47 protein-coding genes, 2 tRNA genes and 1 pseudogene are annotated in these 51,487 nt (G+C 58.8%); 42 read left to right on the plus strand and 8 right to left on the minus strand.

The window, feature by feature from the left end; genetic code table 11:
• Positions 1-141: 141 nt before the first annotated feature.
• The 9 genes from EQV96_RS22760 (at position 142) to EQV96_RS22800 (ending at position 10,459) form a co-directional block, all read left to right on the plus strand.
• Positions 142-217: transfer RNA gene (locus EQV96_RS22760), tRNA-Glu, on the plus strand.
• A 5-nt stretch (positions 218-222) separates the two neighbouring features.
• Positions 223-298, plus strand: a tRNA-Gly gene (locus tag EQV96_RS22765).
• Positions 299-483: 185 nt separating this feature from the next.
• Positions 484-1,425, plus strand: a complete 942-nt coding sequence (locus EQV96_RS22770) for a fatty acid desaturase (protein WP_095027219.1) — start codon at positions 484-486, stop codon at positions 1,423-1,425.
• Between the two features lie 18 nt (positions 1,426-1,443).
• Positions 1,444-2,235 carry a PhnD/SsuA/transferrin family substrate-binding protein gene (locus EQV96_RS22775; protein WP_095003132.1) on the plus strand — a complete coding sequence of 264 codons (792 nt, stop codon included), beginning with the start codon at positions 1,444-1,446 and terminating at the stop codon, positions 2,233-2,235.
• A 130-nt stretch (positions 2,236-2,365) separates the two neighbouring features.
• A complete protein-coding gene (locus tag EQV96_RS22780) occupies positions 2,366-2,914 on the plus strand; it encodes a sigma-70 family RNA polymerase sigma factor (protein ID WP_240882442.1) in 549 nt (182 codons plus the stop codon).
• Entirely contained in the window at positions 2,911-3,930 is a 1,020-nt protein-coding gene (locus EQV96_RS22785) for an ABC transporter substrate-binding protein (RefSeq protein WP_095019630.1), read from the plus strand. The genes EQV96_RS22780 and EQV96_RS22785 overlap by 4 nt, the downstream gene beginning before the upstream one ends.
• 21 nt (positions 3,931-3,951) lie before the next feature.
• On the plus strand, positions 3,952-4,803 hold the full coding sequence (locus EQV96_RS22790) for a proline/glycine betaine ABC transporter permease (RefSeq protein WP_095003135.1): 852 nt from the start codon (positions 3,952-3,954) through the stop codon (positions 4,801-4,803).
• Entirely contained in the window at positions 4,800-5,621 is an 822-nt protein-coding gene (locus EQV96_RS22795) for a glycine betaine/L-proline ABC transporter ATP-binding protein (protein ID WP_095003136.1), read from the plus strand. The genes EQV96_RS22790 and EQV96_RS22795 overlap by 4 nt, the downstream gene beginning before the upstream one ends.
• A gap of 113 nt (positions 5,622-5,734) precedes the next feature.
• Complete coding sequence (locus EQV96_RS22800) at positions 5,735-10,459, plus strand: DUF6543 domain-containing protein (protein ID WP_240882443.1); 4,725 nt, start codon at positions 5,735-5,737, stop codon at positions 10,457-10,459.
• Between the two features lie 5 nt (positions 10,460-10,464).
• Here EQV96_RS22800 and EQV96_RS22805 read toward each other — a convergent pair whose 3' ends face one another.
• A complete protein-coding gene (locus EQV96_RS22805) occupies positions 10,465-11,091 on the minus strand; it encodes a hypothetical protein (protein ID WP_095021013.1) in 627 nt (208 codons plus the stop codon).
• An 88-nt stretch (positions 11,092-11,179) separates the two neighbouring features.
• On the opposite strand from EQV96_RS22805, the gene EQV96_RS22810 reads away from it, so the two are divergent.
• Complete coding sequence (locus tag EQV96_RS22810; RefSeq protein WP_095003170.1) at positions 11,180-12,121, plus strand: LysR family transcriptional regulator; 942 nt, start codon at positions 11,180-11,182, stop codon at positions 12,119-12,121.
• 211 nt (positions 12,122-12,332) lie between these two features.
• Here EQV96_RS22810 and EQV96_RS22815 read toward each other — a convergent pair whose 3' ends face one another.
• Positions 12,333-12,749: a PA2817 family protein gene (locus EQV96_RS22815; protein ID WP_083369822.1), complete on the minus strand. Its 417-nt coding sequence runs from the start codon at positions 12,747-12,749 to the stop codon at positions 12,333-12,335.
• A gap of 63 nt (positions 12,750-12,812) precedes the next feature.
• Positions 12,813-15,260, minus strand: a complete 2,448-nt coding sequence (locus EQV96_RS22820) for an acyl-CoA dehydrogenase (protein ID WP_095019634.1) — start codon at positions 15,258-15,260, stop codon at positions 12,813-12,815.
• A 151-nt stretch (positions 15,261-15,411) separates the two neighbouring features.
• Here EQV96_RS22820 and EQV96_RS22825 point away from each other — a divergent pair, with 151 nt between their 5' ends.
• From EQV96_RS22825 to EQV96_RS22835, 3 genes are all read left to right on the plus strand, one after another.
• Entirely contained in the window at positions 15,412-16,038 is a 627-nt protein-coding gene (locus EQV96_RS22825) for a glutathione S-transferase (protein WP_095021015.1), read from the plus strand.
• A gap of 133 nt (positions 16,039-16,171) precedes the next feature.
• Positions 16,172-17,104, plus strand: coding sequence for an ABC transporter ATP-binding protein (locus tag EQV96_RS22830; RefSeq protein ID WP_095003141.1), 933 nt, complete (start codon positions 16,172-16,174; stop codon positions 17,102-17,104).
• Entirely contained in the window at positions 17,101-17,880 is a 780-nt protein-coding gene (locus tag EQV96_RS22835) for an ABC transporter permease (protein ID WP_095003142.1), read from the plus strand. The genes EQV96_RS22830 and EQV96_RS22835 overlap by 4 nt, the downstream gene beginning before the upstream one ends.
• 45 nt (positions 17,881-17,925) lie before the next feature.
• On the opposite strand, the gene EQV96_RS22840 is transcribed toward EQV96_RS22835, so the two are convergent.
• Positions 17,926-18,441: a DUF2062 domain-containing protein gene (locus EQV96_RS22840; RefSeq protein WP_095003143.1), complete on the minus strand. Its 516-nt coding sequence runs from the start codon at positions 18,439-18,441 to the stop codon at positions 17,926-17,928.
• A 145-nt stretch (positions 18,442-18,586) separates the two neighbouring features.
• On the opposite strand from EQV96_RS22840, the gene EQV96_RS22845 reads away from it, so the two are divergent.
• The 8 genes from EQV96_RS22845 to EQV96_RS22880 are packed head-to-tail and all read left to right on the plus strand — an operon-like array spanning position 18,587 to position 25,521.
• Entirely contained in the window at positions 18,587-20,791 is a 2,205-nt protein-coding gene (locus tag EQV96_RS22845; RefSeq protein ID WP_240882451.1) for a DNA internalization-related competence protein ComEC/Rec2, read from the plus strand.
• Between the two features lie 48 nt (positions 20,792-20,839).
• Entirely contained in the window at positions 20,840-21,475 is a 636-nt protein-coding gene (locus EQV96_RS22850; RefSeq protein WP_095003171.1) for a MotA/TolQ/ExbB proton channel family protein, read from the plus strand.
• Positions 21,472-21,900 (plus strand): biopolymer transporter ExbD, encoded by a 429-nt coding sequence (locus EQV96_RS22855; protein WP_095003145.1) that lies wholly within the window; start codon positions 21,472-21,474, stop codon positions 21,898-21,900. The genes EQV96_RS22850 and EQV96_RS22855 overlap by 4 nt, the downstream gene beginning before the upstream one ends.
• On the plus strand, positions 21,900-22,910 hold the full coding sequence (gene lpxK, locus EQV96_RS22860) for a tetraacyldisaccharide 4'-kinase (protein WP_095019637.1): 1,011 nt from the start codon (positions 21,900-21,902) through the stop codon (positions 22,908-22,910). Before EQV96_RS22855 ends, lpxK begins: the two co-directional genes overlap by 1 nt.
• 21 nt (positions 22,911-22,931) lie before the next feature.
• Complete coding sequence (locus EQV96_RS22865; protein ID WP_086796064.1) at positions 22,932-23,117, plus strand: Trm112 family protein; 186 nt, start codon at positions 22,932-22,934, stop codon at positions 23,115-23,117.
• Entirely contained in the window at positions 23,114-23,878 is a 765-nt protein-coding gene (kdsB, locus tag EQV96_RS22870; RefSeq protein ID WP_095019638.1) for a 3-deoxy-manno-octulosonate cytidylyltransferase, read from the plus strand. The genes EQV96_RS22865 and kdsB overlap by 4 nt, the downstream gene beginning before the upstream one ends.
• Positions 23,875-24,894: a UDP-N-acetylmuramate dehydrogenase gene (murB, locus tag EQV96_RS22875; RefSeq protein ID WP_095003148.1), complete on the plus strand. Its 1,020-nt coding sequence runs from the start codon at positions 23,875-23,877 to the stop codon at positions 24,892-24,894. Before kdsB ends, murB begins: the two co-directional genes overlap by 4 nt.
• Positions 24,895-24,909: 15 nt before the next feature.
• A complete protein-coding gene (locus tag EQV96_RS22880) occupies positions 24,910-25,521 on the plus strand; it encodes a hypothetical protein (protein WP_240882444.1) in 612 nt (203 codons plus the stop codon).
• A 69-nt stretch (positions 25,522-25,590) separates the two neighbouring features.
• Here the strand turns inward: EQV96_RS22880 and rne are convergent, their stop codons facing one another.
• Complete coding sequence (rne, locus tag EQV96_RS22885) at positions 25,591-28,854, minus strand: ribonuclease E (RefSeq protein WP_240882445.1); 3,264 nt, start codon at positions 28,852-28,854, stop codon at positions 25,591-25,593.
• 720 nt (positions 28,855-29,574) lie between these two features.
• Between rne and rluC the strand changes: the two genes are divergently transcribed.
• From rluC to EQV96_RS22900, 3 genes are read left to right on the plus strand one after another with little or no spacing between them, the layout of a single operon-like run.
• Entirely contained in the window at positions 29,575-30,537 is a 963-nt protein-coding gene (gene rluC / locus EQV96_RS22890; RefSeq protein ID WP_095003150.1) for a 23S rRNA pseudouridine(955/2504/2580) synthase RluC, read from the plus strand.
• Positions 30,524-31,189: an HAD-IA family hydrolase gene (locus EQV96_RS22895; protein WP_095003151.1), complete on the plus strand. Its 666-nt coding sequence runs from the start codon at positions 30,524-30,526 to the stop codon at positions 31,187-31,189. Before rluC ends, EQV96_RS22895 begins: the two co-directional genes overlap by 14 nt.
• 20 nt (positions 31,190-31,209) lie before the next feature.
• Positions 31,210-32,199, plus strand: coding sequence for a S49 family peptidase (locus tag EQV96_RS22900; RefSeq protein WP_095003152.1), 990 nt, complete (start codon positions 31,210-31,212; stop codon positions 32,197-32,199).
• Positions 32,200-32,535: 336 nt separating this feature from the next.
• On the opposite strand, the gene EQV96_RS22905 is transcribed toward EQV96_RS22900, so the two are convergent.
• Entirely contained in the window at positions 32,536-33,114 is a 579-nt protein-coding gene (locus tag EQV96_RS22905) for a nucleoside triphosphate pyrophosphatase (RefSeq protein WP_095003153.1), read from the minus strand.
• A gap of 105 nt (positions 33,115-33,219) precedes the next feature.
• On the opposite strand from EQV96_RS22905, the gene EQV96_RS22910 reads away from it, so the two are divergent.
• The 16 genes from EQV96_RS22910 to EQV96_RS22985 all read left to right on the plus strand — a co-directional run bounded on the left by EQV96_RS22910 (position 33,220) and on the right by EQV96_RS22985 (position 46,463).
• Positions 33,220-33,747 (plus strand): YceD family protein, encoded by a 528-nt coding sequence (locus tag EQV96_RS22910; protein WP_016779948.1) that lies wholly within the window; start codon positions 33,220-33,222, stop codon positions 33,745-33,747.
• Between the two features lie 13 nt (positions 33,748-33,760).
• On the plus strand, positions 33,761-33,943 hold the full coding sequence (rpmF, locus tag EQV96_RS22915; RefSeq protein ID WP_003442519.1) for a 50S ribosomal protein L32: 183 nt from the start codon (positions 33,761-33,763) through the stop codon (positions 33,941-33,943).
• Between the two features lie 4 nt (positions 33,944-33,947).
• Positions 33,948-34,958, plus strand: coding sequence for a phosphate acyltransferase PlsX (gene plsX / locus EQV96_RS22920; RefSeq protein ID WP_095003155.1), 1,011 nt, complete (start codon positions 33,948-33,950; stop codon positions 34,956-34,958).
• A gap of 126 nt (positions 34,959-35,084) precedes the next feature.
• On the plus strand, positions 35,085-36,023 hold the full coding sequence (gene fabD, locus EQV96_RS22925) for an ACP S-malonyltransferase (protein WP_095003156.1): 939 nt from the start codon (positions 35,085-35,087) through the stop codon (positions 36,021-36,023).
• A gap of 16 nt (positions 36,024-36,039) precedes the next feature.
• A complete protein-coding gene (fabG, locus tag EQV96_RS22930; RefSeq protein ID WP_016779951.1) occupies positions 36,040-36,783 on the plus strand; it encodes a 3-oxoacyl-ACP reductase FabG in 744 nt (247 codons plus the stop codon).
• 191 nt (positions 36,784-36,974) lie between these two features.
• Entirely contained in the window at positions 36,975-37,211 is a 237-nt protein-coding gene (gene acpP / locus EQV96_RS22935) for an acyl carrier protein (protein ID WP_016779952.1), read from the plus strand.
• Positions 37,212-37,322: 111 nt separating this feature from the next.
• Positions 37,323-38,567, plus strand: a complete 1,245-nt coding sequence (gene fabF, locus EQV96_RS22940) for a beta-ketoacyl-ACP synthase II (RefSeq protein ID WP_029611296.1) — start codon at positions 37,323-37,325, stop codon at positions 38,565-38,567.
• A complete protein-coding gene (gene pabC / locus EQV96_RS22945) occupies positions 38,567-39,385 on the plus strand; it encodes an aminodeoxychorismate lyase (RefSeq protein ID WP_240882446.1) in 819 nt (272 codons plus the stop codon). Before fabF ends, pabC begins: the two co-directional genes overlap by 1 nt.
• Positions 39,386-39,388: 3 nt before the next feature.
• A complete protein-coding gene (gene mltG, locus EQV96_RS22950; protein ID WP_095019643.1) occupies positions 39,389-40,483 on the plus strand; it encodes an endolytic transglycosylase MltG in 1,095 nt (364 codons plus the stop codon).
• 12 nt (positions 40,484-40,495) lie between these two features.
• A complete protein-coding gene (gene tmk / locus EQV96_RS22955; protein WP_095003159.1) occupies positions 40,496-41,128 on the plus strand; it encodes a dTMP kinase in 633 nt (210 codons plus the stop codon).
• Positions 41,121-42,107 carry a DNA polymerase III subunit delta' gene (locus EQV96_RS22960; RefSeq protein ID WP_095025751.1) on the plus strand — a complete coding sequence of 329 codons (987 nt, stop codon included), beginning with the start codon at positions 41,121-41,123 and terminating at the stop codon, positions 42,105-42,107. The genes tmk and EQV96_RS22960 overlap by 8 nt, the downstream gene beginning before the upstream one ends.
• Before the next feature lie 33 nt (positions 42,108-42,140).
• Entirely contained in the window at positions 42,141-42,923 is a 783-nt protein-coding gene (locus tag EQV96_RS22965; protein WP_240882447.1) for a TatD family hydrolase, read from the plus strand.
• Positions 42,924-43,369: 446 nt separating this feature from the next.
• Positions 43,370-44,011 (plus strand): TetR/AcrR family transcriptional regulator, encoded by a 642-nt coding sequence (locus EQV96_RS22970; RefSeq protein ID WP_019827947.1) that lies wholly within the window; start codon positions 43,370-43,372, stop codon positions 44,009-44,011.
• A gap of 125 nt (positions 44,012-44,136) precedes the next feature.
• The gene (locus EQV96_RS22975) at positions 44,137-45,105 is read left to right on the plus strand and encodes a radical SAM protein (RefSeq protein WP_169917134.1); all 969 of its coding nucleotides are present in this window, start codon (positions 44,137-44,139) and stop codon (positions 45,103-45,105) included.
• Between the two features lie 173 nt (positions 45,106-45,278).
• Positions 45,279-45,884 carry a DUF4823 domain-containing protein gene (locus EQV96_RS22980; protein ID WP_095019647.1) on the plus strand — a complete coding sequence of 202 codons (606 nt, stop codon included), beginning with the start codon at positions 45,279-45,281 and terminating at the stop codon, positions 45,882-45,884.
• 15 nt (positions 45,885-45,899) lie between these two features.
• The gene (locus EQV96_RS22985) at positions 45,900-46,463 is read left to right on the plus strand and encodes a DUF1285 domain-containing protein (protein WP_095003164.1); all 564 of its coding nucleotides are present in this window, start codon (positions 45,900-45,902) and stop codon (positions 46,461-46,463) included.
• Between the two features lie 46 nt (positions 46,464-46,509).
• Here the strand turns inward: EQV96_RS22985 and EQV96_RS22990 are convergent, their stop codons facing one another.
• A complete protein-coding gene (locus tag EQV96_RS22990; RefSeq protein WP_240882448.1) occupies positions 46,510-47,574 on the minus strand; it encodes an NAD(P)-dependent alcohol dehydrogenase in 1,065 nt (354 codons plus the stop codon).
• A gap of 179 nt (positions 47,575-47,753) precedes the next feature.
• Between EQV96_RS22990 and EQV96_RS22995 the strand changes: the two genes are divergently transcribed.
• The gene (locus tag EQV96_RS22995; RefSeq protein WP_240882449.1) at positions 47,754-48,647 is read left to right on the plus strand and encodes an AraC family transcriptional regulator; all 894 of its coding nucleotides are present in this window, start codon (positions 47,754-47,756) and stop codon (positions 48,645-48,647) included.
• A gap of 154 nt (positions 48,648-48,801) precedes the next feature.
• Here the strand turns inward: EQV96_RS22995 and EQV96_RS23000 are convergent, their stop codons facing one another.
• Entirely contained in the window at positions 48,802-50,466 is a 1,665-nt protein-coding gene (locus EQV96_RS23000) for an electron transfer flavoprotein-ubiquinone oxidoreductase (protein WP_095019830.1), read from the minus strand.
• Positions 50,467-51,012: 546 nt separating this feature from the next.
• Between EQV96_RS23000 and EQV96_RS23005 the strand changes: the two are divergent.
• Positions 51,013-51,487: pseudogene (locus EQV96_RS23005) on the plus strand (electron transfer flavoprotein subunit beta/FixA family protein); the annotation flags it as partial.

Consider the following 51,487-nt stretch of genomic DNA (forward strand, 5'->3'; position numbering starts at 1 on the left):
AAGGTCGGGGTCGCGAGTTCGAGTCTCGTTTCCCGCTCCATTTTTAAGCAGCTTTGCTTTCGGGCGAAGTTGAGTGAAAGCCAAGAGACTAACGTTTGTTAGTGATCTGGCACTGAAATGTACGTGTACATTTCGGGCAACGTCCCCTTCGTCTAGTGGCCTAGGACACCGCCCTTTCACGGCGGTAACAGGGGTTCGAGTCCCCTAGGGGACGCCATTATTGCGGGAATAGCTCAGTTGGTAGAGCACGACCTTGCCAAGGTCGGGGTCGCGAGTTCGAGTCTCGTTTCCCGCTCCAAATTTTGTTTTTTGGAGCAACGCAGTTTCAAAAAACACACAGAAAGCAGCCTTCGGGCTGCTTTTTGCGTTTCCGGGGTTTGCTTTTCGACCCGTACGCAAACACCTCTAAGCTCATAACCAATCGATCTGCAAGAAAACTGCGACTGGCGCAACAAGGATTCAAACCTGTTTTGAGTTCATCAGATGTCGCATTATTTCGATAGCGCCCAACAACGGGACATCCAGGCCTTGTCCCGTACCTTCACCGGTCGAACCCAGTGGCCTACCTGGTTATTGCTGCTTGCCGTTCCCACCGCCTGGTTTGCGTTGCTGCTGGGCAGCCCGGTGCTTGGCGCTGGCTGGACGATTGTGCTGCTGATCCCGGTGGTGGTGCTGTGGATGTCGGTGCAGCACGAACTGCTGCACGGCCACCCCACAGGTTCCAGCAACCTTAACAAGGTGCTGGGCTACGCACCTTTTGCGCTGTGGTACCCCTATACCCTCTATCGCGACAGCCATTTGCAGCATCACCGCGATCATGACCTGACCTTGCCCGGCATTGACCCCGAAAGCCGCTATTTAAGCCAGGCTCACTGGCAGGGCAGTTCCAGTCTGCTGCGTGGTTTGCTCTGGCTGAACAAAACGGTGCCCGGACGCCTGCTGCTGGGCCCGCCCCTGGCATTGTTTGGCATGGCCAGGGAGGAGTTGCATCGCCTGCGCAGCGGCGAGCGGAAAGCCTGGTGCATGTGGCTGACCCACGGTTTTTTCACGATGCTGATGTTTGCCTTCATCGCGTACTGCAGCGAACTGGCTGTTTGGCAGTATGTATTTCTGGTTACCGTGCCGGTTTTGTCAGTGGGCATGGTTCGTTCCTTTTATGAGCACCGTCCCGCATCCCGGCCGGAACAGCGAACGGTACTCAATGAAGCCGGTTGGCCCTGGACCTGGCTGTTCCTGAACCTCAACTTGCATCTGGTGCACCATGATTTACCGGGTTTGCCGTGGTTTTACATGCCCAGGGTCTACCGTGCGCGACGAGAGCAGTGGCAGCAGCGCAGCGGCGGTTTTCTGGTGCAAGGCTACGGTGAACTGATTCGCCGTCACGCGGTGCAGGCGATTGATAGCCCGCAGCATCCGTTCAGTTAATTTCACAAGGTGCCTTCCATGTCTGGCCGTTATGCCGAATTGGCAATGTATGTAGCCCCCCAGCAGGTCAGCGAAGCCAATGAACGCTGGTTGACCCGTGTTCTCGAGCTTTTGCAGCATACCCGTGGCGATGCCCGGGGCCTTGGCCTGCTGGAGTTGTTCAGGGCCCCCGAGTTGTTGCTGAGCCAGACCTGCGGTTATCCGCTGTTGACCCAGTTGCGCGGTCAGGTGCAATTGGTCGGTCGCCCGCATTACGAATGGCCCGACAGCCATGGGGGGGAGCATTGCAGTGTGATTGTCAGCCGTGATGCAGATCCGCGCCGCGATCTGGGCGCTTTCGCGGGCAGCCGCGGGGTGATCAATGATCAGCACTCCAACAGCGGCATGAATCTATTGCGCCATCGCCTTGCGCCCCTGCAGCGCGGTGGGCGCTTTTTTGCCTCCGTGGCCGTCAGCGGCGCGCACCGGCAAAGCCTGCGCTGGGTGCGCGAAGGTTGGGCCGACCTTGCCGCCATCGACAGCGTGACCTATGCCTACCTGGCCCGCTATGCGCCGGCAGAAGTTGCCGGGCTGCGGATTGTGGCGCGTACGGCCTCCAGCCCGACCTTGCCTTACATCACTGCGCTCAGTGCCGGACGTGACGGCGCAGGGCAGATTCGCCAGGCAATGAATACGGCCTTGGAGCAATTACCCGAAGTAGCTCTAACCTTGGGGCTGCGGGAAGTTTTACCAGCCAGTGAAGCGGATTATCAGATGGTTCTCGATTATCGGCAGGAAGCGGCTGAGTTCGGGTATGACGTGTTGCAGTAGTGGAGCCATACTTAATAGCTGAAACGAATAAACAAATGTTTTTTTAGTATTTAAATTGCATAAAACCATTTGCTAGGATCGCCGCACCGGATCACCGGACATACCGTTCTGTTTAATTCCTGGAGCCCCTATGTCCGGCGCCGACATCGCTCACCGCGACCATGTGAGCCAGCTTTATCGCACCCACTATTTGTGGCTGCATGCACGTTTGTGCCGTTACCTCGATTCCAGCAGCTACGCTGAAGACATCGCGGCCGACACGTTTGCCCAGCTTTTAAGCGCACCTCAGGGGCAGGTCATCCGCGAGCCGCGTGCGTTGTTGACGACTATCGCCCGGCGTCTGATCTTTCAACTGTGGCGTCGCCGGGATGTGGAACGGGCCTATCTGATGAGCGTGCAACAGCAAGAACCCCTTCATTTCCCCTCGCCAGAGACCCTGGCCCAGGCAATTCAAGCCTTGCAGATGATTGATGCCCGGCTCGATGGTTTGCCCGACAAGGTAAGGGAAACCTTCGTTCTATCACGGATCAATGGCCTGACGTATCCCGAAATCGCACAACAGCTGGGCATATCCCGGCGCAGCGTGAGTGACTACATGGTTCGCGCCCTCAAGCGTTGCGCCATGCACGCCACCGCGCAACCCACCTACCGCCCCTCCATAACAAGAGAATCCGCATGAATAACTTGAAAAAATGGCTCGGTGGTCCGCTGCTGGCCTGTGCATTGATCACCCAACCGGTGCTGGCCGAGCAGAAGGCACCGGTTCACTTTGGTGATATCACCTGGGAAAGCGGCAGCCTGATTACCGAAGTGCTGCGCCTGATTACAGAGAAAGGCTACGACGTGGCGACGGACACATTGCCCGGCAGCACAGTCAGTCTGGAAGCAGCACTGGCCAAAAACGATATTCAAGTGATTGGTGAAGAGTGGGCAGGGCGCAGCCCGGTGTGGATCAAGGCCGAAGCCGAGGGCAAGGTGCTGGGGCTGGGCGATATCGTCAAGAACGCCAGCGAGGGCTGGTGGGTGCCGGAGTATGTGATCAAGGGCGACCCTGAAAAAGGCATCAAGGCACTGGCCCCGGACTTGAAGTCGGTCAACGATCTGGCACGCTACAAAGATGTTTTCCGCGATCAGGAAGACCCTTCTCGCGGTCGCTTTCTAAATAGCCCTACCGGCTGGACCTCTGAAATCGTCAACAGCCAAAAGCTCAAGGCCTACGGGCTGGACAAGGACTTCGTGAACTTTCGTACAGGCTCCGGCGCGGCGCTGGATGCCGAGGTCAGCTCATCGATCAAGCGTGGCAAACCGGTGTTGTTTTACTACTGGTCTCCAACCCCGCTGATTGGCCGCTACAAACTGATAAAACTCGAAGAGCCTGCCTTCGATGCCGAAGCCTGGAAAACCCTGGCCGACGCCAACAATCCCAACCCCAAGGGCACCCGCTCCTTGCCGGCGAAACTGGCGATCGGCGTGTCGACCCCGTTCAGCAAGCAATACCCGCAACTGGTCGAGTTCTACCAGAAGGTCGATTTCCCGATCGATCTGCTGAACACAACCCTGGCGCAAATGAGCGAAAAACGCACCGAACCGAGTAAGGCGGCGCAGGCCTTTTTGCGCGAGCAACCGCAGATCTGGCATGCCTGGGTTACTCCTGAAGCGGCGGCCAAGGTCGATGCGGCGCTTAAAGCGAATTAATTCCTTGAACAAGAGCACCGCATGTTTCCTGAAAATCTGACGTTTTCCATCGCAGGATGGGTCAATGATGGCGTTGATGCGCTGGTGAGCAACTACGGCGATGTGTTTCGGCACATCTCCGACACGCTGCTGTGGGCCATCATCCACCTCGAAAACCTGCTGCGCCTGACCCCGTGGTGGCTGATGCTGATCATCGTCGGCGCCATTGCCTGGCATGCCACGCGCAAAATTTTCAGCACCTTGCTGATTGTCGGCCTGTTGTTCCTGGTAGGTGCTGTTGGCCTGTGGGACAAGCTGATGCAGACCCTGGCGCTGATGCTGGTGGCCACGGTGATTGCTGTGCTGCTGGGCATCCCGCTGGGGATTCTGGCCGCCCGCAGCAACCGTCTGCGTTCGGTGCTGATGCCGCTGCTGGATATCATGCAAACCATGCCCAGCTTCGTGTACCTGATCCCGGTGCTGATGCTGTTTGGCCTGGGCAAGGTGCCAGCGATTTTTGCCACTGTGATTTATGCCGTACCACCGCTGATCCGTCTGACCGATCTGGGCCTGCGCCAGGTCGACCGCGAGGTGATGGAGGCGATCAATGCCTTTGGTGCCACGCCGATGCAACAGTTGTTCGGTGTGCAATTGCCGCTGGCCATGCCCAGCATCATGGCCGGTATCAACCAGACCACCATGATGGCCCTGTCGATGGTGGTGATTGCCTCGATGATCGGTGCACGCGGTCTTGGCGAAGACGTGCTGGTAGGCATTCAGACCCTCAACGTCGGTAAAGGGCTGGAAGCCGGGCTGGCTATCGTGATTCTGGCGGTGGTCATCGACCGCATTACCCAGGCTTATGGCCGACCTCGGCATGGGGATCAGAAATGACCGTCAACAAAATTGAAGTACGCAACGTTTACAAGGTGTTCGGCAATCGCGAAAAGGCCGTGCTGGCGATGATCCGCGCGGGCAAGAGTAAAGACCAAGTGCTGGCCGAAACAGGCTGCGTGGTGGGCATCAATGACATTTCGCTATCGATCAGGGCGGGAGAGGTTTTTGTCATCATGGGCTTGTCCGGGTCAGGCAAGTCCACGCTGGTGCGTCATCTCAATCGGCTGATCGACCCCAGCAGTGGTCAGATCCTGGTCGACGGAGAAGACATCCTGGATTACGACATGCCTGCCTTGCGCCATTTTCGGCGACACAAGATCAGCATGGTGTTTCAGAATTTTGGCCTGCTGCCTCACCGCAACGTACTGGATAACGTCGCCTATGGCCTGAAAGTCCGGGGCGAGAGCGTCGCGCAATGCCAGCAGCGGGCCCTCCACTGGATTTCCGTGGTCGGCCTGCAAGGTTACGAGCAGGTGTTCATTCATCAGCTGTCGGGCGGCATGCGTCAGCGCGTCGGCCTGGCACGGGCATTGGCCACCGACACCGACATCATCCTGATGGACGAAGCTTTCAGTGCCCTGGATCCTTTGATCCGTGCAGAGATGCAAGATCAGTTGCTGGAATTGCAGCGCACTTTGCAAAAAACCATCGTGTTTATCACCCATGACCTGGACGAAGCGTTGCGCATTGGCAATCGTATTGCCGTACTCAAGGACGGGCAGTTGATCCAGGTCGGCAGCCCGCAAGAGATTCTGCAGGCTCCGGCAGATGACTACGTCGGTCGTTTCGTCCAGCGCCGGCGCACCAGTGCCTGATCCTGTACATATCCAGATACCGCCTGTAATGCGGATTCATTGCGTTTAATCAGCCGATCCGGTTCTGCCTCTCGCGGGCGTAACCCTCGTCTAATTCAACGCGATGAACTGTCATGAAAACACTTTCGACCACCCCTGATGCCATGATCCGCTACTCGGCCCTGAGTAGCTTTGCGGGTCACAGTTTTGCCCTGCGCCCGACGTTTCAAGGTGTCGTTGCCAGCTGGTTCAAGCAAGCGCTACAGGATAAATACCCGGCCCTGAACGTGGATTTTACGCAGCTCGCTATCGCTGAGCCATTGAGCCATGAGAACTCACCGGGCATGCCCAGGCGCTATCGTTTCATGGCCGTTGCGGATGTGATGATTCAGTGCTTTATCGACTCAACGCCGGTGGTGCTTATCCAGGGGTTTCACCGCCTGAGCGTCGATAAAAACGAACTGTCTGCGCATCCATTGGCGGTGAACATGGCGGAGCTGCAAAGCATCATCAACGACCATTCGGGGTTATTGATTGCGGCCTATCAACAGGCGTTGGCCGAATTCTGGAGTGACAGGCAAAACGGCTCATTGGCCCCGCTTCAATGGTTGAGCGAAGTGTTACGGATGGCCCTGGGGGGTGCCGCCCTGATGCAAAACCGCGTGCCTGCCTTACCTGCCGATCAGGCAGTCGTGCTGGCGGTGGTTGCATCCTTCCCTGACAGGGACAATCGGGCCAGAGGAACCCTCGAAACCCCGGTGCACGCCTATCTGGTCAATATCGACGGTACAGAGAACAACGTTCGGCGGCGCTTTCAACTGCCGGGTGTGGTGCTGATCACCCGGCAAATGCCCGATCACCTGATTGTGCTCGGTTATTCACTGGAGCACGGGGTTGAGTCCTTCAGCTCGGTACAGGCGTTCGCTACCTGCATGCTGACTCGTGTGTTGCAGGTTGCCCCCGTTCGGTTGTTGAGCTGGAGTCTGCATGAGCCCGAGGGGGACTTTATCACCGGCCTGGCCCGCACCTTGCTCGACCAGCAGTTGCGCAACATGGTGCGTGTGGGGCAAGCCGCTCAGGCTGGCAAGTGGAGCGTCGGGCGACTGGAGCAGGTGCTGGACGAAGCGGCTGCGATGTTCCCGTTTTTCAGCGAGCAGGAACGCCCGCACCTGGAGAATGTGATCTCCGTATTGCCCGAGTGGCTCAAGCAGGCCAGCTCCGTGGATCAATTGGACTACAGCAGGTTGATGAGCGCAGAAGTGATCTGGCAGCGCCAGACCCGGGGCCGCACCTTTCTGGACGGTATTGATGCATTGCCGGTGTACGCCGAGAAAATGATCAGGCAACGCATCGAGCGCGATCATCCGCGGTCAGGCCTCGATATCTCGCACATTGAGATACATGACGTGGGGGTCGAAAACTTGCAGCTGCCTGTTTTCAGCGACGATGTGCTGTCTTTTGTCGAGTTTGTCCTTGGCTACAGAGGCGGCTGGCCAGTCGGCCTGATCGCGGTCAAGGATCGCACAGGCGCCCCAGTACCTGACTGGTTGACCAGTGGCTACGTGAAAAGCCTTGTGGATGAGCTGGATGTGGGAGTGGGCTATATCGCGCTACTCAAGGGTTACCTGGTGGACGACGACAAGCAAGTCATGCAGCGCGAGGCGTTATATGCGGCCCAACTGAGAATTCAATTGCCGCTGTTGGCCCTGGAGAAAAAAATCAGGGGGCAAGCCGGTTTTACCCCGCAGGGCTTGCATGTGGTCACCCAGGTCATGCGCCACGACGCGCAACGGTCGGTCAGCCATGACTATGTGTGCGTGCGGCCCCTGGGCTTTTACGCCTATGAAGGGGCCAGAGTTGATACGGCGGCGAACATGTTTGTCTTCGGCTCGCTGAATATCCAGACAGGGCCCTTTATCCTGTACCGGCCTTTTGCCCCTGAACCCTTGTTGGAGTATGCCAGCTGGCCCGCATTGTTTGACGCCATCAAGCATCCGGGTGAGCTGCAAGAAAGCATATTGACCTGGCTGGACGATGACGCCCGTGGTTATTACGCCGACGGCGGTTTTGCGCGACCGCATCTGGAGAATGTACTGCTGGAGGGTTTTTTGGCCCTGTTGCCACGTCGCCCGGCGACCTTGAGTACGCGTAGCTTGGTGGGCAACTACTACGGGGCGATGTTTGACGCCAACGTCAGTGCGTTGATGAGCATGGCGGACAACCAGACGGTGTCGACCTCTGAGCGTCGCTGGATGCTGCTCAAGCACTATGGCTGGAGCCTGTTTAACGGGTTGACGTTTTTCCTCAGTGGGCCCTTGCAGAAAGCCGCCTGGCTTTTTCAGACCCTGTTGAGCCTTGATAGCGGTTTGCAGGCGCGAATTGATGGCGATAAAGAGGCGGGGCAACAAACGGTTATCGATCTTTTATTCAATATCAGCCTGGCACTTCTGCACGAAGGTCTGAGATTCAAGGCAAAAGCCAATGCCCGGTTACGCTTGAGTGCCCCTGTCGATGAACCGTTGTTTACGATCTATAAACCTGAGGCCCTCCCGGCGGTTGAGCCAGTGTCCGCTAGCGTTATCGCGCAAAAGAAACAGCCCGATATTGAACCCCGTGCTGCCAGCCAGTATTCGTCCCTGGACTTCTCATGGTTCAGTGCTCAGCCCCGTTTGACAGAGCTGCAGCAGGCAAGCCTGGACACTTTTGTGCTGGATCTGGACTTGAGCCAGGGCACGCGCATCGAAGTAGGCCCCTTAAAAGGTGTTATCAACCATGAGGGCAAGTCATATGTGCAGATCGGTGCCAAAACCTATCGCGTTGGCCGTGACGCGGATGGGCTGGTGATCCAGGACGACAGGCAGCCTGAAAGATTTGGCCCGCGCCTGAGAAGGGATGAGGCCGGGCAGTGGCAACTCGATCTGCGTTTGGGATTGCGCGGCGGCGGTCCCAAAAAAACCATTCAGGCATTGCGCGAGAAAAAGACCCAGAAAGTGGCCGCGTTGCAGCAAGAGGCCGAACGCCTGGACGAAGAGCTTCTGAGGCGCGACCGAGTGCTGAAACTGACTGAAGAGTTGCTGACTAAATTTCCCGATCGGCGAGCGACGTTTGTTGATCGCTACGAAGCTGAGCTGGAAGCGTGGCGCGCGGGTGTGCTGGACATGATCAACGTCAAAACCAGGTCGAACCAAATTATCCCCCTGGAGGGCTTTGAGGCCAGAACACAGGAGACTTGGGTACAGCTGACCTTGAGGCTGTTCAAATTACAGAACTACCTGGAAGAAGCGCTCCGTGAACTGCCGGTATCCAACTCCAGGGTCTCTTATACCGCTTCGCTGCTGGAGGTTCTGGCAGAGATAAACAATGGCTCGAGTGCTCCCTATGAGCGCTGGATTACCAACTTGAAACAGGCCGAACGGCTAGAGGCGCGGTTATATAAAAACTCGCTGCGCGAGTGCGACGCCCTTGATGAGGTCAGAACCAGGCCGTTGCCCAGATACAGCGCACTGGAAGAGATAATCAATCAACCCAATCGGGATTATTTCGACCGCCACTGGTCCGCCGCCTACCTGGAAACCCTGTGCGAACTGGTGATCCGCCGTGATGCGGTCAACCTCATACCTGAAGAGCAATATGCATTTGATCTGTTCGGGCAAGGAACATTGATTGATACCGCCTGGTCGCAATTAAGCTTGCGCCGTGAAGAGACGAAGTATCCCGGAGAGCATCTCGATTTCTTCGATAAGACCATCGAAAAATACGACGCAGCGGAAGGCGTTTGCCAGAACCTTGTCAGTCTTGGCTCCGAGCATTTCCGTAATGAATATCTGCCCGACATTATTGAGGTTCTAAGCAGCCTGAGAACGTTTGCAGAAGCCCAGATGCAGAATGTTATCCGTGAGTCCGAAAGCTCCTCTTCTGAAGCAGAAGAGCCCCGGCCAGGCCCCAGTCGCCTGATCAATGAGCCAGGAGCCGGGGCAGGATCGTCCCGCGGGACTCAGCAAGTAATCAAGACCACAAAAAACCTGACGCTGGTAGGGCAGCGTCGTCCTCCGTCCTCGGAGTCTGAAGATGAAATCGTCGATGTGACTGAGGGCATCGATCAAATGAATATCCGCTCCTATCGCAAAACAGAGGCGGGAGAATGGGAAGAAATCGGTAGCAGCAGACCACCCACTCTTCAGGCTTCACAAGCCAAGTCGTTATCCCGACTCCAGGCTGACGCCCGCACGTTGCTGGAGCGGATTTCGGGAGTCATTGCACAGAACAGGGCAAGCGCTGCAACATCCAGAATACCGATCGAAATAGAAGAAATTCTGAGCTTCAAAGCCAGCTCACTCGACGAGGTGGCGCAGAAGATGGAGCGGATTGTGCTCACATCCAGCCCTGAGGTTGAGCCCCTGACTCAAGAGCGCAGAGCTGGCGCTTTGGCATTAATTACCGACCTGAAGGCGGCGGCCGGCAGGTTGCGCGCCGAGGGCCGAAGCCTGCGCATCAGCATTATCAAGCGGCTGCCGCCAACGGGTGCCAACGTCGAGTATTTAAAGGCCCAGGGCGAGGTAAACATTACCCGCGTGGGGAGGCGGCGGTTTTTGTCCAAAGGCCAGCGCAAGGATTATCTTGAGGAATACGCCATTAGCACTTTGGATGGTAATGAGTTGTGGTTTGCACATTTTCATTACAAGGCAATGGACACACTCGCCGCCGACTTTGACGTGGCCCACTTGAAAACGGCCCAACAGCGCACCCTGAGTGAACAGGCGTTGTACGCCCGGGCACAGAGTTCCCATGACTATATCGCGGTGTATCGCGCCAAACTGGATCGGGCCATGGCGCAGCGGCTTTTTTTATCCCTTCCTTGATTGCGTCAGGCCAGAGCGTAGCGTACTGAGAGCACGCCCTTTTTCTGACTTACGGACAACACGTTGACGGTGCCCAGTTCAGCCAGGGATTGCACATGGGTGCCGCCACATGGATAGCCCGGCAGCTCGCCAAAACGGATGGCGCGCTGCTCCGAGTCCAGGCAGGTATGCCTTTGCAGGTCGGCAGCGATCCATTGTGCCAGGGTGTGCTGTACGGCCTCGGCCTCAAGGGGTTGCGGATTGTCGCCGGCTACAAAGCTTACCCGGCATTCGCCTGGCCAGTGATGGGCTTTGGTGGGTACCCAGCCCAGTTGCTCGCCGCATACACCAATCAAATGCCCGGCCGAATGCAGGCGGGCATGCAACCGACGGCGGGTTTCGTCGACCTGAGCCTGTGCCCGGCCTGTCGGTACGGGCACGCTGACGTGGTGCACGATAGCATCCTGTCCCTGTACAACCTTGATGACCTGGCTGTCGCCGATCCAGCCCGTGTCGCTGGGTTGCCCGCCGCCCTGGGGATGAAAGGGGGTGGCGCAGAGGATGACGGCAAACCCGTCTTCTTGGGGCGCGCAGTGGATGACTTCGACCTCGCAGCTCACGGCGTCGTCATTGAAAAACAGGCGTTGGGTCATGGAGGTGTTCCTGAGCGGGTTTCGTTTTTAGTATAGGGGGGAGCCAGGAGTGTGATAATCCATCAAATTTTCAATGGACCTGTGCGCTGTGAGCATAAATCTCCCGTTGTCATTACTGGCTGAAATGGTCGTGTTTGTGAAAGTGGTCGAGGCAGGCAGCTTCTCTGAAGCCGCTCGTCAGCTTGGCACATCGCCTTCGGCGGTCAGTCGCAGTGTTGCCCGACTGGAAAAAGCCCTGGCCATTCGCTTACTGCAACGCACAACCCGCAAGCTCGGCCTGACCGATGCAGGTGAAGAGGTTTTCAAACGTTGCGATGAAATGGCCTGTTCGGCTCAGGCGGTGATGGACCTGAGCGGGCGTTTTACCCGGGAGGCCGAGGGGCTCATTCGCCTGAGCGTGCCCAAGGCCGTGGGGCGGTATGTGATACATCCCCATATGCCCGAGTTTCTGCGCCGTTACCCCAAGGTTGATGTGCAATTGATCCTCGAGGATCGTTATGTCGATTTGATCGATGACAACATTGACTTGAGCATTCGCATTACCGACCAGCCGCCACCGGGGCTGGTGGGGCGCCAACTGTTCCCGATCGAGCATTTACTCTGCGCCACACCGCAGTATCTGGCCGGGCACGGGGTACCGCAGCAGCCTGAGGACTTGCGTGACCATAGTTGCATTTACCTGGGGGAAACCCCGGCTGATGCGCGCTGGAAATTCAGGCAGGGTGGCAGGTCGGTAACGGTGGGGGTGCGCGGACGTTATGCGGCCAATCATACGGGCGTGCGCCTGGATGCGGTGTTGCAGCATATCGGGATCGGCAGCTTGCCGTACTTTACGGCACGCCAGGCGCTGGAGGAGGGGGTGGTGGTGCAGGTGCTGCCCGAGTGGAATTTTATTGCTTCCTACCACGGCGGCGTGTGGTTGCTACAAACGCCCACCCGGTATTTGCCGCCCAAGCTGCGAGTGTTTATCGACTTTCTGGTGGAGCGGATGGCGCAGGAACCGACGCTGGAGATGTGGCGTAATCTGTAGATACTCTGTTGCAGGTCAAGCCCTATTGTGGGAGCGAGCCTGCTCGCGAACGACCTTCGCGAGCAGGCTCGCTCCCACAGTTGCAGTGTTCCTGTAGCAGTTGCCGAGGGCTGCGCCGCCGAACGCAGCCGTTGGAACGGCTACAGAGCTTTTGCTTCTTTAAAAAAAGCCCGCCAGGCAAAACCGGGCGGGCTTTTGGGTCGGACTGCGATCAGTGCTGCGGGCTGTCTTGTGTCGTGGGCAGCGCCATCAGTTGTTTTTCCTGATTCCAGTCAAACGGCTCATCGTTCAGTTCGGCTTCGTGGCGGCGCTCTTCCAGGGCCTGATACATGTCCAGCTCTTCATCCGACAGGAAGTTGAAGCAGGCGCCGCCGAAGTACCACAGCAGGTCGCGCGGGACCAGGTGGGCGATCTGCGGATAGCGCTCGATTACCTGGCACATGATGTCCTGGCCCAGGTACTGGCTGTTGATCGGGTCAACCGGCAACGAGCTGCGCATGTCGTCAAAACGCTCCAGGAACAGCGCGTGGCTTTCCTCGGGGATCTGCTCAGCGTCACCGACAGCAACCAGGATGCTGCGCAGAATGTCGAGCAGGACAAGGTTGTGGTTCAGATCGTTGGTGGCCATTGCGGGTGTCCTCTAGGGTAAAACGGGCGCGAGAGTATAAAGCTCATCGCGCTCGCTGTCCTGTTATCGAATCTTTCCTTCTGTGTGGCTGAGTTCTTCCTTGCTGAAGTCATCCACGTCGATGACCTTGCGTCGTGCGGTTTCGGCGGTGCGCAAGGTTTCAGCTTCGGCCGGTTGCAGTACCCCGGCTTGCAGCGCGGCATCGATGGACGGTTCTCCTGCAGCGGGTTTTACCTGGCCACTTTTCAGCGCTTCGTGGAGTTTTTTGTGCAGGGGGCGCGCTTCGCTCAGCAGGTTGCTGGCATGTTGCAGGGCGCCCACAGCGTCATCCGGCGATTGCGGGCGGTAGCAGCCAGCGAGCACTGCTTCAAGTGCCGGATCCCCTTTGGCGCGGCCCAATACTGCAGCGACCTCGGCATCCAGTGCGTCCGACGGACCGGTATGCCGGCGCCCAAACGGAAATACCACGCCGCGCAACAGAAAGCCCAGCGTTCGGCTCGGGAAGTTTTTCAACAGTTCATCCAGTGCGCGCTCAGCGTGGCCCAGGCTTTCTTCCATAGCCCATTTGAACAGCGGATCAAGGTATTGCGGCGAGTCGAGGTCGTGATAACGCTTGAGGGCGGCCGACGCCAGATACAAATGGCTCAGCACATCGCCCAGGCGCGCAGACAAGCGTTCGCGGCGTTTGAGCTCACCGCCCAGCAGCATCATGCTCAGGTCCGCGAGCAGGGCGAACGCCGCCGCCTGACGGTTGAGCGCGCGGAAGTAACCCTGGCTCAACGGGTTGCCGGGCGCAGCTTCGAAACGGCCAATGCCCAGGTTCAACACCAGCGTGCTGGAAGCGTTGCTGATGGCAAAACCAATGTGTTTGAGCAGCAGGGCGTCAAACTCCAGCATGGCTTGATCTTTATCTTCCCGCCCGGCCAAGGCCATTTCCTTCAGCACAAAGGGATGGCAACGGATGGCGCCCTGACCAAAGATCATCAGGTTGCGCGAGAGGATATTGGCGCCCTCTACAGTGATGAAGATCGGAGCCCCTTGCCAGTTACGCCCCAGGTAGTTGTTGGGGCCCATGATGATGCCTTTGCCGCCGTGCACGTCCATCGCATGGCTGATGCACTCGCGGCCGCGTTCGGTAAGGTGGTACTTGAGAATGGCCGAAAGAACCGAGGGTTTTTCCCCCAGATCCACCGCGTTGGCGGTCAGCATGCGGGCGCTGTCCATCAGCCAGGCATTGCCGCCGATACGCGCCAGCGCCTCCTGAATGCCCTCGAAGGCGGCCAGTGGCACATTGAACTGTTCGCGTACCTGAGCATATTGGCCGGTCACCAGACTGGTGAACTTGGCCGCGCCGGTGCCCACTGCCGGCAACGAAATCGAGCGTCCCACCGACAGGCAATTCATCAGCATCATCCAGCCTTTGCCGAGCATTTCCTGGCCGCCGATCAGGTAGTCGAGCGGGATAAACACATCTTTGCCCGAGTTCGGGCCGTTCATGAAGGCTGCGCCCAGGGGGAGATGGCGACGGCCGATCTCGACGCCGGGGGTGTCGGTAGGGATCAATGCCAGGCTGATGCCCAGGTCCTCTTTGTCGCCCAGCAGATGGTCCGGGTCATGGGCCTTGAACGCCAGGCCCAGCAGCGTGGCGACGGGGCCGAGAGTGATATAGCGTTTCTCCCAGTTCAGGCGCAGGCCGATAACTTCCTCACCTTGCCATTGGCCTTTGCAAATGATCCCGGTGTCGGGCATTGCCCCGGCATCTGAGCCTGCCAGTGGCCCGGTCAGGGCAAAGCAGGGGATGTCATCACCACGGGCCAGGCGTGGCAGATAGTGGTCGCGTTGTTCATCGGTACCGTAATGCAGCAGCAGTTCAGCGGGGCCCAGGGAATTGGGCACCATTACGGTGGAAGCCAGATCGCCACTGCGGGTGGCCAGTTTCATGGCGACCTGGGAATGGGCGTAGGCCGAGAACCCTTTACCGCCGTAGGCTTTGGGGATGATCAGGGCGAAGAAGCCATGCTCCTTGATGTGCGCCCAGGCCTGCGGTGGCAAGTCCATGGCCTGGCCGATTTCCCAGTCGCTGACCATTGCGCACAACTCTTCGGTAGGGCCGTCAATAAATGCCTGTTCTTCTTCGGTCAGCCGGGCCTTGGGGTAGGCCAGCAGCTGGTTCCAGTCGGGGCGGCCGCTAAACAACTGGCCGTCCCACCACACGGTGCCGGCATCGATGGCATCGCGTTCGGTTTGCGACATCGGCGGCAGGGTCTTCTGGAACCAGTTGAACAGGGGGGCGGTAAAGATTTTGCGACGAAGTTCGGGCAACAGCAGCAGGGCCGTGGGCGCGGCCAGCAGCAGCCAGAGGATTGCCAGCAACCCGCCAGGTACATGGCCGATAACCCCCATGGCCAGTAAATACACCGCGACCACGGCAATGATCGTCAGGGGGGCGATGCGGCGATGGGCCATATAGGCGATGCCAACAATCAGAACCAGTATCCACAACAACAGCATATTCAATCCTCCATGAAATCAGGGGCGTGCACCCTTGTGAGCTTAGTCGCAACTTTCGATCAGGGTTGTAGGGATAGTGACCTCGCGCTGGAGACGGAGTTCGTCATCCCGGCGTAGACTCCTTCGGCGTCTATCAATCAGGAGCCAGATCATGCTGAAAGTGTGGGGTCGCAAGAATTCGTCAAACGTGCGCAAGGCGTTGTGGTGTGTTGAAGAGCTGGCGTTGCCGTATAGCCGGGTAGAGGCGGGCGGCGCCTTTGGGGTGGTCAACAGCCCTGAGTACCGGGCGTTGAACCCTAATGGCCAGGTGCCTGTGATTGAAGAGGACGACGGCTTCGTGCTGTGGGAGTCAAACACCATCGTGCGCTACCTCACTGCCAGATATGGCTCGGATACGTCATGGTACCCAACCGATGCACGTGTGCGGGCGCAGGCAGACAAGTGGATGGACTGGACCAGCACTTCCTTTGCCGGGGTGTTTCGCACGGTGTTCTGGGGTGTCTTGCGCACGCCGGCCGAGCAGCAGGACTGGGTGGCAATCAACGCCGCAATCAAGGCCAGCGGCGAATTGCTTGCCGTGGCCGATCGGGCCCTGGCTGAAAAACCCTACTTGTCCGGTGATGAAATCGGCATGGGTGATATCCCGCTGGGTAGCTTCATTTACGCCTGGTTTGAAATGCCCATCGAACGCCCGCCCCTACCGCACCTGAGTGCATGGTATGAGCGCTTGAAGCAGCGTCCGGCCTATCGAAATGCCGTCATGACCGCGTTGACTTAATAGCCACTATTAATACGGGCGACTGTACTTGTGCGGCGAGGCCAAGCACCATAGGGTCTTGTCGGACTTGTCCTACAGGCTGTTCGCCCTTATTTACAATTCCCCTTTCCCCCATCTTGGTGCGTAATCCGATATGAGTTCCGCTCTGTCCATACGGCAGCTAACCAAAACCTACGGCAACGGTTTCCAGGCCCTGAGTGGTATCGATCTGGATGTCGCCGAAGGTGACTTTTTTGCCTTGCTGGGCCCTAACGGTGCCGGCAAATCCACCACCATCGGCATTCTCTCGACCCTGGTCAACAAGACCGGCGGCACGGTGAATATCTTTGGCCATGATCTTGATCGCAATCCCGCAGCCCTCAAGCGTTCGATTGGTGTGGTTCCGCAGGAATTCAACTTCAACCAGTTTGAAAAGACCTTCGATATCGTCGTGACCCAGGCGGGGTACTACGGTATTCCGGCGAAAATCGCCAAGGAACGAGCCGAAAAATACCTGACGCAGTTAGGGCTCTGGGACAAGCGCGACACGCCATCGCGTTCGTTGTCCGGTGGCATGAAGCGCCGCCTGATGATTGCCCGGGCTTTGGTGCATGAGCCGCGTCTGTTGATCCTCGATGAGCCTACCGCCGGTGTCGACATTGAGCTGCGCCGCTCGATGTGGTCCTTCCTCACCGGGCTGAACGAGCAGGGCACCACCATCATCCTCACCACCCACTATCTGGAAGAGGCTGAGCAGCTGTGCCGCAATATCGGGATCATCGATCACGGCACCATTGTCGAAAACACCAGCATGCGCCAACTGCTTGGACAGTTGCATGTCGAGACCTTTTTGCTCGACTTGAAGCAACCGCTGCAGGCTGCCCCTCAGTTGATCGGCTACCCGAGCCAGTTGCTCGATGCCGCGACCCTGGAGGTCCAGGTCGACAAGGTGGTGGGCATTACCGGTCTGTTCACTCAATTGGCCGCGCAAAATATTGAAGTAGTGAGCTTGCGCAACAAAACCAATCGCCTTGAGGAGTTGTTTGTGTCGTTGGTCGAGAAAAACCTGGCAAAGGTGGCGGTATGAGCTCGGAGCTGCGTCCCAACCTGATTGCGTTGAACACCATTATTTACCGTGAGGTCCGCCGCTTTATGCGGATCTGGCCGCAAACCCTGCTGCCACCTGCGATCACCATGGTTTTGTACTTTGTGATCTTCGGTAACCTGATTGGTCGGCAAATCGGCGATATGGGTGGCTTCACCTATATGGAGTACATTGTGCCGGGTCTGATCATGATGTCGGTGATCACCAACTCCTACGGTAACGTGGTGTCGAGCTTCTTTGGCGCCAAGTTCCAGCGTTCGATTGAAGAGCTGATGGTCTCGCCGGTGTCGCCCCACACGATCCTGATCGGTTTTACCGTGGGCGGGATCTTGCGTGGCCTGATCGTGGGCCTGATCGTGACCCTGCTGTCGCTGTTCTTTACCCATCTGCAGGTGCATCACCTGGGCCTGACCATTGTGGTGGTGGTGCTGACCGCTACGATTTTCTCGTTGCTGGGGTTTATCAACGCCGTTTTTGCACGCAATTTCGACGATATTTCGATTATTCCGACCTTCGTACTGACGCCGCTGACGTATCTGGGCGGGGTTTTCTACTCCATCACCCTGCTGCCGCCGTTCTGGCAGAGCGTGTCGCTGGCCAACCCGGTGCTGCATATGGTCAACGCCTTTCGCTACGGCATCCTGGGCGTTTCGGACATCAAGATCAGTGTCGCGCTGACCTTTATGGTGGTGGCGACCATCGTGCTCTACTTCGGCTGCGCCAGGCTGCTGGTCAGCGGGCGCGGGATGCGTCAGTAGTTGTTGTGACATGCGGATAAAAAAGGCCCCTGTTCGGGGCCTTTTTTATGGGTGCCTGTTTTTGCGGGCTTTCCATTTATGGCTGACCCACCAGCGCCAATAGAGCATGGTCAGACAATAGGCCAATGCGCCGAGCACCACGCCGCAGACCACCGAGCCCAGCAAGAATGGCTGCCACACAGTAGAGAGCTGGCCGCTGATCCATTCCCAGGTCAGTTCGTCGGGCAGGGTGCGCGCCGGCACGTTCATCAGCCAGGCGCCCAGCTGGTAGGTGCAATAGAACACCGGGGGCATGGTGATGGGGTTGGTCAGCCATACCAGGCCCACGGAGATCGGCATATTGCTGCGAACCCTTATTGCCAGAAAGGCCGCCAGAAGCATCTGGAACGGCATGGGTATAAAGGCCGCGAAAATGCCCACCGCCATTGCCCGGGCCACGGAGTGACGGTTGAGGTGCCAGAGGTTGGGATCATGGAGCAAGGTGCCCAAAAATCGTAAGGACTTGTGTTCCCTGATCAGGGCCGGATCTGGCATGAAACGTTTGATCAAACGCCGTGGCATGGGCCTCTCCCTAGGTCAAGGGGGCAGTATGCCCAAATTCGACAGGATGCCTATTTAGACTTTGTGACAATTTCTTAAGCGCGGCCCCGGGATTCCAGCTAATCCGAGTCAAAGGGATAAGTTGAGTATAGGCATGTACACAGGGATGTTTGCGCTGGCAGCGGGCCTGATCACGCTGCGGTTTTTACCTGGTTTACCGTCTGCCGGGTGGTTGCTGCTGATGGCGACGGCGGGGGTGTTGCTATTGGCCTGCAGGGGCTGGCCGGTGGGGCTTTATGTGCTTGGGCTGTGCTGGGCCTGCTTTCAGGGGCAAAGGGCACTGGATAACCGTCTGGCTGACTCATTCGACGGGCGTACGCTCTGGGTCGAGGGGCGTGTGATCGGCTTGCCGCAGCAGTCTGGAACATCCGTCCGCTTTGAATTGCAGGGGGCAAAGTCGCGCCACGGTGCTTTACCCGCGACTATCAGGCTGAGCTGGTATGGCGGCCCTGCGGTGAACAGCGGCGAGCGCTGGCGGCTGGCGGTCAAACTCAAGAAACCCAAAGGCTTGCTCAATCCTCAGGGGTTTGATTTTGAGGCCTGGTTACTGGCGCAGCGCATCGGTGCGACCGGTACGGTCAAGCAGGGGCATTTACAGGAGGCTGCCAGTCACGCCTGGCGTGACGGCTTGCGTCAGCGTCTGCTGCGCATTGATGCCCAGGGCCGGGCTTCGTGGTTGGCGGCGCTGGTACTGGGTGATGGATCGGGTCTGAGTCGCGATGACTGGACGTTGTTGCAAGCGACCGGCACGGTGCATCTGCTGGTGATCTCGGGCCAGCATATTGGCCTGTTTGCCGGCTTTATCTATGGATTTATCGCCTTGCTGGCGCGTTATGGGCTGTGGCCACGTCGTTTGCCGTGGTTGCCCTGGGCTTGTGCCCTGGCGTTTATTGGCGCCACGGGTTACGGCGTGCTGGCGGGCTTTGAAGTGCCGGTGCAGCGCGCGTGCATGATGCTCGGACTGGTGCTGGCATGGCGTTTGTGGTTTCGGCAACTGGGCGTGTGGTTGCCTTTTTTGCTGGCGCTCAATGCCGTGCTGATCGTCGAGCCGCTGGCGAGTTTGCGGGCTGGGTTCTGGTTGTCATTCAGCGCCGTGGCGGTGCTTCTCTTTACCTTCAGTGGCCGCTTGGGGGCGTGGGGGTGGCGGGCCATGTGGTTGCGCCCTCACGGCCTGATCGCCCTGGGCTTGTTCCCGATGCTGTGGATACTCGATCTGCCCATCAGCCTGACCGGGCCGCTGGCCAATCTGATAGCCGTCCCCTGGATCAGCCTGGCAGTGCTGCCAACAGCTTTGCTGGGGACCTTGCTGTTGCCTGTGCCCTGGCTGGGGGAAAACCTGCTGTGGCTGTCAGGTGGCCTGATCGATGGGTTGGTCCAGGGCTTGAGCCTTCTGGCCGATGTGTTTACGCCGTGGTTGCCCGTATCCGTGCCGATTTACATTTGGCTGTTGAGTGCGGCCGGAGTGCTGATCCTGTTATTGCCAGCGGGGGTGGTCTTGCGGCCGCTGGGTTGGCCGCTGGTGCTGCTGGCGCTGTTTGCGCCCCGTGAACAGATCCCCCGCGGTCAGGTCGAGGTGCTGCAGCTGGATGTTGGTCAGGGTCTGGCGATTGCCTTGCGTACCCGCAATCACACTCTGCTGTACGACGCAGGCCCCAAGTCAGGGAATCTGGATCAGGGTGAGCGGGTGGTGGTGCCGGTTTTGCGTTCAATGGGGGTGGCCGAGCTGGATTTGATGCTGCTCAGTCACGCCGATTCGGATCATGCCGGTGGGGCGCTGGCGGTGCAGCGGGGCGTCAGCGTGAAACGGGTGATTGGCGGCGATGTGCCGGGGCTGGCGGAGTCGTTGCGGGCGCAACCCTGTGTCAGTGGGGAGACTTGGGAATGGGATGGTGTGAGTTTTTCACTCTGGCAGTGGGCGGGGGCCAGCGACAGTAATCAAAAGTCCTGCGTATTGCAGGTGCAGGCCGGTGATGAGCGGTTGCTGCTGACCGGGGATATCGATGCCAGGGCCGAGCGTGCCTTGCTGCAAAGCCCGCTGGGCGTGCCTACCCGCTGGTTGCAGGCTCCTCATCACGGCAGCAAGACCTCGTCGTCGATGGTGTTTCTCAAGGCGCTGGCGCCTGAAATCGTGCTGATCTCCCGGGGGCATGGCAACAGCTTCGGTCATCCCCATCCACAGGTGATGGCCCGGTATCAGGCGCTGGGGGTGCAGGTACTGGACAGCGCCGAGCAGGGTGCGGTGAAGTTTCGCCTGGGGGCGTCGGGCAAGGCTGAAAGCATGCGCGACCAACGCCGGTTCTGGCGCGATTGACGCTGCCCCTGTGGTAGAGTGGCACACTTTTTCGAGGGGATTGTCACTGTGTGGGAACTGGTCAAATCCGGCGGCTGGATGATGTTGCCGATCATTCTGAGCTCTGTTGCCGCGCTGGGCATTATTGTCGAGCGTCTGTGGACCCTGCGTGCCAGTCGCGTGACCCCGGAGCATCTGCTCGGTCAGGTCTGGGTCTGGATCAAAGACAAGCAAATGGACAAGGAAAAACTCAAGCAATTGCGTGCCGATTCGCCTCTGGGTGAGATTCTTGCCGCGGGCCTGGCCAACTCCCGTCATGGTCGCGAAATCATGAAAGAGTGCATTGAAGAGGCCGCCGCGCGCGTTATTCATGAGCTTGAGCGCTACCTCAATACCCTGGGCACCATTGCCGCAATGGCACCCTTGCTGGGGCTGCTGGGTACGGTGCTGGGCATGATCGATATTTTCAGCTCGTTCATGGGCTCGGGAATGACCTCCAATGCTGCGGTGCTGGCGGGTGGTATTTCCAAGGCGCTGATCACCACGGCCGCAGGCCTGATGGTGGGTATCCCGGCCGTATTCTTCCATCGTTTCCTGCAGCGTCGTGTTGACGACCTGGTGGTTGGCATGGAGCAGGAGGCAATCAAGCTGGTTGAAGTGGTTCAGGGCGACCGTGAAGTCGATATGGTCGGGAGTAAAGCGTGAAATTTCGCCGCAAGCCACGGGAAACAGTTGATATCAACCTCGCGTCATTGATTGACGTGGTGTTTATCCTGTTGCTGTTTTTTGTCGTGACCACCACCTTCACCCGCGAAACCCAGTTGCGCGTCGATCTGCCGGAGGCTGTCAGCGGTTCACCCAGCGATGAGCAGAATGGCAAGCAACTGGATATCGCCATCAGCGCAGACGGGGTTTTCTCGGTGAATAACCAGTTGTTGCCCAAGAATGATCTGGCCAGCCTGATGGAGGCCCTGCAGAAAGAGTCCGGTGGCGATACCCGTTTGCCGCTGTCGATCAGCGCCGATGGCAAAACGCAACATCAGGCGGTCATCACCGCGATGGACGCGGCCGGCAAGCTCGGCTTTAGCCATTTGCGCATGACCACGGTTGAGGCGCAGACGACTCCCTGATGGCCATGTCCGATCGTTTACTGCGTGCCTGGTATGCCGGGCATCCGCTGCTGATCCTGTTGCGACCACTCGAATGCCTCTACCGACGGGTGGTTGAGCGCAAGCGGGCACGTTTTGTCGCCGGTGAGGGCGAGATCTATCGCCCGCCGGTGCCGTTGATCGTGGTGGGGAACATCACGGTCGGCGGCACCGGCAAAACGCCATTAATCCTGTGGCTGATAGAGCACTGTCAGCGCCAGGGACTGCGCGTTGGCGTGGTCAGTCGCGGCTATGGCGCGACCCCGCCGCAACTGCCGTGGCGTGTACGCGCCGAGCAAAGTGCTGTGCAGGCGGGGGATGAACCTTTGCTGATCGTGCAGCGCACCGGTGTGCCCCTGATGATCGATCCCGACCGCAGTCGGGCGATCAAGGCGCTACTGGCCAGCGAGCCGCTGGACCTGATCCTGTCGGATGACGGGTTGCAGCACTACCGTATGGCGCGGGATCTGGAGCTGGTGTTGATCGACAATGCCAGAGGCCTGGGTAATGGCCGTTGCCTGCCTGCCGGGCCGCTGCGCGAACCGGTCGAGCGCCTGCAGAGCGTTGACGCGGTGCTCTATAACGGCGCTGCCAGCGACCCGCAGGGCGGTTTTGCCTTTGCGTTGCAACCCACCGCACTGGTGAATCTGGTGAGTGGGGAGCGCAAGGCGCTGGACTTTTTTCCTGCGCAGCAGGCTCTGCATGCGGTCGCCGGTATCGGCAACCCGCAGCGTTTCTTCACCACCCTTGAAACGCTACACTGGCGGCCAATTGCTCATGCGTTTGCTGATCACGCGCCTTATAGCGCCGAAATATTGAATTTCTCGCCATCATTACCCGTGGTCATGACCGAAAAGGACGCGGTGAAGTGCCGTGACTTCGCGTCATCCGACTGGTGGTATCTGGCTGTTGATGCAGTGCCTTCCGAGGCCTTTGTGTTGTGGTTTGACCAACAATTGCTGCGTCTTTTACCTGATCGTCTTTTACCCTAACTCATCTCAAGGGGAACATTTATGGACACCAAGCTGCTCGATATCCTCGCCTGCCCTGTTTGCAAAGGCCCGCTCAAGCTCAGCGCCGACAAGACCGAGCTGATCAGCAAGGGCGCAGGCCTGGCTTACCCGATCCGTGATGGCATTCCGGTAATGCTCGAAACCGAAGCCCGCACCCTCACTGCCGAAGAGCGTCTGGATAAATGATCCCGGTTTTTACCGTCGTTATCCCGTCGCGCTATGCCTCGACCCGTTTACCGGGCAAGCCGCTGCAAATGATCGCCGGCAAGCCGATGGTCCAGCATGTCTGGGAGCAGGCCTGTAAAAGCAGCGCGCAACGTGTGGTCGTTGCCACTGACGATATGCGTATTGTCGAGGCCTGCAAGGCGTTCGGCGCCGAGGTGCTGCTGACCCGTGCCGACCATGAATCCGGCACTGATCGCCTGGCCGAAGTGGCTACGCAACTGGGTCTGGCCAGCGATGCCATTGTGGTTAACGTGCAGGGCGATGAGCCGATGATCCCGCCACAGGTGATCGATCAGGTTGCGCTCAACCTGGCGGCCCATGGCGAGGCGAGCATGGCGACCCTGGCCGAGCCTATCGATGATGTCGAGACGCTGTTCAATCCCAATGTGGTCAAGGTGGTCAGTGATATCAACGGGCTGGCGCTGACCTTCAGCCGGGCCACGTTGCCCTGGGCGCGGGATGACTTTGCACTGCACCCGGACGCACTGCCAGCAGGCGTGCCTTACCGTCGACATATCGGCATCTACGCCTATCGAGCGGGCTTCCTGCATGACTTCGTCAGCTGGGGGCCTTGCTGGCTCGAAAACACCGAGCGCCTCGAGCAACTGCGGGCGCTGTGGCATGGTGTGCGTATTCACGTGGCCGATGTGCTTGAAGCTCCGCCTGCCGGGGTAGATACCGTGGAAGATCTTGAGCGCGTTCGGCGTTTGCTGGAGTCATGAGTTTGGACATGCAGGTCAATGCGTCGCTCAAGCCCTTCAATAGCTTTGGTGTTGATGTGAAGGCCAGCCTGTTTGCCCAGGCGCACAACGATGATGATGTGCGCCAGGCCTTGCTGTGTGCGGCTGAGCACAAGTTGCCGTTGCTGGTGATTGGCGGCGGCAGCAACCTGCTGTTGACCGGCGATGTGCCAGCGCTGGTTTTGCGCATGGCCAGTCGCGGTATCCGCTTGCTGGAAGATGATGGCGAGCGGGTAGTGGTGGAGGCTGAAGCGGGGGAGGTCTGGCATGCCTTCGTGCTGTGGACCCTTGAGCAGGGCTTGTCGGGCCTGGAAAACCTCAGCCTGATCCCTGGCACCGTGGGTGCCGCGCCGATGCAGAATATCGGCGCCTATGGGGTCGAGATCAAGGATGTATTCGCAGGCCTTACAGCGCTCGACCGACAAACCGGCGAGTTGCGTGAGTTCAGTCTGGCCGAATGCAACTTTGCCTATCGTGACAGTCTGTTCAAGCAGCAGGCCGGGCGCTGGTTGATTTTGCGTGTGCGCTTTGCCCTGAGCAGGGCCATGCATCTGCATCTGGAGTACGGCCCTGTGCGTCAGCGCCTGGCCGAGCAGGGCATTGAGCAGCCGACGGCCTGTGATGTAAGTCGGGCTATCTGCAGTATCCGCAGCGAAAAACTGCCTGACCCTGCGGTGTTGGGCAATGCCGGCAGCTTCTTCAAGAATCCGCTGGTATCGGCAAGCCTGGCGGCGGAATTGAAATTGGCCCACCCCGGCCTGATTGGTTACCCACAAGCCGATGGCCAGGTAAAGCTGGCGGCGGGCTGGCTGATCGAAACTGCAGGCTGGAAGGGCTTTCGTGAGGCGGATGCCGGAGTGCATCGCCTGCAGTCGTTGGTGCTGGTCAACTATGGGTCGGCTACCGGTTTGCAGTTGCTGGCCCTTGCGCAGCGTATTCAGGCAGATATCGAGCAGCGCTTTGCGGTGCAGCTGGAGATGGAGCCCAACCTGTATTAGCGGTCTGGACTATCAATGAAGCACATACCGGCAGGGGTGCTGGCGTTGGCACTGGTGACGTTGACCGGTTGTGTCACTGCTCCGCCCAAAGATCAAAACAACCTGTGCAGTATCTATAGGCAATATCCGGCCTGGTACAAAGACTCGGTAGCGATGCAGGAGCGCTGGGGCACGCCTGTGCATGTTGCGATGGCAATCATGAAGCAGGAAAGCAGCTTCGTTGCCGATGCGCTTCCGCCTCGTGCTTACCTTTTGTGGGTCATCCCGTGGGGTCGGGTCAGCCCGTCCTACGGCTATGCACAGGCTCAGCCTCCGGCATGGCGTGACTTTGAAAACAGCATGGGCAGTTCCGGGTCGCGCGACAATTTCGCTGACGCCATCATGTTTATCGGTTGGTACACCGCGGGTACCCAGCGGCAATTGGGGATCTCCAAGTGGGATACCTATAACCAGTACCTGGCGTATCACGAGGGCAGGGGGGGTTACAGTCGCAATACCTATCGCGCCAAACCCTGGTTGATGCAGGTGGCGCGTAAAGTCGAGCAGCAGTCCAAAACCTATGGTGCACAGCTTGGCCAATGTCGCGGTGAGCTGGAGAAAGGTCGTCGCTCGTTCTGGCCTTTTTGATTTAATTCGCAGGCATAAAAAAAGCCCCGCCAGTTCATAACTGGCGGGGCTTTTTAATGGCCTTTGGAATTAGGCGAGGGGTTTATCCTCGTGTGCCTTTTCCTGGGCTACGCCTTCATGCGCAGTTGCCTGAGCGGCCGCTGCAGCAGCTGCCTCTTCACGCTTGCGGCGACGTACTTCACGCGGGTCGTTAGGTGCGCGACCGTTGCTTGGGGCGCTGACAACCGGAGTTGCTGCAACCACTACCTCAACCACTTCAGTTGTCACAACAGTCTCAACGGGGGCCGGCTCTACGGCTACTATCGTTTCGACCGCGGCTTCAACGGTTACCACTTCAGGTGCGGCAACAGGCTCTGCTACGGCTTCAGTAACGGCAGGCTCTGCTACTGGCGCGCGCACAACGCGGGCTTCGCGGGCATGCGGTGCTTTTTCGATAACCGGAGTTTCGACCGCTGGTGCTTCCACCACGGCTTCAACCACTGGCTCTGGAGTCGCTGCAACCGGCTGGGCAACGGCCTGGACTTCAGGCTGTGCTTCTTGAGCTGGTGCAACTTCAACTTCAGGCGCCTTGACGGCTTCGATCGGCGTCACTGCTTCTACTGTTGGCGCTTCTACTACCGGTGCTTCTACTACTGGAGTTTCAACAACAGGCGTTTCAGTGGTCGGTGCCTGGGCAGCGACTGCTTCTACTTTGGTTGCTGCTTCGCCAGCGGTTTCAACAGCTGGGGCCTGGGCCGCAGGTGTTTCGACAGCCACAATTTCCTTGTCAGCTTCAACGACGGCCAAGGTTTCAACCGGGGCCGATTCCTGGGCCACTTCTGTTGCGCGTTCTGCCTGCTGGTGCGCCTGGGCTTCAGCAGGAGCGCTGACGACCTGGCTGGCAACGGTTTCAGTCACGGCCACGACGGCTGCTTCAGAGGTGGTTGCAGGAGCGTTCTGGCTGTTGCCTTCTTCGCTGTTCTCTTCCGAGCCTTCAATCACGTTGCCGTTGGCGTCACGCTGACGCTCGCGGCGGTTGCTGCGACGACGCTGGCCACGGGAGCGACGACGTGGACGATCGCCTTCGGCGTTGTCCTGGGTCTCGTCCTGGGACTGCTCTTCACCGTTCAGCACTTCTTCGTCTTCAGCGGCAGCTACAACCTGCTCTTCGCGTGGCGCACGTTCTTCGCGAGGTGCGCGCGGCTGGCGCTCTTCACGCGGCTGACGGGCTGGGCGCTCTTCAGCTACAGCAGTGGTAGCGGCCACAGCGGCTACGGCTGGTGCTGCATCCAGAGGCTCGCGCAGTTCACGTACGCGCTCTTCGCGTTCGCCACGCGGCTTGCGGTCTTCACGTGGTGCACGCGGCGCACGTTCTTCGCGCGGTGGACGCGGTGCGCGCTCTTCGCGAGGGGCTTGAGCCACAACCGGAGTTTCTTCGCGAGGGCTGCGCTCTTCGCGTGGTTCGCGAGCGGCACGCTCTTCACGTGGAGCACGCTCTTCGCGCGGTTTACGTTCTTCGTCACGACGACCGTTGCGGTTACGGCTCTGCTGGCGACCGTTGCGACGTTCTTCGTTGCGTGCAGGGCGCTCAGGGGTTGCCGGCTTCTCGACTACGGTCGGTGCTGCAGGCTCTTCCTTGGAGGCAAACAGGCTTACCAGCGACTTGACCAGGCCCTTGAACAGGCTTGGCTCAGCGATGGTGGCCGCCGGTGCAGGAGCAGGTGCGGCAGCAGCAGCGGCTTCGGTCGGAACCGGTGCCGAGGTGCGTGGCGGTGCTGTTTTAACGGCGGCTTCCTGGCGAACCAGGGTGCGGGTGGCAGCAGCCGGTTGAACTTCTTCCACTTCAGCGGCAGCGGCAGCGATTTCATAGCTGGACTGGTTGGTGTGGGCTTCCGGGCTGTCATCACGCAGGCGCTGAACTTCGAAGTGCGGCGTTTCGAGGTGGTCGTTCGGCAGAATGACGATGCGGGCACGGGTACGCAGTTCGATCTTGGTGATCGAGTTGCGTTTTTCGTTGAGCAGGAACGCTGCAACCGGGATTGGCACCTGGGCGCGGACTTCGGCAGTGCGGTCCTTCAGGGCTTCTTCTTCGATCAGGCGCAGGATCGCCAGCGACAGCGATTCAACATCACGGATGATGCCGGTGCCGTTGCAGCGCGGGCAAACGATGCCGCTGCTTTCGCCCAGGGATGGGCGCAGACGCTGACGGGACATTTCCAGCAGGCCGAAGCGCGAGATACGACCCACTTGTACGCGGGCGCGGTCGGCTTCCAGGCATTCGCGGACTTTTTCTTCCACTGCGCGCTGGTTTTTGGCCGGGGTCATGTCGATGAAGTCGATGACGATCAGGCCGCCGATGTCGCGCAGGCGCAACTGACGGGCGATTTCTTCCGCCGCTTCAAGGTTGGTTTGCAGTGCGGTTTCTTCGATATCGCTGCCTTTGGTGGCGCGGGCCGAGTTGATGTCGATGGACACCAGGGCTTCGGTCGGGTCGATAACGATGGAACCGCCGGAAGGCAGTTCAACGACGCGCTGGAAAGCGGTCTCGATCTGGCTTTCGATCTGGAAACGATTGAACAGCGGAACGCTGTCTTCGTAGAGTTTGATTTTGCTGGCGTACTGCGGCATCACCTGGCGGATAAAGGTCAGGGCTTCGTCCTGGGCTTCAACGCTGTCGATCAGCACTTCGCCGATGTCCTGGCGCAGGTAGTCGCGGATGGCGCGGATGATCACGTTGCTTTCCTGGTAGATCAGGAAGGGTGCGGCGCGATCCAGCGAGGCTTCTTTGATGGCGGTCCACAGTTGCAGCAGGTAATCGAGGTCCCACTGCATTTCTTCACTGCTGCGGCCAAGGCCGGCAGTGCGAACGATCAGGCCCATGTCGGCAGGAGCGATCAGGCCGTTCAGCGCTTCACGCAGTTCGTTGCGCTCTTCACCTTCGATGCGGCGGGAGATACCGCCTGCACGCGGGTTGTTCGGCATCAGGACCAGGTAGCGGCCGGCGAGGCTGATAAACGTGGTCAGGGCTGCGCCCTTGTTGCCGCGTTCTTCTTTTTCGACCTGCACGATGACTTCCTGGCCTTCGCTCAGGACGTCCTTGATGTTGACGCGGCCTTCAGGGGCTTTCTTGAAGTACTCGCGGGAGATTTCTTTGAGGGGCAGGAAGCCGTGGCGCTCGGAGCCGAAATCGACAAAGGCAGCCTCAAGGCTTGGTTCGATGCGAGTAATACGGCCTTTATAGATGTTGGCTTTCTTCTGCTCGCGAGCACCCGACTCGATGTCCAGGTCGTAGAGGCGTTGGCCATCTACCAGTGCAACGCGCAACTCTTCAGGTTGAGTTGCGTTAATCAGCATTCTTTTCATGTTGTACCGTCGGTTTCCGGGCTACCGGAAACGGCGTTCGGCACACACGACTTCTCATGGTCGGTGTCAGGTGCGTCAGGAGTTGTTGGCCACTCCTGTGTACAGCGAGGTTCGACCCTTGGGGGCGAAGTCGCGACTTACGCTTCCTGCTTGCTGTGGTGCTAATGCACCTCTTAAGCAAAAGTCTGGTCAGGAGGAGGAATCAACCGGCGGCTGTGGACGAGATGAAGCGTCTTGATAAAGCCTATTGCTACACAGTCCGGCGGTTGTGCATCTCCACCCTACACGTATCCCTGATAATTCGGGTGCTGCCGCGCGCAGAATCCGCAGCGGGTTGGCATTTACCGTGTTCTCCAAAGGGGAGTTCACGCATCATGGCTAATAAAGGCGTTGTTTCCGAAGCATTCGCTCGAAATTCCCGAGGCTGACTGCACTTTGTGAACTGGCCGTGAATATCGGCGTAAAAGGCGAGTTTGCACTCTGCTTTCCAGGCTCGCTTCAGGCCTCATGTCACCTGCGCTTGTTACAACTCCAGGTCTTGCGTATCCAGCAAAAGCCCCGTAGGACGGCCTCGCGTCCTGATCAAGAGCGTTGGTCAGGGCCGGTTGTTCACCGTTAATCCTCTGTCCAGGCCGCTTTTGGCGGCGTTCGCGACTATAGCAGCAATGATTAAGTGCTTCAATTCCATAAAAAATTGTTATCATTCACGGCATGACGACGACTACCCCCCCGACCCCCAGCGTCCAGCTGCTTGAGGTCTCGCCGGAATATGCCGGCCAACGCATCGACAACTTCCTTCTTGCTCGGCTCAAGGGTGTTCCCAAGACCTTGATTTACCGCATTTTGCGTAAAGGCGAAGTGCGTGTGAACAAGGGCCGGATCAAGCCCGAGTACAAGCTGCAGGCCGGCGATATCGTGCGCGTGCCGCCGGTTCGCGTGCCTGAGCGCGACGAGCCGGTGCCTGTGGCCCAGGGTTTGTTGCTGCGCCTTGAAGCGGCCATTGTCTATGAAGACAAGGCCCTGATTATATTGAACAAGCCAGCAGGCATCGCCGTGCACGGCGGCAGCGGCCTGACCTTTGGCGTGATTGAAGCCTTTCGTCAGATGCGCCCGGACGTCAAGGAGCTGGAGCTGGTGCATCGCCTGGACCGTGACACGTCCGGCCTGCTGATGATCGCCAAAAAGCGCAGCATGTTGCGTCATTTGCACGAGGCCCTGCGCGGCGACGGTATCGACAAGCGTTATATGGCTCTGGTGCGTGGCAACTGGGCGGCGTCCATCAAGCAGGTGCGTGCGCCGCTGATGAAGAGCAACTTGCGTTCGGGTGAGCGCATGGTTGAAGTCAACGAAGACGAAGGCAAAGAGTCGGTCACTGTGTTCAAGGTGCTGCGCCGCTTTGGTGATTTTGCAACCATGGTCGAAGCGCGACCGATTACCGGGCGTACTCACCAGATCCGTGTGCATACCTTGCATGCCGGGCATTGCATTGCCGGCGACAGCAAGTACGGTGATGAGGGGTTCTCCAAGGAAATCCGCGACCTGGGCGGCAAGCGCCTGTTTCTGCATGCCTACATGCTGACCGTGCCGATGCCCGATGGGACTGAAATGAAATTCCAGGCCCCGGTCGATGAAATGTGGGCCAAAACCGTGGAGCGTCTGAGTGCCCCTTACTGAGTACAAGCTGCTCATTTTTGACTGGGATGGCACGCTGGCTGATTCCATTGGTCGGATTGTCACGGCGATGCAGGGTGCGGCGCAACGTGCGGGGCGTCCGGTACGTGATGCGCAGGCGGTCAAGGGGATTATCGGTCTGGGGTTGCCTGAGGCGATCCTGACCCTTTACCCCGACATGCCCCCGGAGCAGGTGATTGCCTTCCGCCAGCACTATGCCGATATTTATATCGCCATGGATGCCGAGCCTTCGCCGTTGTTTGCGGGAGTCCGGGAATCGCTGGAAGCATTCCGTGCCCAGGGCTATCGTCTGGCGGTGGCCACGGGCAAGGCCCGTCGTGGCCTTGATCGTGTGCTCAAGGCCCACGGCTGGGAGGATTTCTTCGATATCACCCGTGCTGCAGACGAGACCGCCAGCAAGCCTGATCCGTTGATGCTCAATCAGATCCTGGCTCATTGCGATGTGTGTCCGCAGCAGGCGTTGATGGTGGGTGATGCGTCCTTTGATTTGCTGATGGCGCGCAATGCGGGTATCGACTCGGTTGCGGTAGGCTATGGTGCTCAATCGATGGAGCGCTTGCTGACGTTCGAGCCCCGGTTGGCAATTGACAGTTTTCCCGAGTTGCGTGCCTGGCTTGATCGCCAGGCTAATTAAGATCTTTGCTGGGGTAGTGCATGGTCGATCAATGGAAGGCGCCCTCTGCGGCTGAAAACACTGTCGGTGGTGACAAAAGCTGGCAGTTGCTGGAAAAAACCCTGTTGGCGGGCATTCAGGAGCAGCGCCGCTCGCGGCGCTGGGGCATTTTCTTCAAGGTGTTGATGTTCTGCTACCTGATTGCGGTGTTGTTGCTGTTTACCCCGTTGGTGAGTATGGAGCGCAGCGCTGTCGGCGGTTCCAGCTACACCGCGCTGATCGATGTGCGTGGTCCGATTGCCGATAAGGAACCGGCCAGTGCCGACAATCTGGTCACCAGCCTGCAGGCTGCGTTTGACGATCCGCGGGTCAAGGGGGTGGTGCTGCGCATCAACAGCCCGGGCGGCAGTCCTGTGCAGTCGGGTTATGTCTACGATGAAATCCGTCGCCTGCGTGGGCTGCATCCCGATACCAAGGTGTATGCGGTGATTTCCGATCTGGGGGCATCCGGGGCTTATTACATTGCCAGTGCTGCTGATGAGATCTACGCCGACAAGGCCAGTCTCGTCGGGTCGATTGGCGTGACGGCGGCAGGCTTCGGTTTCGTCGGTGCGATGGACAAGCTGGGTATTCAGCGTCGTGCTTACACGTCGGGCGACCACAAGGCGTTCCTGGATCCGTTTGAGCCGGAAAAGCCGGATGAGACCAAGTTCTGGCAGGGTGTGTTGAATGTGACGCACCAGCAGTTCATTGACAGCGTCAAGCAGGGGCGTGGCGATCGCCTGAAAGACAAGGAGCACCCGGAGCTGTTCTCGGGCCTGGTCTGGACGGGGCAGCAGGCGCTGCCGCTGGGGTTGATTGACGGGCTGGGCAATACCAGTTCGGTTGCCCGTGACGTGATCGGCGCCAAGGAGCTGGTGGACTTCACGGTGCAGGAATCGGCTTTCGACCGCTTCTCGAAAAAGCTCGGTGCCAGCGTGGCTGAGCAATTGGCCATGTGGATGGGCTTTCAGGGGCCGACGCTGCGCTGATTGTTGAGTGCTTCAAACAAGCCGGCCTGAAAGAGGGCCGGTTTTTTTATGGCTGGCAAAAAGTTTAGAGGCTCTATGTCGCGTAGCAGCTGCCGAAGGAGCGAGGCTGCGTTCGGCGGCGAAGCCGTCGTGAAATCAGCTGGCGCGGTGCGTCGTCGAATTGCGATCATCGGGTTTACGACGGCTTCGCCGCCGAACGCAGTCTTCGTTCCTCGGCAGCTGCAGGAACACTGCAACTGTGGGAGCGAGCCTGCTCGCGAAGGTCGTTCGCGAGCAGGCTCGCTCCCACAATAGGGCTTGACCTGCAACAGAGTATCTACAGAGTGTCCGGCTTATTCATGGCAGGTGTACGCCCTCGGCAAGCAGCATGTCCACCAGTCGGATCAGTGGCAGGCCGACCAGGCTGGTGGCGTCATCGCCTTCGGTGCGCTGAAACAGGCTCACGCCAAGCCCTTCGGCTTTAAAGCTGCCTGCGCAGTCGTAGGGCTGCTCGGCGCGCAGATAACGCTCGATCTGCTCTGCGCTCAGGCTGCGCATGTGTACGGTAAACGGCACGCAATCGGTCTGATAATGGCCGGTCTGGCTGTTGAGCAGAGTCAGGCCGGTCAGGAAGCTGACGCTGGCACCGCTTGCTGTGGTCAATTGCTGGTGCGCTTTTTCGTAAGTGTGGGGTTTGCCGATGATCCGTCCGTCGAGTACGGCAACCTGGTCCGAGCCGATAATCAGATGATTCGGATGGCTGGCAGCCAGCGCGCGGGCTTTTTCCAGTGACAGGCGCTTGACCAGTTCGATGGCGGTCTCGCCTTGATGATGGCCTTCGTCGATATCCGGCGAGCTGCACGTGAAGGGCAGACGCAGGCGAGACAATAAATCGCGGCGATAAACCGAGCTTGAAGCGAGTAATAAAGGTAGCATGCGCGACTCCTGTAGGCAGTTGACGATTCTAATGCTCGTACGCAATGTCGCACAGACACAATTTCCTTTGACACGTGAAGGGGTCCTCCCTAGAATGCTGCGCCTATGTTGAATGACCCGATTCCACCTCACGTTGACCCGCGCAAATTGGCTGATCGTGGCACTACCCTTCAAGGTGAAGTGTTGCTGGCTGATTTGGAGAGACTCTGCGATCCGCTTTCCGACGATGTCGGTACGGTCCAGGCTAAATTTGTTTTTGAGCGCGACGAACGTAGATCTGTGGTAATACACAGCTCCATCGACGTCGAGGTCAAGATGGTTTGCCAGCGTTGTCTTGAGCTGGTCACCCTGCCGATCCACAGCGAATGCAGTTACGCCGTGGTGAAAGAGGGTGCGAATACCCAGTCGTTACCGAAAGGTTATGACGTGCTGGAACTGGGCGAAGATCCATTGGATCTGCATGCACTGATCGAGGAGGAGCTTTTGCTCGCCTTGCCCATTGTGCCTGCTCATCATCCGGAAGAATGCCAGCAGCCGGCGGGTCTCGATGAGCCCGAACCAGGCGAGGACGAGGTAACGCGGTCCAACCCGTTCAGTGTATTGGCGCAGTTAAAGCGTGACCCAAACGTTTAGGAGTTAATCAATTATGGCTGTTCAGCAGAACAAAAAATCCCGCTCTGCCCGTGACATGCGTCGTTCGCACGATGCTCTTTCGGCTAGCACTCTGTCTGTAGAAAAAACCACCGGTGAAATTCACCTGCGTCACCACGTATCGCCAGAAGGCGTATACCGTGGTCGTAAAGTGATCGACAAGGGCGCTGACGAGTAATCACTTGTCCGCTCAGGTCATCGCGATCGACGCAATGGGCGGGGACTTCGGTCCCCGCAGCATTGTTCAGGCCTGTATTGCCTGCCTGTCTGCTACTCCCTCGCTGCATCTGACCCTCGTTGGTCAACCTTCCCTACTTGAATCCCTGATCGCTGGCCATTCGGCTGTGGATCGCTCGCGCCTGTCTATTGTCCCGGCTTCAGAAGTCATTGCCATGAATGAGCGGCCTTCCCATGCCCTGCGCAGCAAGCCGGACTCGTCCATGCGCGTTGCTCTGGAGTTGCTCCGTGATGGCAAGGTGCAAGCTTGTGTCAGTTCCGGTAACACGGGGGCGCTGATGGCCTTGTCCCGGCATGTGCTCAAGACCTTGCCGGGCATCGACCGTCCAGCGATGGTGGCGGCAGTTCCGACCCAGACCGGCTACTGTCAGTTGCTGGATCTGGGGGCAAATGTCGATTGCACGGCCAGTCAGTTGTTCCAGTTTGCGGTGATGGGCTCGGTGGCGGCGCAGGCGCTTGGTGTGCCTCGTCCGCGGGTCGCCTTGCTCAATATCGGTACCGAGGACGTCAAGGGCAATCAGCAGGTCAAGGAGGCGGCGGCATTGTTGCAGGCGGCGCCGGGGTTGCATTACATCGGTTTTGTCGAAGGCGACGGGGTGTATCGGGGCGAAGCTGATGTGGTGGTGTGTGACGGGTTTGTCGGCAACATCATGCTCAAGTCCAGCGAAGGCCTGGCAACGATGATTTCGAGCCGGCTTGAGGCGGTGTTCAGGCGCAACCTGTTCAGTCGCTTCGTGGGCGTGCTGGCATTGCCGTTGATGCGGCGCTTGCAGGCGGATCTGGCGCCGGCGCGGCATAATGGTGCGAGCTTTCTCGGCTTGCAGGGCATTGTGGTCAAGAGTCACGGTTCGGCAGGTGCTCAGGGCTTTCAAAGTGCAATTGAACGTGCGCTGATTGAAATCCATGAAGACCTGCCAAAGCGTTTGTATGGGCGCCTTGAAGGGTTGTTGCCGTAGGCGTTTTAGCGGTCGGGCGCTTAAATGTGACCGCCCGGTCCAATCAGCCATCCAACTGTCAGTTTCTTGCGTCCGCCACGGCAGGACGTCAATTCTCCGACGACAAGATCATTAGGGGCTTGTTACATGTCTACATCCCTCGCATTCGTCTTTCCAGGGCAGGGTTCGCAGTCCCTCGGCATGTTGGCCGAGCTGGGCGCGGCACATCCGCTGGTCCTGGAAACATTTAAAGAAGCGTCTGACGCCCTGGGTTACGACCTGTGGGCGCTGACCCAGGAAGGTCCTGCCGAGAAGCTGAACCAGACTGATATCACCCAGCCTGCCATCCTTGCGGCCTCGATTGCCCTTTGGCGTCTGTGGCTGGCTGAAGGTGGCAAGCGTCCTGACTTCGTTGCCGGCCACAGCCTGGGCGAGTACAGCGCGCTGGTGGCCGCCGAATGCCTGACCCTGGCCGAGGCGGTCAAGCTGGTCGAGCGTCGTGGTCAGTTGATGCAAGAGGCCGTACCGGCCGGGCAGGGCGCCATGGCGGCGATCCTGGGTCTGGAAGATGCCGATGTACTGGCTGCCTGTGCTGAAGCTGCGCAAGGCGAAGTGGTCAGCGCGGTCAACTTCAACTCGCCGGGTCAGGTCGTGATTGCCGGGGCCAAGGCCGCTGTCGAGCGCGCCATGGAACTGTGCAAGGCCAAGGGCGCCAAGCGTGCCTTGCCGTTGCCGGTAAGCGTACCGTCGCACTGCGAACTGATGCGTCCAGCTGCCGAGCGTTTTGCCGAGTCCATTGAAGCGATCGACTGGAAAATGCCGGCCATTGCCCTGGTGCAGAATGTCAGCGCCGCGGTGGCAGCCGATTTGCCAACCCTCAAGCGCGATTTGCTTGAGCAGCTGTACAAGCCTGTGCGCTGGGTTGAATCGGTTCAGGCCCTGGCGGCCAATGGTCCGGTTGACCTGGTCGAATGCGGTCCGGGCAAGGTCCTGGTGGGCATCAGCAAGCGCTGTGCCGAAGGCGTTACCACTCACAATTTGAATACCCCGGATGCCTTCGCCGCTGCGCGCTTGGCTCTGGTCTGAATCAGGAGAAGCCTGCATGAGCTTGCAAGGTAAAGTTGCACTGGTAACAGGCGCAAGCCGTGGCATTGGCCAGGCTATCGCGTTGGAGTTGGGTCGTCAGGGCGCCATTGTCATTGGCACGGCGACTTCCGCTTCCGGTGCCGAGCGCATCGCTGCCACCCTGAAAGAAAACGGTGTTCAGGGCACTGGCATGGAACTCAACGTGACCAGCAATGAATCGGTTGCTGCGGTACTGGCGAGCATTCAGGAGCAGTTCGGCGCGCCGGCGATCCTGGTCAATAATGCCGGTATCACCCGTGATAACCTGATGATGCGCATGAAAGATGACGAATGGCATGATGTCATCGACACCAACCTGAACAGTCTGTATCGCCTGTCCAAAGGTGTTTTGCGCGGCATGACCAAGGCCCGTTGGGGACGAATTATCAATATTGGCTCTGTTGTGGGTGCCATGGGCAACGCTGGCCAAGTAAACTACGCCGCCGCCAAGGCAGGCCTTGAAGGTTTCGGTCGTGCTCTGGCACGTGAAGTGGGCTCTCGCTCGATCACTGTCAACTCGGTCGCTCCAGGTTTTATCGACACCGATATGACCCGTGAGCTGCCAGAAGCACAGCGCGAAGCCTTGCAGACGCAGATTCCGCTGGGCCGTCTGGGCCAGGCTCAAGAGATCGCAAACGTGGTCGCTTTCCTGGCATCCGACGGTGCAGCCTACGTGACCGGGGCTACAATTCCGGTCAACGGCGGGATGTACATGAGTTAAATGTGACGGATTGCTTCAAAAAAATGTCATACGAGCTGTCTAAAATCCGTTATAAAGCTGCAATCTTTTTATAGGTGGCCGGTTGTTGCGGGGTGAGTGCAAAGCTTTCAGTTGAAAAACCGAAAAGGCTTTCGATACACTTGCCCACTGGCCAGCTGCCTGAATTTGTCCATTAGGAGTGAAAACAAGGTATGAGCACCATCGAAGAGCGCGTCAAGAAAATCGTTGCCGAGCAACTGGGCGTTAAAGAAGAAGAAGTGACCAATGCCGCTTCCTTCGTTGAAGACCTGGGTGCCGACTCCCTTGACACCGTTGAGCTTGTGATGGCTCTGGAAGAGGAATTCGAGACTGAGATTCCTGACGAAGAAGCTGAAAAGATCACTACTGTACAAGCAGCAATCGACTACGTTACTAGCCACCAGGCGTAATAGTTTGTAATCGTTGCTCGCTGTCATGGAAAAACCGCACTGCCGCTCTGGCGTGCGGTTTTTTCTTTAGGTGTGATGCAAAGTGTCGTCAATAGAATAAAGGAGAGTGCTGTGTCGCGTAGACGCGTCGTAGTCACCGGTATGGGGATGTTGTCGCCACTGGGTGCGGATGTTCCGAGCACCTGGCAAGGCATTCTGGCAGGCCGTAGTGGCATTGGTCTGATCGAACACACGGATCTTTCTGCCTATTCCACCCGTTTTGGCGGCTCGGTACAGGGCTTTAACGTTGAGGACTACCTCTCCGTCAAAGAAGCCCGAAAACTTGACCTGTTTATTCAATACGGTCTGGCAGCCGGGTTTCAGGCTGTGCGCAATTCCGGCCTGGAAGTTACCGACGCCAATCGTGAGCGCATCGGTGTGGCAATGGGTTCGGGTATTGGCGGTCTGACCAATATCGAAGAAACCAGCCGTACCCTGCACGAGCAAGGCCCGCGACGGATTTCTCCGTTTTTTGTGCCGGGCTCGATCATCAACATGATTTCCGGCTTTCTGTCTATCCACCTGGGTACACAGGGGCCTAACTACGCCATCGCCACAGCCTGTACCACCGGTACGCACTGTATTGGCATGGCGGCGCGCAACATTGCCTACGGCGAAGCCGATGTGATGATTGCAGGTGGCGCAGAAATGGCTGCTTGCGGTCTGGGCATGGGCGGCTTTGGTGCTTCCCGTGCGCTGTCGACCCGCAACGACGACCCGACCCGGGCCAGCCGTCCGTGGGACAAGGGCCGTGACGGTTTTGTGCTGTCCGACGGTGCCGGCGCGCTGGTGCTCGAAGAGCTCGAGCATGCCAAGGCGCGTGGCGCGACCATCTACGCCGAGCTGATCGGTTTTGGTATGAGCGGTGACGCTTTCCACATGACCTCGCCTCCGGCTGACGGTGCGGGTGCGGCACGCTGCATCACCAATGCCTTGCGTGATGCCCGGGTCAACCCTGATCAGGTGCAGTACATCAACGCCCACGGCACCTCGACGCCTGCCGGTGACCTGGCAGAAGTTTCGGCGATCAAGTCGGTGTTCGGCGATCACGCCTACAACCTGGCCGTGAGTTCGACCAAGTCCATGACCGGTCACCTGTTGGGTGCCGCCGGTGCAGTCGAGGCGATCTTCAGCGTACTGGCCATCAACAGCCAGATTGCACCGCCGACCATCAACCTCGACGAGCCTGATGAGGGCTGCGACCTGGACTTCGTGCCGCACACGCCGCGCGAAATGCCGATCGATGTGGTGCTGTCCAACTCGTTCGGTTTTGGTGGCACCAACGGCTCGCTGGTGTTCCGCCGGTACGCCGAGTAATGCAAAGCTGGGTCGACGGTCAACCGGCGAGCGCCCTGGCGTCGCTTAAAGACCGTGGGCTGGCCTATGGCGATGGACTGTTCGAGACCATCGCCGTCAAGGCTGGCACGCCGTTGCTGCTGGAGCTGCACCTGCAGCGCCTGGCGCAAGGGTGTTCCCGGCTGGCGATTGTTGCGGATCAAGCACTGATCCGCAGCGAATTGCTGGCTTACGCCCACGCGATGGGCGAGGGCGTCCTCAAGCTCATCCTGACCCGCGGCGACAGCCAGCGCGGTTATGGTATATCCCCCGGGGCCATGCCTCGAAGAATTCTGCAAGCCAGCCCGGCTGCTGCCTGGCCTGAAGCGCACGCGCTGCAGGGTGTCCGGCTGTTTGACTGTGCCACCCGTCTGGCCGAGCAACCGCTATTGGCCGGGCTCAAACACCTCAATCGACTCGAACAGGTCATTGCGCGCTCCGAATGGCAAGACCCGGCCTGTGCCGAAGGGTTGATGCGCGACACTTCGGGGCGGGTGATTGAAGGTGTGTTCAGCAATCTGTTTATTGTGCGTGACGGCGTTTTGCTGACTGCCGACCTGCGCCGCTGCGGTGTGGCTGGCGTGATGCGGGCTGCACTGCTGGCCGAGGCCGGGCGCCTGGGCATCCCTTGCCATGTTACCGATATCAGCCTTGCGCAGTTGCAACAGGCCGATGAACTCTTTCTCTGCAACAGCGTATATGGCATTTGGCCGGTGCGCGCTTTTGCAGACCTTAGCTGGCCGGTGGGGCCGCTGACCCGTAAACTGCAAGGTATTGCTCGCACCTTACTGGATGTCTGATTCGTGAAACGTAAAATCTTGGTGCTGCTGGAGACAGGTCTGGTGCTGGCGGGCTTGCTGCTGGGCGTCAGTGCCTGGAAGCTCAACTCGGCGCTCGACCAGCCGCTGAACCTGACGCAAGAGCAATTGCTCGATGTCCCGGCCGGCGCCACGCCGACTGGCACGTTCAATCGACTGGAAGCTGACGGTACCCTGCAAGACGCATTCTGGCTGCGTCTTTACTGGCGCTTTAACCTTGAAGGCCAGCCTTTGCACAGCGGCGAATATCGCATGACTCCGGGCATGACCGCCCAGGAGTTGATCGGTGTGTGGCAGCGTGGTGAGGTGGTGCAATACAGCCTGACCCTGGTTGAAGGCTGGAACTTTCGCCAGGTGCGTAGCGCCCTGGCCAAACACGAAAAAATCGAACAGACCCTCGACGGCCTGAGCGACAGCGAAGTCATGGCCAAACTCGGGCACGAAGGGGTATTCCCGGAAGGGCGGTTTTTCCCTGATACCTACCGTTTTGTGCGTGGGATGACCGATGCCCAGTTGCTGGAAAAGGCTTACGACCGTCTGGATAAAGTGCTGGCCCAGGAATGGGAGCAGCGTGACCCGGGCGTACCCTATACAACGCCATACCAGGCGCTGATCATGGCTTCCCTGGTGGAAAAAGAAACCGGCGTGCCACAAGAGCGTGGGCAAATTGCCGGAGTATTTGTGCGTCGGATGAAAATCGGCATGCCACTGCAAACCGATCCTACGGTGATCTACGGTCTGGGTGAGCGATACAACGGCAAACTGACCCGCGCCCATTTGCGCGAGCCTACGCCGTACAACACCTACACCATTCCCGGTCTGCCGCCGACACCGATTGCCATGGTCGGGCGTGAGGCCATTTATGCCGCACTGCACCCGGCGGATGGCACCAGCCTGTACTTTGTGGCCAAGGGCGATGGCAGCCACACGTTTTCCGATGACCTGGATGCGCACAACTCTGCTGTGCGTGAATTCCAGATCAAACGTCGGGCCGATTATCGTTCGAGCCCTGCGCCGACCCCCGCTGCTGAACCGGCAAGCGCCCCGGTCGAGCCGCAAAGTCCGAAAGACACTGATTAAGGATTGCCGCTTGTGACTGGCTTGTTTATTACCTTGGAAGGCCCCGAAGGCGCGGGCAAAAGTACCAATCGCGAGTACCTGGCAGAGCGTTTGCGCGCCGCAGGCATCGACGTGGTGCTGACCCGCGAACCTGGCGGCACGCCGCTGGCCGAGCGCATCCGCGAGCTGCTGCTCACGCCCAGCGACGACGCTATGTGTGCCGATACCGAGCTGTTACTGGTGTTCGCTGCCCGCGCCCAGCATCTGGCCGAAGTCATTCGCCCGGCGCTGGCCCGTGGTGCAGTAGTGCTGTGTGATCGCTTTACCGACGCCACCTATGCCTATCAGGGCGGTGGCCGGGGCTTGCCCCGTGAGCGCATCGCAACCCTGGAGACCTTTGTTCAGGGGGCTCTGCGCCCGGATCTGACCCTGGTGTTCGATCTGCCCATCGAAGTCGGCATGGCCCGTGCCAGTGCCCGCGGTCGCCTCGACCGCTTTGAGCAGGAAGGCCGCACCTTCTTTGACGCCGTGCGCAGTACCTACCTTGAACGTGCCAGGCTTGAGCCCGGGCGCTACCGCCTGATCGATGCCGCACAAACCCTGGAGCAGGTGCAGGGCCAGCTCGACGCCCTGTTGCCGCAATTGCTGGGCATGCACCGTGGCTGAGGCTTATCCGTGGCAAGACGGTCTGTGGCAGCAGATGGCCGGGCGCGCGCAGCACGCTCATGCCTACCTGCTGCACGGCCCGGCGGGCATCGGCAAGCGGGCGCTGGCCGAGCGGCTGATGGCCAGCCTGCTGTGCAAGCAGCCGGTCGGGCTTGAGGCTTGCGGTACGTGCAAGTCCTGTTCGTTGCTGGCGGCGGGCAGTCACCCCGACAACTACATTCTTGAGCCTGAAGAGGCTGACAAGGCGATCAAGGTAGACCAGGTGCGTGATCTGGTCAGTTTTGTGGTGCAGACCGCCCAGTTGGGCGGGCGCAAGGTGGTGCTGGTCGAGCCGGTGGAGGCGATGAACATCAACGCCGCCAACGCCTTGCTCAAAAGCCTTGAAGAACCCTCGGGCAACACTGTCTTGCTGTTGGTCAGTCATCAGTCCAGCCGGTTGCTGCCGACCATTCGCAGCCGCTGTGTGCAGCAGGCCTGCCCGTTGCCAAGTGAAGCGCTGAGCCTTGAATGGCTGGCCCATGCGCTGCCCGATATCCCTGAGGCCGAGCGGGTCGAATTACTGACTCTGGCAGCCGGTTCCCCCCTGGTGGCCGTCAAGCTGCAGGCCCAGGGTGTGCGCGAGCAGCGTGCGGCGGTGGTTGAGGGGGTTAAAAAACTGCTCAAGCGCGAGTTGTCGGCCAGTCAGTTGGCTGAAAGCTGGAAAGCCATCCCGCTGCTGTTGCTCTTTGACTGGTTTTGCGACTGGTCGAACCTGATCCTGCGCTATCAACTGACTCAGGACGAAGCCGGTCTCGGGCTGGAGGACATGCGCAAAGTGCTGCAGTACCTGGCGCAGAAGACTGCGCAGGACAAAGTCCTGACTATTCAGGACTGGATTCTTGCCCAGCGCCAGAAGGTCTTGAGCAAGGCCAACCTCAACCGTGATCTGTTGCTTGAAGCGTTGCTGGTGCAGTGGGCAGGCCTGCCCGGCCAGCGCTGATCTGACTGAATTGATAAACAGGTAATTTTTTGTATGCTGGTTGACTCCCATTGCCATCTCGATCGTCTTGATCTGAGCGCCCATGACGGCTCGCTGGATGCCGCCCTTGAGGCTGCGCGCCAACGTGGTGTCGGGCATTTTCTATGCATTGGCGTAAGCGCCGACAACGCGGCCGATGTCAAAGCCCTGACTGAGCGCTATGCCGATGTGGACTGCTCGGTGGGCGTCCATCCGCTGGACGTACAACCCGGTGCCGCACCGGCTCTGGACTGGCTGTTGGACGAATTGAATCACCCACGGGTGGTGGCCATTGGTGAAACTGGCCTGGACTACCACTACGAGCCTGAAGCAGCCGATTTGCAGCAACTGTCGTTCAGGGTTCACCTGGAGGCGGCACAACAGACCGGCAAGCCGGTGGTGATCCACACCCGCGGTGCCCGCGCCGATACCCTGGCCATGTTGCGTGAGGCAGCGTTGCCGCAGGCCGGTGTGCTGCATTGCTTTACCGAAGACTGGGACATGGCCAGGGCGGCGCTGGACATGGGTTACTACATCTCGCTGTCGGGGATTGTGACCTTTCGCAATGCTGATGCCCTGCGCAATGTGGCCCGTCAGGTGCCTGCCGACCGGCTGCTGGTCGAGACCGACTCGCCTTACCTCGCCCCGATCCCCCATCGTGGCAAGCCAAACCTGCCGCAATACGTGCGTGAAGTGGCTGAGTTTTTGGCGATGTTGCGCGGTGAGTCCTACGAACGCTTTGCAGAGCAAACCACCGAAAACTTCAAGCGCCTGTTCCCGCTGGCACGGGTCAGATGATTACGTGGCTTTGAGGGGGCGGGGTTGCTCGCGATGGGATCGCTGCGGTGTGTCTGCTAAACCGAGTTGCCTGTATCGCGAGCAAGCCCGTTCCTACAGGTTTGGCGTTTAACTGAACAGCAGGCAAAAAAAACCCGGGCTCTGGGGAATCCGGGTTAAGACCATTAGGAGTAAAACAAAGGCACACATTCCATTGCGGCCAATATCGGCGCAGCACTTTGGGGGGGATGTCACGCCGACATGATAAGTATTGGTCAGCTTTGTCGAACGTCCAGCCGTAGCTGATCGTTTTTTAAACAGATTTGGAATACCCCAGCTTCGCTTGAGTGCTCATCTAATCGTGGGTAAATCGTTTGAACCCATCGATATGCAGGATGATCCGTGCAATTTAGCGTGACTAATGCATAATACTCCGCTTCGATTTTGACCCGAACAGACCTTTTCTTATGCACAAAGAACCCCGTAAGGTCCGTGAGTTTCGTCGCCGTGAGCAAGAAATTCTCGATACCGCGCTCAAGCTGTTCCTCGACCTGGGTGAAGACAGTGTCACCGTCGAGATGATCGCTGATGCCGTGGGTATCGGCAAAGGCACGATCTACAAGCACTTCAAGTCCAAGGCCGAAATCTACCTGCGCCTGATGCTCGATTACGAGCGCGATTTGAACGAGCTGCTGCATTCCGCCGATGTGGATAAAGACAAGGAGGCGCTGTCCCGTGCCTACTTTGAGTTCCGCATGCGCGACCCGCAGCGCTACCGATTGTTTGATCGCCTTGAAGAGAAGGTGGTCAAGGGCAATCAGGTGCCTGAACTGGTCGAAGAGCTGCACAAGATCCGCGCTTCCAACTTTGAGCGCCTGACCCTGCTGATCAAGGGCCGCATCAGCGAAGGCAAGCTCGAAGACGTGCCGCCTTACTTCCATTATTGCGCGGCCTGGGCCCTGGTGCATGGTGCGGTGGCGCTGTATCACTCGCCGTTCTGGAGCAATGTGCTGGAAGATCAGGAGGGCTTTTTCCAGTTCCTGATGGACATCGGCGTGCGCATGGGCAACAAGCGCAAGCGTGACACCGACACCCCGGCAGTCGAGTAACCACAGCCTGTATTTGCCTTCATGGCTTATGGCCTTGAGGCTTATACTCAGGCTTGGGTCTTGCCAAAACCTGATTTATGAGTCAGGTTTTGCAGCGACCCATTTCCCCCGCGCCGGAGTCATTCATGATCGTTGATCGCCAAGGCAGACGTTTTCGCAATTTGCGGATCAGCCTGACTTCAGCCTGCAACTATGCCTGCACTTACTGTGTGCCCAACGGTAAACGGCTGGTGGCGGCACAGGATGAGCTGTCGGCCGAAGCCATGGTGCGCGGCGTGGCCTATCTGATCGAAGCTGCAGGCATCGAGCGCTTGCGCATCACCGGCGGTGAGCCGCTGATCAGCCCCAAGCTCGACACCTTTATGCGTGATGTCGGCCGGCTCGGCCTGGGTGATATCAGCCTGACTACAAATGGCCAATTGCTTGCGCGCAAACTGCCGTTGCTGCTGGACGCGGGCATCGCTCGCATCAACGTCTCCCTCGATACCCTTGACCCAGAAGCATTCCGCCGCATTGCCCGGGGCGGAGACCTGGCAACGGTGCTCGATGGCATGCAACAGGCGCGTGAGGCCGGGATCAAAATCAAGGTCAATATGGTGCCGCTGCGCGGGCAGAACCTGGATCAGGTCATACCGCTGCTGGAGTACTGCCTTGAGCGTGGTTACGAGCTGCGTTTTATCGAGCTTATGCGCATGGGGCACCTGGCCAGTGATGGCAATGCTTTCCTGCAGCAGTTCGTCAGCCTGCAGCAGTTGTTGGCGCTGATTGGCGAGCATCATGAATACCAGCAGGCTGATGCGCCCATCGACGCCACGGCGGTGCGTTACCAGATTCCCGGGCACGGGTATTTCGGCGTGATTGCCAACGAAAGCGTGCCGTTTTGCCGGACCTGCTCGCGGTTGCGGTTGTCGTCCACGGGGTGGCTGCATGGTTGCCTGTCATCGAGCAATCGCCACTATGTGGGTGATCTGCTGAACAAGCCGCGCCACGAGGCATTGCCAGCGCTGCAAGGTTTATTGATGAAAGCCCTGGGCGACAAACAGGACGTGGCTTTCTCGGGCGGCGCTACGGTGATGAAAATCATCGGCGGCTAACAATCTGAGTGGGAGCGGGCTTGCCTGCGATGCTGGCAACCCGGTCTTGCTGATACACCGAGTTGATGCCAAAGCGGGCAAGCCCGTTCCCACAGGGGAGGAGGGTGTTGGCGCGTAATCTGCATCTCGGGGCTATTCGCCGGTTTTTTGTCATCGGCTTTCGGGAGAGCGGGATGCGTGGTCTGATTGTGTTGCTGGCTTTTTTGGCGCTGGGCGGCTGCATGAGCGTCAGTGATCTGGGCGAGGGCGCGCGCTATCAAATGAGCGACGCCGGTTTGCTCGATCACAGCAATACACGTCGCAGCAATTCGCTGCGCATTCAGCCTGATTCCTTTATTTATATCGCCCAGGGGCCTTTTGCACCGATCGGCGATCCGTATGTGCGGCCCAATATCGTTGCCGAAGAAGCTTTCAACGGTTTTGTCGAATACTTCCCCATGGTGCGCCGGGCCAAGGAGCCGGTGGGGCTCGATCAGGCCATGACCGAAGCGCGTAATTTTGGCGCCCACTACCTGTTGTACACCCGCTTTGCCCGGGCCGATGACCGCATCGGCAACAGCGACGAATGGCTCGATCAGGAAGAAATCAGCCGCCTGGGCATCGACAGTGGGGTGATTCAGGTGATGCTGATCGAAACCAGCACTCAGTACTTGATTGACACTGCCACCATTCGCAGCCGTGGCGGTTTGCTGACGTTCCATGACAACAAGCCCGCCGACCTGATCGGCCCGCCGCTCGCCAAGTACGCCCGCAGCTTGATAGGCTTGAGCGATCAATAAGTCGAGGAGAGCACCATGAGCGAGCCGGTAGACGTCAGCAATTTGCTGGCGCAAATCCCCAGGGCCGACAAGGGGCTGCCGCCCGTTCATTTGTGGGATACCGCCTTTTGCGGGGACATCGATATGCGTATCGCCCGTGATGGCACCTGGTATTACATGGGTACGCCGATCGGTCGCAAGCCAATGGTCAAATTGTTCTCGACCATCATTCGTCGCGATGGTGATGAATATTTTCTGATCACACCGGTCGAAAAGGTCGGCATCAAAGTGGATGACGCGCCTTTTGTAGCGGTCGCTCTGGACGTGGAAGGGGCGGGGGAGCAGCAAGTGCTGCGCTTTACCACCAATGTCGATGAGTCGGTCAGCGCTGGCAGCGAGCACCCGCTGCGCTTCGTCATTAACCCCGAGACCCAGGAGCCTGCGCCTTACCTGCATGTACGGCGTAACCTTGAAGCGCTGATCCACCGCAATGTGTTCTATCAGTTGATAGAACTGGCGGTGGTTGCTGAAATCGATGGGCAAAACTGGCTGGGCGTGTGGAGCGCTGGCGAGTTTTTCCCGATAGGGCTTGAGCCCTAGGCCCAGTGATTGTGGGAGCGGGAAACCCGCTCCCACAAAGACGCATTTAGGCCTTCAGTGTTTTCATATCGATCACAAAGCGGTATTTCACATCGCCTTTCACCACGCGCTCAAAGGCTTCGTTGATGTTTTTGATGTCGAGCATTTCGATATCGCAGGTAATCCCGTGCTCGGCGCTGAAATCGAGCATTTCCTGGGTTTCGGCAATGCCGCCGATCAGCGAGCCGGCCAGTACGCGCCGCTTGAACACCAGGTTGAAGGCGTTCAGTGCCGGCTCAACCGGCTCGATCAGGCCCACCAGAATGTGTACGCCGTCAAAGGTCAGGGTTTCGAGGTACGGGTTCAGGTCGTGCGGCACCGGAATGGTGTCCAGCAGGAAGTCGAAGTGCCCGGCAGCGGCTTTCATCTGCTCGGCATCGGTGGACACGATCACATGGTCGGCGCCCTGGCGACGCGCTTCTTCAGCCTTGGCTTCGGATCGGGTGAACAGGGTCACTTCAGCGCCCAGAGCCTTGGCGAACTTGATGCCCATGTGGCCCAGGCCGCCCATACCCAGAATACCGACCTTGTCGCCCGCTTCCACGCCGTAGTGAACCATAGGCGAGTAGGTGGTGATGCCGGCGCACAGCAGGGGTGCGGCGCTGGCCGGGTCGAGATTTTTCGGAATGCTCAGTACGAAGTGTTCGCTGACAACCATCTTGTCCGAGTAACCGCCCATGGTCAGCGTGCCGTCGATGCGGTCCGGGCTGGCGTAGGTTTGGGTCATGCCTTCCAGGCAGTATTGCTCCAGGTCTTCCTGGCAGGCCGAGCAGGTGCGGCACGAATCAACCATGCAGCCCACGCCGACCAGATCGCCGACCTTGTGCTTGGTAACTTTGTCGCCAACGGCGGTGACCTTGCCGATGATTTCATGGCCCGGCATCAGCGGGTAAGTCGCGAAGCCCCAGTCATTGCGCGCCTGGTGGATGTCGGAGTGACAGACACCGCAATACAGCACTTCGATCGCGACGTCGTCCGGTCGCGGTGCGCGACGGTTGAACGGCATGGGCGCCAGTGGGGCCTTGGCATTCTGGGCGGCATAACCGATAGCGTTATAAGTAACAGTGGACATGAGAACCTCGCGAAACGTTGACTGTGAACAGGGCGCAATTTTGCGCTTACATGCCTTTCAGGACTATGACGATTCCTCCGCCTGTCATGCCTAATACTCCGGATTGACGGGGTGGCTGCCATTTTATTGACCAATTCTGCGAAGATGCGGCTGTCTATTCCTCCTGCGAACCTTTCTCCATGCTTTTGACCCGTCACCGTGACGAGAACGCCGCTCTGGTGTCTCTGATCGAACCGCTGGCGACACAAACCGGTTTTGTGTCGACCTTGTTGCCCGAAGTCCGGGTGGTTTCTGCCTGCCGGGTAGTAGCCCGAATGCCGCAGATTTATGAGCCTAGCCTAATGGTGATTGCTCAAGGCAGTAAGTTGGCCTATCTGGGCCAGCGCACCCTGGAATACGGTGCCGGACATTATCTGGTACAGGCGCTGGCGGTGCCTTTTGAGTGTGAAACCTTCGCTTCGGAAGAAATGCCATTGCTGGGTGTTGCGATCAGCATCGACCGAGCGGTACTGGGCGAGTTGGTACTGGCCATGGGCCTGGCCCCTGACCGCAGTGCAGTTGCCCAAACTCCGGAGTCGATGACCTCGGCGGTGCTGGATGACGATATGCGCCAGGCGGTTGAGCGCCTGTTGCGTTGCCTGCACGACCCTCTGGAGTGCCGGATCATGGGGCAGGCGAGGTTGCGCGAGGTGCTGTTTGCGGCCTTGCGGGGGCCGCAGGCGGGTGTATTGCGGGCTTTGGTTGAGCAGCAAGGGCAGTTTGCCCGGGTGGCGGCGTCATTGAGCTACTTGCATGAACACTTCGCACAGCCGCTGAATGTCGAGACATTGGCCCGTTGCGCGAATATGAGCGCGTCGACCTTTCATGAGCATTTCAAGCGCAGCACCTTGTTGTCGCCGGTGCAGTATCTCAAGCGGTTGCGGCTGTTGCGGGCGCAGCAGTTGCTATTGAGTGAGGGGCTGGGGGTGGCGCAGGTGGCGGAGCGGGTGGGCTATCAGAGTACGTCGCAGTTCAGTCGCGAGTACAAGCGCTACTTCGAACGCAGCCCCGGTCATGAAGGGGTGGTGTGCTAGCCAGCCGGTGTGACGGGCGTGGTGTGGGAGCGGGCTTGCTCGCGATGCGCACAGCGCAGTCTGTCAGGCAAACCTGGGCGATCCCATCGCGAGCAGGCCCGCTCCCACAAATCCGGGGGCAATAAAAAAGGCCCCCGAAGGAGCCTTTTTAGACTTACATGTTCGGGTAAGTCGGCCCGCCGCCACCTTCCGGAGTGACCCAGGTGATGTTCTGTGACGGGTCCTTGATGTCACAGGTTTTGCAGTGCACGCAGTTTTGCGAGTTGATCTGGAAGCGCTTCTCGCCGCTTTCCTGGGTGATCACTTCGTACACACCCGCCGGGCAATAACGCTGAGCAGGCTCGTCGTAGAGCGGCAGGTTGACGCTGATCGGGATGCTCGCGTCGCGCAGCTTGAGATGGCAAGGCTGCTCTTCTTCGTGGTTGGTGCTGGAGATGAATACCGAGCTGAGCTTGTCGAAGCTGAGTTTGCCGTCCGGTTTCGGGTAGTCGATCTTTTTGCAGTCCTTGGCCTGTTTGAGGCAGGCGTAGTCAGGCTTGGTGTCGTGCAGGGTGAACGGCAGTTTGCCGCCGAAGATGTTCTGATCAAGCCAGTTGAAACCACCGCCCACGATAGGGCCGAACTTGTGCAGTGCCGGACCGAAGTTGCGGCTGGCGAACAGTTCGTCGAACAGCCAGCTGGCCTTGAAGGCCTCAACGTAGGTGTTCAGTGCATCACCGCCTTCGGAGTCGGCGAGCAACGAGTCAGCCACGGCCTCAGCTGCGAGCATGCCGGACTTCATCGCGGTGTGGCTGCCTTTGATCTTGGAGAAGTTCAGGGTGCCCAGATCGCAACCGATCAATGCGCCGCCGTTGAAGATCATTTTCGGCAGCGAGTTCAGGCCGCCTTTGCAGATGGCGCGAGCGCCATAGCTGATACGTTTGCCGCCTTCCAGGTACTGCTTGAGCACCGGGTGATGCTTGAGGCGCTGGAATTCGTCGAATGGCGACAGGAAGGTGTTGCTGTAGGACAGATCAACGATCAGGCCAACTACTACCTGGTTGTTTTCCAGGTGATACAGGAAAGAACCGCCGGTGTTTTCGCTGCTGATAATGTCCAGCGGCCAGCCTGCAGTGTGCACCACCAGGCCTGGCTGGTGTTTGGCCGGGTCGATTTCCCAGATTTCTTTCAGGCCGATACCGTAGTGTTGGGCATCTGCGTCGCTGTCGAGCTTGAAGCGCTCGATCAGTTGCTTGCCCAGGTGACCGCGGCAGCCTTCGGCGAACAGGGTGTACTTGCCACGCAGTTCCATGCCCGGGGTGTACAGGCCTTCCTTGGGGTTGCCTTCGCGGTCAACGCCCAGGTCGCCGGTGATGATCCCGCGAACCACATTGTTTTCGTCGAATAGCACTTCTTGAGCAGCGAAGCCCGGGTAGATTTCTACACCCAGGTTTTCGGCCTGCTGTGCCAGCCAGCGGCACAGGTTGCCCAGGGAGATGATGTAGTTGCCTTCGTTGTGCATGGTTTTCGGCACAAACAGGTCTGGCACCTTGGTCGCGGTGCTGTCGCTGCGCAGTACATAAATATCGTCGCGGGTAACGGGAGTGTTGAGCGGAGCGCCGAGCTCTTTCCAGTCCGGGAACAACTCGTTCAGGGCGCGAGGTTCAAAGACCGCACCGGACAGGATATGAGCACCGACTTCGGAGCCTTTTTCAACCACGCAGACGCTGATTTCTTTACCGGCTTCGGCGGCCTTCTGCTTCAGGCGGCAGGCGGCGGACAAACCGGCAGGGCCGGCGCCGACGATGACCACGTCGAATTCCATGTATTCGCGTTCCACAGGTTCTCTCCTACTCAAGGCTCAACGGTATTTTTCTAATTGGAGGTTTGGCGTTTCATCCATTATTCCCTCGACGCAGGCCAAGGACGCAATGGATGAGGCGCCGCTCTCTCTATGAGGTCGGGCATTATATCTACACCACTGGCAGGGTCCAATACAAACGTTTGTTTGAATTCACTGCAACCCAGACAAATCAAAGACGCGCGGCTTAAAACTGGCCCATTTGCTGTATTGACCGCAAATGGTGTTCCGGTCAAGATACGGTCGGTTTTGCGCTCGCCGTAGGCTGATTGTCGGTTTCAAGAGCACCTCTAAAGACAGGGCACAGGCATGAGCCAGTGGGAGCCTGCCATTTTTGCAGCGGAGTTTACACGTCCTTTTGGTGGATGACTTGTTAGTCACATCGGACAGACGGTCGCAGGGGCAGTCGCTGGTACCCGTCTATTAATAAGGCAACGATCTTTGGAGGTGCCCTTGTGCTGACGAGCATCAACCGCCAGGTTCGCCTAGGCGACTTTCTTTTCACCGGAGAGTAACGAGGAATCCATGAAGGTTCTTGTAGCTGTCAAACGAGTGGTCGATTACAACGTTAAAGTGCGCGTCAAAGCGGACAACTCCGGCGTTGACCTCGCCAACGTCAAGATGTCGATGAACCCCTTCTGCGAAATCGCCGTGGAAGAAGCCGTACGCCTGAAAGAGAAAGGCGTTGCGACTGAAATCGTCGTCGTCTCCATCGGCCCGACCACCGCTCAGGAACAGCTGCGTACCGCGCTGGCGCTGGGTGCTGATCGCGCCATTCTGGTCGAGTCCGCCGAAGACCTGACCTCGCTGGCCGTGGCCAAGCTGCTCAAGGCCGTTGTCGACAAGGAACAGCCACAGCTGGTGATCCTGGGCAAACAGGCCATCGACAGCGACAACAACCAGACTGGCCAGATGCTGGCTGCGTTGACCGGTTTCGGTCAGGGCACGTTCGCGTCCAAGGTTGAAGTGGCAGGTGACAAGGTTGCCGTGACCCGTGAAG

This window comes from Pseudomonas sp. TMW22080 (genome assembly GCF_022496745.1).
Taxonomy (GTDB): Bacteria; Pseudomonadota; Gammaproteobacteria; order Pseudomonadales; family Pseudomonadaceae; genus Aquipseudomonas; species Aquipseudomonas bubulae.

What these genes read in the sequence shown, in the direction of transcription:
- EQV96_RS22785 (WP_095019630.1), top strand. Translation starts at nt 2,911, where the DNA reads ATGAATAACTTGAAAAAATGGCTCGGTGGTCCGCTGCTGGCCTGTGCA.
- EQV96_RS22825 (WP_095021015.1), top strand. Translation starts at nt 15,412, where the DNA reads ATGCTGAAAGTGTGGGGTCGCAAGAATTCGTCAAACGTGCGCAAGGCG.
- fabD (WP_095003156.1), top strand. Translation starts at nt 35,085, where the DNA reads ATGTCTACATCCCTCGCATTCGTCTTTCCAGGGCAGGGTTCGCAGTCC.
- acpP (WP_016779952.1), top strand. Translation starts at nt 36,975, where the DNA reads ATGAGCACCATCGAAGAGCGCGTCAAGAAAATCGTTGCCGAGCAACTG.
- EQV96_RS22775 (WP_095003132.1), top strand. Translation starts at nt 1,444, where the DNA reads ATGTCTGGCCGTTATGCCGAATTGGCAATGTATGTAGCCCCCCAGCAG.
- EQV96_RS22975 (WP_169917134.1), top strand. Translation starts at nt 44,137, where the DNA reads ATGATCGTTGATCGCCAAGGCAGACGTTTTCGCAATTTGCGGATCAGC.
- EQV96_RS22995 (WP_240882449.1), top strand. Translation starts at nt 47,754, where the DNA reads ATGCTTTTGACCCGTCACCGTGACGAGAACGCCGCTCTGGTGTCTCTG.
- EQV96_RS22990 (WP_240882448.1), bottom strand. Translation starts at nt 47,574, where the DNA reads ATGTCCACTGTTACTTATAACGCTATCGGTTATGCCGCCCAGAATGCC.
- EQV96_RS22815 (WP_083369822.1), bottom strand. Translation starts at nt 12,749, where the DNA reads ATGGCCACCAACGATCTGAACCACAACCTTGTCCTGCTCGACATTCTG.
- EQV96_RS22965 (WP_240882447.1), top strand. Translation starts at nt 42,141, where the DNA reads ATGCTGGTTGACTCCCATTGCCATCTCGATCGTCTTGATCTGAGCGCC.
- EQV96_RS22795 (WP_095003136.1), top strand. Translation starts at nt 4,800, where the DNA reads ATGACCGTCAACAAAATTGAAGTACGCAACGTTTACAAGGTGTTCGGC.
- EQV96_RS22905 (WP_095003153.1), bottom strand. Translation starts at nt 33,114, where the DNA reads ATGCTACCTTTATTACTCGCTTCAAGCTCGGTTTATCGCCGCGATTTA.
- EQV96_RS22970 (WP_019827947.1), top strand. Translation starts at nt 43,370, where the DNA reads ATGCACAAAGAACCCCGTAAGGTCCGTGAGTTTCGTCGCCGTGAGCAA.
- EQV96_RS22985 (WP_095003164.1), top strand. Translation starts at nt 45,900, where the DNA reads ATGAGCGAGCCGGTAGACGTCAGCAATTTGCTGGCGCAAATCCCCAGG.
- rpmF (WP_003442519.1), top strand. Translation starts at nt 33,761, where the DNA reads ATGGCTGTTCAGCAGAACAAAAAATCCCGCTCTGCCCGTGACATGCGT.
- rluC (WP_095003150.1), top strand. Translation starts at nt 29,575, where the DNA reads ATGACGACGACTACCCCCCCGACCCCCAGCGTCCAGCTGCTTGAGGTC.
- EQV96_RS22840 (WP_095003143.1), bottom strand. Translation starts at nt 18,441, where the DNA reads ATGCCACGGCGTTTGATCAAACGTTTCATGCCAGATCCGGCCCTGATC.
- EQV96_RS22800 (WP_240882443.1), top strand. Translation starts at nt 5,735, where the DNA reads ATGAAAACACTTTCGACCACCCCTGATGCCATGATCCGCTACTCGGCC.
- EQV96_RS22900 (WP_095003152.1), top strand. Translation starts at nt 31,210, where the DNA reads ATGGTCGATCAATGGAAGGCGCCCTCTGCGGCTGAAAACACTGTCGGT.
- EQV96_RS22820 (WP_095019634.1), bottom strand. Translation starts at nt 15,260, where the DNA reads ATGCTGTTGTTGTGGATACTGGTTCTGATTGTTGGCATCGCCTATATG.
- kdsB (WP_095019638.1), top strand. Translation starts at nt 23,114, where the DNA reads ATGATCCCGGTTTTTACCGTCGTTATCCCGTCGCGCTATGCCTCGACC.
- EQV96_RS22830 (WP_095003141.1), top strand. Translation starts at nt 16,172, where the DNA reads ATGAGTTCCGCTCTGTCCATACGGCAGCTAACCAAAACCTACGGCAAC.
- EQV96_RS22780 (WP_240882442.1), top strand. Translation starts at nt 2,366, where the DNA reads ATGTCCGGCGCCGACATCGCTCACCGCGACCATGTGAGCCAGCTTTAT.
- pabC (WP_240882446.1), top strand. Translation starts at nt 38,567, where the DNA reads ATGCAAAGCTGGGTCGACGGTCAACCGGCGAGCGCCCTGGCGTCGCTT.
- EQV96_RS22835 (WP_095003142.1), top strand. Translation starts at nt 17,101, where the DNA reads ATGAGCTCGGAGCTGCGTCCCAACCTGATTGCGTTGAACACCATTATT.
- rne (WP_240882445.1), bottom strand. Translation starts at nt 28,854, where the DNA reads ATGCTGATTAACGCAACTCAACCTGAAGAGTTGCGCGTTGCACTGGTA.
- EQV96_RS22805 (WP_095021013.1), bottom strand. Translation starts at nt 11,091, where the DNA reads ATGACCCAACGCCTGTTTTTCAATGACGACGCCGTGAGCTGCGAGGTC.
- EQV96_RS22980 (WP_095019647.1), top strand. Translation starts at nt 45,279, where the DNA reads ATGCGTGGTCTGATTGTGTTGCTGGCTTTTTTGGCGCTGGGCGGCTGC.
- EQV96_RS22865 (WP_086796064.1), top strand. Translation starts at nt 22,932, where the DNA reads ATGGACACCAAGCTGCTCGATATCCTCGCCTGCCCTGTTTGCAAAGGC.
- EQV96_RS22845 (WP_240882451.1), top strand. Translation starts at nt 18,587, where the DNA reads ATGTTTGCGCTGGCAGCGGGCCTGATCACGCTGCGGTTTTTACCTGGT.
- fabG (WP_016779951.1), top strand. Translation starts at nt 36,040, where the DNA reads ATGAGCTTGCAAGGTAAAGTTGCACTGGTAACAGGCGCAAGCCGTGGC.
- lpxK (WP_095019637.1), top strand. Translation starts at nt 21,900, where the DNA reads ATGGCCATGTCCGATCGTTTACTGCGTGCCTGGTATGCCGGGCATCCG.
- murB (WP_095003148.1), top strand. Translation starts at nt 23,875, where the DNA reads ATGAGTTTGGACATGCAGGTCAATGCGTCGCTCAAGCCCTTCAATAGC.
- EQV96_RS22910 (WP_016779948.1), top strand. Translation starts at nt 33,220, where the DNA reads ATGTTGAATGACCCGATTCCACCTCACGTTGACCCGCGCAAATTGGCT.
- EQV96_RS22770 (WP_095027219.1), top strand. Translation starts at nt 484, where the DNA reads ATGTCGCATTATTTCGATAGCGCCCAACAACGGGACATCCAGGCCTTG.
- EQV96_RS22880 (WP_240882444.1), top strand. Translation starts at nt 24,910, where the DNA reads ATGAAGCACATACCGGCAGGGGTGCTGGCGTTGGCACTGGTGACGTTG.
- EQV96_RS22790 (WP_095003135.1), top strand. Translation starts at nt 3,952, where the DNA reads ATGTTTCCTGAAAATCTGACGTTTTCCATCGCAGGATGGGTCAATGAT.